Source organism: Nonomuraea sp. NPDC050540 (assembly GCF_044457485.1).
Lineage (GTDB): Bacteria > Actinomycetota > Actinomycetes > Streptosporangiales > Streptosporangiaceae > Nonomuraea.
Genome location: NZ_JBITHA010000008.1, coordinates 390,001 through 445,903, shown reverse-complemented (window position 1 = coordinate 445,903; position 55,903 = coordinate 390,001). Strand labels below are relative to the sequence as shown.

50 protein-coding genes and 1 tRNA gene (1 of these 51 cut by a window edge) are annotated in these 55,903 nt (G+C 70.5%); 31 read left to right on the top strand and 20 right to left on the bottom strand.

The genetic code is table 11. From position 1 onward, the window contains the following. The 7 genes from ACIBI5_RS28960 to ACIBI5_RS28930 form a co-directional block, all read left to right on the top strand. Positions 1-370: the 3' portion of a slipin family protein gene (locus ACIBI5_RS28960; protein ID WP_397251887.1), read on the top strand. The gene continues 554 nt to the left of window position 1, outside the view; 370 of the gene's 924 nt are visible here — the last part of the coding sequence; its start codon lies beyond the left edge, outside the window; it ends in the stop codon at positions 368-370. A gap of 291 nt (positions 371-661) precedes the next feature. Beyond that, entirely contained in the window at positions 662-751 is a 90-nt protein-coding gene (kdpF, locus tag ACIBI5_RS28955) for a K(+)-transporting ATPase subunit F (RefSeq protein WP_184972245.1), read from the top strand. After that, positions 751-2,397 (top strand): potassium-transporting ATPase subunit KdpA, encoded by a 1,647-nt coding sequence (gene kdpA, locus ACIBI5_RS28950; RefSeq protein ID WP_397251886.1) that lies wholly within the window; start codon positions 751-753, stop codon positions 2,395-2,397. Before kdpF ends, kdpA begins: the two co-directional genes overlap by 1 nt. After that, positions 2,394-4,499, top strand: a complete 2,106-nt coding sequence (gene kdpB / locus ACIBI5_RS28945; RefSeq protein ID WP_397251885.1) for a potassium-transporting ATPase subunit KdpB — start codon at positions 2,394-2,396, stop codon at positions 4,497-4,499. Before kdpA ends, kdpB begins: the two co-directional genes overlap by 4 nt. Next, complete coding sequence (locus ACIBI5_RS28940) at positions 4,500-5,354, top strand: potassium-transporting ATPase subunit C (RefSeq protein ID WP_397251884.1); 855 nt, start codon at positions 4,500-4,502, stop codon at positions 5,352-5,354. Positions 5,355-5,357: 3 nt separating this feature from the next. Next, complete coding sequence (locus ACIBI5_RS28935; RefSeq protein WP_397251883.1) at positions 5,358-7,898, top strand: DUF4118 domain-containing protein; 2,541 nt, start codon at positions 5,358-5,360, stop codon at positions 7,896-7,898. Beyond that, complete coding sequence (locus tag ACIBI5_RS28930) at positions 7,895-8,563, top strand: response regulator (protein WP_379640196.1); 669 nt, start codon at positions 7,895-7,897, stop codon at positions 8,561-8,563. The genes ACIBI5_RS28935 and ACIBI5_RS28930 overlap by 4 nt, the downstream gene beginning before the upstream one ends. Before the next feature lie 304 nt (positions 8,564-8,867). Here ACIBI5_RS28930 and ACIBI5_RS28925 read toward each other — a convergent pair whose 3' ends face one another. After that, entirely contained in the window at positions 8,868-9,119 is a 252-nt protein-coding gene (locus tag ACIBI5_RS28925; RefSeq protein ID WP_397251882.1) for an SAV_915 family protein, read from the bottom strand. Positions 9,120-9,327: 208 nt separating this feature from the next. Here ACIBI5_RS28925 and ACIBI5_RS28920 point away from each other — a divergent pair, with 208 nt between their 5' ends. Beyond that, the gene (locus ACIBI5_RS28920; protein WP_397251881.1) at positions 9,328-11,121 is read left to right on the top strand and encodes an APC family permease; all 1,794 of its coding nucleotides are present in this window, start codon (positions 9,328-9,330) and stop codon (positions 11,119-11,121) included. Here the strand turns inward: ACIBI5_RS28920 and ACIBI5_RS28915 are convergent. Next, positions 11,118-12,209, bottom strand: coding sequence for an epoxide hydrolase family protein (locus ACIBI5_RS28915; RefSeq protein ID WP_397251880.1), 1,092 nt, complete (start codon positions 12,207-12,209; stop codon positions 11,118-11,120). The genes ACIBI5_RS28920 and ACIBI5_RS28915 overlap by 4 nt on opposite strands. A 68-nt stretch (positions 12,210-12,277) precedes the next feature. On the opposite strand from ACIBI5_RS28915, the gene ACIBI5_RS28910 reads away from it, so the two are divergent. Then, positions 12,278-14,902: an AAA family ATPase gene (locus tag ACIBI5_RS28910; protein WP_397251879.1), complete on the top strand. Its 2,625-nt coding sequence runs from the start codon at positions 12,278-12,280 to the stop codon at positions 14,900-14,902. Here ACIBI5_RS28910 and ACIBI5_RS28905 read toward each other — a convergent pair. Continuing rightward, positions 14,877-16,571, bottom strand: a complete 1,695-nt coding sequence (locus ACIBI5_RS28905) for a hypothetical protein (RefSeq protein ID WP_397251878.1) — start codon at positions 16,569-16,571, stop codon at positions 14,877-14,879. The two genes, ACIBI5_RS28910 and ACIBI5_RS28905, sit on opposite strands and share 26 nt — an antisense overlap. 88 nt (positions 16,572-16,659) lie before the next feature. Here ACIBI5_RS28905 and ACIBI5_RS28900 point away from each other — a divergent pair, with 88 nt between their 5' ends. Continuing rightward, a complete protein-coding gene (locus ACIBI5_RS28900) occupies positions 16,660-17,187 on the top strand; it encodes a hypothetical protein (protein ID WP_397251877.1) in 528 nt (175 codons plus the stop codon). A gap of 15 nt (positions 17,188-17,202) precedes the next feature. Beyond that, entirely contained in the window at positions 17,203-19,104 is a 1,902-nt protein-coding gene (locus ACIBI5_RS28895) for a hypothetical protein (protein WP_397251876.1), read from the top strand. 167 nt (positions 19,105-19,271) lie between these two features. On the opposite strand, the gene ACIBI5_RS28890 is transcribed toward ACIBI5_RS28895, so the two are convergent. Continuing rightward, positions 19,272-19,988 carry an NUDIX hydrolase gene (locus ACIBI5_RS28890; RefSeq protein WP_397251875.1) on the bottom strand — a complete coding sequence of 239 codons (717 nt, stop codon included), beginning with the start codon at positions 19,986-19,988 and terminating at the stop codon, positions 19,272-19,274. 84 nt (positions 19,989-20,072) lie between these two features. Between ACIBI5_RS28890 and ACIBI5_RS28885 the strand changes: the two genes are divergently transcribed. Genes ACIBI5_RS28885 through ACIBI5_RS28870 form a run of 4 tightly spaced genes read left to right on the top strand, consistent with a single transcriptional unit; the run spans position 20,073 to position 25,832 of the window. Beyond that, complete coding sequence (locus tag ACIBI5_RS28885; protein ID WP_397251874.1) at positions 20,073-20,822, top strand: hypothetical protein; 750 nt, start codon at positions 20,073-20,075, stop codon at positions 20,820-20,822. Further along, complete coding sequence (locus tag ACIBI5_RS28880) at positions 20,819-22,015, top strand: hypothetical protein (protein ID WP_397251873.1); 1,197 nt, start codon at positions 20,819-20,821, stop codon at positions 22,013-22,015. Before ACIBI5_RS28885 ends, ACIBI5_RS28880 begins: the two co-directional genes overlap by 4 nt. Then, on the top strand, positions 22,012-23,172 hold the full coding sequence (locus ACIBI5_RS28875) for an OmpA family protein (RefSeq protein WP_397251872.1): 1,161 nt from the start codon (positions 22,012-22,014) through the stop codon (positions 23,170-23,172). The genes ACIBI5_RS28880 and ACIBI5_RS28875 overlap by 4 nt, the downstream gene beginning before the upstream one ends. Beyond that, complete coding sequence (locus ACIBI5_RS28870) at positions 23,169-25,832, top strand: ATP-binding cassette domain-containing protein (protein ID WP_397251871.1); 2,664 nt, start codon at positions 23,169-23,171, stop codon at positions 25,830-25,832. Before ACIBI5_RS28875 ends, ACIBI5_RS28870 begins: the two co-directional genes overlap by 4 nt. Before the next feature lie 2 nt (positions 25,833-25,834). Here the strand turns inward: ACIBI5_RS28870 and ACIBI5_RS28865 are convergent, their stop codons facing one another. Together ACIBI5_RS28865 and ACIBI5_RS28860 are read right to left on the bottom strand one after the other, a co-directional pair. Next, positions 25,835-26,611 carry an ABC transporter permease gene (locus ACIBI5_RS28865; protein ID WP_397251870.1) on the bottom strand — a complete coding sequence of 259 codons (777 nt, stop codon included), beginning with the start codon at positions 26,609-26,611 and terminating at the stop codon, positions 25,835-25,837. Next, entirely contained in the window at positions 26,608-27,546 is a 939-nt protein-coding gene (locus tag ACIBI5_RS28860) for an ATP-binding cassette domain-containing protein (protein ID WP_397251869.1), read from the bottom strand. Before ACIBI5_RS28860 ends, ACIBI5_RS28865 begins: the two co-directional genes overlap by 4 nt. A gap of 49 nt (positions 27,547-27,595) precedes the next feature. Here ACIBI5_RS28860 and ACIBI5_RS28855 point away from each other — a divergent pair, with 49 nt between their 5' ends. Further along, positions 27,596-28,342, top strand: coding sequence for a TetR/AcrR family transcriptional regulator (locus ACIBI5_RS28855; protein WP_397251868.1), 747 nt, complete (start codon positions 27,596-27,598; stop codon positions 28,340-28,342). On the opposite strand, the gene ACIBI5_RS28850 is transcribed toward ACIBI5_RS28855, so the two are convergent. Continuing rightward, a complete protein-coding gene (locus ACIBI5_RS28850) occupies positions 28,335-28,859 on the bottom strand; it encodes a DinB family protein (RefSeq protein WP_397251867.1) in 525 nt (174 codons plus the stop codon). The two genes, ACIBI5_RS28855 and ACIBI5_RS28850, sit on opposite strands and share 8 nt — an antisense overlap. Positions 28,860-28,958: 99 nt before the next feature. On the opposite strand from ACIBI5_RS28850, the gene ACIBI5_RS28845 reads away from it, so the two are divergent. Continuing rightward, a complete protein-coding gene (locus tag ACIBI5_RS28845; RefSeq protein WP_397251866.1) occupies positions 28,959-30,512 on the top strand; it encodes a PucR family transcriptional regulator in 1,554 nt (517 codons plus the stop codon). A 31-nt stretch (positions 30,513-30,543) separates the two neighbouring features. On the opposite strand, the gene ACIBI5_RS28840 is transcribed toward ACIBI5_RS28845, so the two are convergent. From ACIBI5_RS28840 to ACIBI5_RS28825, 4 genes are read right to left on the bottom strand one after another with little or no spacing between them, the layout of a single operon-like run. After that, the gene (locus ACIBI5_RS28840; RefSeq protein WP_397251865.1) at positions 30,544-31,719 is read right to left on the bottom strand and encodes an ABC transporter permease; all 1,176 of its coding nucleotides are present in this window, start codon (positions 31,717-31,719) and stop codon (positions 30,544-30,546) included. Continuing rightward, positions 31,706-32,383, bottom strand: coding sequence for an ABC transporter ATP-binding protein (locus ACIBI5_RS28835; RefSeq protein WP_397251864.1), 678 nt, complete (start codon positions 32,381-32,383; stop codon positions 31,706-31,708). The genes ACIBI5_RS28840 and ACIBI5_RS28835 overlap by 14 nt, the downstream gene beginning before the upstream one ends. Continuing rightward, positions 32,376-34,016, bottom strand: coding sequence for a peptidoglycan-binding protein (locus ACIBI5_RS28830; RefSeq protein WP_397251863.1), 1,641 nt, complete (start codon positions 34,014-34,016; stop codon positions 32,376-32,378). Before ACIBI5_RS28830 ends, ACIBI5_RS28835 begins: the two co-directional genes overlap by 8 nt. Beyond that, a complete protein-coding gene (locus ACIBI5_RS28825; RefSeq protein WP_397251862.1) occupies positions 34,013-34,810 on the bottom strand; it encodes a hypothetical protein in 798 nt (265 codons plus the stop codon). Before ACIBI5_RS28825 ends, ACIBI5_RS28830 begins: the two co-directional genes overlap by 4 nt. A 131-nt stretch (positions 34,811-34,941) precedes the next feature. On the opposite strand from ACIBI5_RS28825, the gene ACIBI5_RS28820 reads away from it, so the two are divergent. Then, positions 34,942-36,675: a hypothetical protein gene (locus ACIBI5_RS28820; protein ID WP_397251861.1), complete on the top strand. Its 1,734-nt coding sequence runs from the start codon at positions 34,942-34,944 to the stop codon at positions 36,673-36,675. Positions 36,676-36,677: 2 nt separating this feature from the next. Continuing rightward, complete coding sequence (locus ACIBI5_RS28815) at positions 36,678-36,971, top strand: hypothetical protein (RefSeq protein WP_397251860.1); 294 nt, start codon at positions 36,678-36,680, stop codon at positions 36,969-36,971. A gap of 8 nt (positions 36,972-36,979) precedes the next feature. Here ACIBI5_RS28815 and ACIBI5_RS28810 read toward each other — a convergent pair whose 3' ends face one another. Together ACIBI5_RS28810 and ACIBI5_RS28805 are read right to left on the bottom strand one after the other, a co-directional pair. Continuing rightward, positions 36,980-37,477, bottom strand: a complete 498-nt coding sequence (locus tag ACIBI5_RS28810; protein ID WP_397251859.1) for a hypothetical protein — start codon at positions 37,475-37,477, stop codon at positions 36,980-36,982. A gap of 48 nt (positions 37,478-37,525) precedes the next feature. After that, positions 37,526-37,825 carry a nucleoside triphosphate pyrophosphohydrolase gene (locus tag ACIBI5_RS28805; protein ID WP_397251858.1) on the bottom strand — a complete coding sequence of 100 codons (300 nt, stop codon included), beginning with the start codon at positions 37,823-37,825 and terminating at the stop codon, positions 37,526-37,528. A 93-nt stretch (positions 37,826-37,918) separates the two neighbouring features. On the opposite strand from ACIBI5_RS28805, the gene ACIBI5_RS28800 reads away from it, so the two are divergent. The 3 genes from ACIBI5_RS28800 to ACIBI5_RS28790 are packed head-to-tail and all read left to right on the top strand — an operon-like array spanning position 37,919 to position 41,050. Beyond that, positions 37,919-38,914: an HNH endonuclease gene (locus tag ACIBI5_RS28800; RefSeq protein WP_397251857.1), complete on the top strand. Its 996-nt coding sequence runs from the start codon at positions 37,919-37,921 to the stop codon at positions 38,912-38,914. Between the two features lie 58 nt (positions 38,915-38,972). After that, entirely contained in the window at positions 38,973-40,262 is a 1,290-nt protein-coding gene (locus ACIBI5_RS28795) for an alpha-glucosidase/alpha-galactosidase (protein WP_397251856.1), read from the top strand. Further along, on the top strand, positions 40,259-41,050 hold the full coding sequence (locus ACIBI5_RS28790; protein ID WP_397251855.1) for a DeoR/GlpR family DNA-binding transcription regulator: 792 nt from the start codon (positions 40,259-40,261) through the stop codon (positions 41,048-41,050). The genes ACIBI5_RS28795 and ACIBI5_RS28790 overlap by 4 nt, the downstream gene beginning before the upstream one ends. On the opposite strand, the gene ACIBI5_RS28785 is transcribed toward ACIBI5_RS28790, so the two are convergent. Both ACIBI5_RS28785 and ACIBI5_RS28780 read right to left on the bottom strand, forming a co-directional pair. Beyond that, entirely contained in the window at positions 41,030-42,298 is a 1,269-nt protein-coding gene (locus tag ACIBI5_RS28785) for an alpha-glucosidase/alpha-galactosidase (protein WP_397251854.1), read from the bottom strand. The two genes, ACIBI5_RS28790 and ACIBI5_RS28785, sit on opposite strands and share 21 nt — an antisense overlap. Further along, positions 42,295-43,185: a carbohydrate kinase family protein gene (locus ACIBI5_RS28780; protein ID WP_397251853.1), complete on the bottom strand. Its 891-nt coding sequence runs from the start codon at positions 43,183-43,185 to the stop codon at positions 42,295-42,297. The genes ACIBI5_RS28785 and ACIBI5_RS28780 overlap by 4 nt, the downstream gene beginning before the upstream one ends. Positions 43,186-43,345: 160 nt before the next feature. Between ACIBI5_RS28780 and ACIBI5_RS28775 the strand changes: the two genes are divergently transcribed. Genes ACIBI5_RS28775 through ACIBI5_RS28760 form a run of 4 tightly spaced genes read left to right on the top strand, consistent with a single transcriptional unit; the run spans position 43,346 to position 47,320 of the window. Then, a complete protein-coding gene (locus ACIBI5_RS28775) occupies positions 43,346-44,284 on the top strand; it encodes a carbohydrate ABC transporter permease (protein ID WP_397251852.1) in 939 nt (312 codons plus the stop codon). Continuing rightward, on the top strand, positions 44,281-45,147 hold the full coding sequence (locus ACIBI5_RS28770) for a carbohydrate ABC transporter permease (protein WP_397251851.1): 867 nt from the start codon (positions 44,281-44,283) through the stop codon (positions 45,145-45,147). Before ACIBI5_RS28775 ends, ACIBI5_RS28770 begins: the two co-directional genes overlap by 4 nt. A gap of 3 nt (positions 45,148-45,150) precedes the next feature. Then, positions 45,151-46,464 carry an ABC transporter substrate-binding protein gene (locus ACIBI5_RS28765; RefSeq protein ID WP_397251850.1) on the top strand — a complete coding sequence of 438 codons (1,314 nt, stop codon included), beginning with the start codon at positions 45,151-45,153 and terminating at the stop codon, positions 46,462-46,464. Between the two features lies 1 nt (position 46,465). Then, on the top strand, positions 46,466-47,320 hold the full coding sequence (locus tag ACIBI5_RS28760) for an endo alpha-1,4 polygalactosaminidase (protein WP_397251849.1): 855 nt from the start codon (positions 46,466-46,468) through the stop codon (positions 47,318-47,320). Between the two features lie 6 nt (positions 47,321-47,326). Here ACIBI5_RS28760 and ACIBI5_RS28755 read toward each other — a convergent pair whose 3' ends face one another. The 3 genes from ACIBI5_RS28755 to ACIBI5_RS28745 are packed head-to-tail and all read right to left on the bottom strand — an operon-like array spanning position 47,327 to position 49,303. Further along, positions 47,327-47,656 carry a hypothetical protein gene (locus ACIBI5_RS28755; RefSeq protein ID WP_397251848.1) on the bottom strand — a complete coding sequence of 110 codons (330 nt, stop codon included), beginning with the start codon at positions 47,654-47,656 and terminating at the stop codon, positions 47,327-47,329. Further along, positions 47,649-49,061 carry an ADP-ribosyltransferase gene (locus tag ACIBI5_RS28750; protein ID WP_397251846.1) on the bottom strand — a complete coding sequence of 471 codons (1,413 nt, stop codon included), beginning with the start codon at positions 49,059-49,061 and terminating at the stop codon, positions 47,649-47,651. Before ACIBI5_RS28750 ends, ACIBI5_RS28755 begins: the two co-directional genes overlap by 8 nt. Positions 49,062-49,063: 2 nt before the next feature. After that, positions 49,064-49,303 carry a hypothetical protein gene (locus tag ACIBI5_RS28745; protein ID WP_397251845.1) on the bottom strand — a complete coding sequence of 80 codons (240 nt, stop codon included), beginning with the start codon at positions 49,301-49,303 and terminating at the stop codon, positions 49,064-49,066. 185 nt (positions 49,304-49,488) lie between these two features. Here ACIBI5_RS28745 and ACIBI5_RS28740 point away from each other — a divergent pair, with 185 nt between their 5' ends. The 5 genes from ACIBI5_RS28740 to ACIBI5_RS28720 are packed head-to-tail and all read left to right on the top strand — an operon-like array spanning position 49,489 to position 54,088. Next, positions 49,489-50,244 (top strand): S1C family serine protease, encoded by a 756-nt coding sequence (locus tag ACIBI5_RS28740; RefSeq protein ID WP_397251844.1) that lies wholly within the window; start codon positions 49,489-49,491, stop codon positions 50,242-50,244. A 9-nt stretch (positions 50,245-50,253) separates the two neighbouring features. Continuing rightward, on the top strand, positions 50,254-51,219 hold the full coding sequence (locus tag ACIBI5_RS28735) for an AAA family ATPase (protein WP_379619947.1): 966 nt from the start codon (positions 50,254-50,256) through the stop codon (positions 51,217-51,219). A 5-nt stretch (positions 51,220-51,224) separates the two neighbouring features. Continuing rightward, on the top strand, positions 51,225-52,109 hold the full coding sequence (locus ACIBI5_RS28730; RefSeq protein WP_397251843.1) for a DUF58 domain-containing protein: 885 nt from the start codon (positions 51,225-51,227) through the stop codon (positions 52,107-52,109). Next, positions 52,106-53,041, top strand: coding sequence for a VWA domain-containing protein (locus ACIBI5_RS28725; RefSeq protein ID WP_397251842.1), 936 nt, complete (start codon positions 52,106-52,108; stop codon positions 53,039-53,041). The genes ACIBI5_RS28730 and ACIBI5_RS28725 overlap by 4 nt, the downstream gene beginning before the upstream one ends. Then, positions 53,042-54,088: a VWA domain-containing protein gene (locus tag ACIBI5_RS28720; RefSeq protein WP_397251841.1), complete on the top strand. Its 1,047-nt coding sequence runs from the start codon at positions 53,042-53,044 to the stop codon at positions 54,086-54,088. It begins immediately after the preceding gene. Here ACIBI5_RS28720 and ACIBI5_RS28715 read toward each other — a convergent pair. Together ACIBI5_RS28715 and ACIBI5_RS28710 are read right to left on the bottom strand one after the other, a co-directional pair. Beyond that, on the bottom strand, positions 54,074-54,754 hold the full coding sequence (locus tag ACIBI5_RS28715) for a DUF899 domain-containing protein (RefSeq protein WP_397251840.1): 681 nt from the start codon (positions 54,752-54,754) through the stop codon (positions 54,074-54,076). The genes ACIBI5_RS28720 and ACIBI5_RS28715 overlap by 15 nt on opposite strands. Before the next feature lie 400 nt (positions 54,755-55,154). Beyond that, positions 55,155-55,220: transfer RNA gene (locus ACIBI5_RS28710), tRNA-Arg, on the bottom strand. Positions 55,221-55,903 lie beyond the last annotated feature (683 nt).

The following is a 55,903-nucleotide window of genomic DNA, read 5'->3' as shown; positions in this document are numbered from 1 at the left end:
GCGATCCCGGGTGATCGTGGCCGACGGCGAACTGCAGGCCGCCCAGAAGCTGGCCGACGCCTCGGGCATCATGTCCCAGACGCCGGGAGCGCTGCAGCTGCGCCTGCTGCAGACGGTGGTGGAGGTGGCGGCGGAGAAGAACTCCACGCTGATCATGCCGCTGCCGGTGGAACTGCTCCGCTTCTTCGACAAGGCCGCCCAGGCCGCGACGCCACCGGACAAGCAGGACACGGCCACGGAACCCCGGGCGGTCGGCGAAAGCGAGCGGCCCGCGCTCGACGAGGGACAGCGGCGCGCGCCCGAGGCCGCGGGAACCGGCCAGGCGGACGGCGTGGCGGAGAGAACCACGTCCGACGTGAGAAGCGCCTGACGATCGGGCGGTACCGGGGCGGCGGGGGGAGTGGGCGGAGGCTTGCCGTAACGGAGGGGAGGGGTTGTTCGCCCTGACGGGAAGCGATCGTCGTCGGGATGGTGTCAAAAGGCGGCTTGTGGGCGTATGGAACCCGTCAAGAACGGCAAAAACGCATAAATCTCCCGCTTTGCTTACGGAGCAAGCAACTTTCCGGAGCTGAGGAGTGGGGATGGCCGACGTCATCTTCGTCGCCCTGACGATCGCGTTGTTCGTGATCCTGGGGCTAGTGGTGAAGGCGGTGGAGCGCCTGTGAGCGCGATCAATGCCACCGGCCTTGTCGTGGCCGTCGGCCTGGTGATCTTCATGGTCGCGGCCCTGCTGTTCCCGGAGCGGTTCTAGTGGGCTGGATCTTCATCGCTTCCCTCGTCCTCGCGCTGGTCATCACGCACAAGCCGCTGGGCGACCACATGTACCGCGTGTACACGAGCGTCAAGCACAACGTGGTGGAGCGCTTCATCTACCGCCTGCTCGGCGTCCAGGCCGACTCCGAGCAGCGCTGGGCCGTCTACGCGCGCAGCGTTCTCGCGTTCTCGGTCATCTCCCTCCTCGTCCTGTACGGCCTGCAGCGCCTCCAGGACAAACTCTTCCTGAGCCTGGGCTTCGACCCCGTCCCCGACCACATCGCCTGGAACACCGCCGTCAGCTTCGTCACCAACACGAACTGGCAGGCCTACTCCGGCGAGTCGACGATGGGCCACCTGGTCCAGATGTCCGGCCTGGCCGTGCAGAACTTCGTCTCGGCCGCGGTCGGCATGGCCGTCGCGATCGCGCTGGTCCGCGGCTTCGCCCGCAGGGGCACCGACACCCTCGGCAACTTCTGGGTGGACCTGGTGCGCGGCACCCTCCGCATCCTGCTGCCGATCGCCTTCGTCGGCGCGCTGATCCTCGTGGCCGGCGGCCTGGTGCAGAACTTCACCGGCCCGCACGAGATCGCCGGCCTGACCGGTCCCACGAACATGACCGGCGGCCCCGTGGCCAGCCAGGAGGTCATCAAGGAGCTCGGCACCAACGGCGGCGGTTTCTACAACACCAACTCGGCGCACCCGTTCGAGAACGCCACCAGCTGGACCAACTGGTTCGAGATCTTCCTCATCCTGCTGATCCCGTTCGCGCTCCCGCGCACCTTCGGCAAGATGGTCGGCCAGATCCGCCAGGGCTACGCGATCCTCGCCGTCATGGGCGTCATCGCGCTGGTCAGCGTCACGCTGACCAACGTCTTCGAGCTGGCGGGCGACGCCACCGTCCCGCAGGCGATCGGCTCGGCGCTGGAGGGTAAGGACGTCAGGTTCGGCGTCGCCAACTCCGCCACGTTCGGCGCGGCCACCACGCTGACCAGCACCGGCGCCGTGGACTCCTTCCACGACTCCTACACGCCGTTCGGCGGCATGATGACGATGTTCAACATGATGCTCGGCGAGGTCGCCCCCGGCGGCGTCGGCGCGGGCCTGTACGGCATGCTCATCCTCGCCGTGATCACCGTGTTCGTGGCCGGCCTCATGGTGGGCCGCACGCCCGAGTACCTGGGCAAGAAGATCGGCGCCCGCGAGATCAAGCTGGCCTCGATGTACTTCCTGGTCACCCCGATCCTCGTCCTGGTCGGCACCTCGCTGGCCATGGGCAACGAGGCGGGCCTGGCGGCGATGCTGAACAGCGGGCCGCACGGCTTCTCCGAGATCCTCTACGCCTTCACCAGCGCCTCGAACAACAACGGCTCGGCCTTCGGCGGCGTCACCGTCAACACCCCGTGGTACGACGTGGCGCTCGGCCTGTGCATGCTGCTCGGCCGCTTCCTGCCGATCATCTTCGTACTCGCCCTGGCCGGTTCGCTGGCCAGGCAGACCCCGGTCCCGGAGACGGCGGGCACGCTGCCGACGCACCGTCCGCAGTTCGTCGGCATGGTCGTCGGCGTGACGATCATCCTCGTCGCCCTGACCTTCCTCCCGGCGCTCGCGCTGGGGCCGCTCGCAGAAGGACTCCTGTCATGACGACCCAGACGGTCGAGCCCCCCAAGAGCACCGGCAAGGTCGGTGGGGGCCTGCTCGATCCCCAGCAGATGGTGCGGTCCCTGCCGGACGCGTTCAAGAAGCTGAACCCGGCCACGCTGTGGCGTAACCCGGTGATGCTGATCGTGGAGATCGGCGCGGTCTTCACCACGGTCCTGGCGCTCCTGCGGCCCTCCTTCTTCGCCTGGGCGACCGTGGTGTGGCTCTGGCTGACGGTGATCTTCGCCAACCTGGCGGAAGCGGTCGCGGAGGGACGCGGCAAGGCCCAGGCGGCCACGCTGCGCAAGGCCAAGACCGACACGGTGGCGCGCAGGCGGTCCGGCGAGACGGTTCCGGCGACGGAGCTCCAGCAGGGTGACATCGTGGTCGTCGAGGCCGGGGAGATCATCCCGGGCGACGGCGACGTGATCGAGGGCATCGCCTCGGTGGACGAGTCGGCCATCACCGGTGAGTCCGCCCCGGTCATCCGCGAGTCAGGCGGCGACCGCTCGGCGGTCACCGGCGGCACCAAGGTGCTGTCGGACCGGATCGTCGTCCAGATCACCCAGAAGCCCGGCGAGAGCTTCATCGACCGGATGATCGCCCTCGTCGAGGGCGCCAACCGGCAGAAGACGCCCAACGAGATCGCGCTGAACATCCTGCTGGCCGCGCTCACGATCATCTTCCTGGTCGCGACCGTCACCATGCAGCCGATGGCGATCTGGGCCAAGGGCCAGAACCCCGGCATCCCCGACTCCCTCGCCCTGACCGGCGACGGCGTCAGCGGGATCGTGCTGGTCTCGCTGCTGGTCTGCCTGATCCCGACCACGATCGGCGCGCTCCTGTCGGCCATCGGCATCGCCGGCATGGACCGCCTGGTCCAGCGCAACGTCCTGGCCATGTCGGGCCGCGCGGTCGAGGCCGCGGGCGACGTGTCCACGCTGCTGCTGGACAAGACGGGCACGATCACGCTGGGCAACCGGCAGGCGTCGGAGTTCGTCCCGGTCGCCGGCGTCACCGAGCAGGACCTCGCCGAGGCGGCGCAACTGTCCAGCCTCGCCGACGAGACGCCCGAGGGCCGCTCGATCGTGGTCTTCGCCAAGGAGAGGTACGGCCTGCGCGAGCGGGACGTGCACAACGCGTCCTGGGTGCCGTTCACCGCCCAGACCCGCATGTCCGGCGTGGATCTGGCGCCGGACCCGGGCGCATCGGGCTCTGACGGCCGGGAGGTCCGCAAGGGCGCGGCGACCGCGGTCATGAAGTGGGTACGCGACGGCGGCGGCCACCCGACCGACGAGGTCGGCCACATCGTGGACGGCATCTCGGCCAGCGGCGGCACCCCGCTGGTGGTGGCCGAGAAGGGCCGCGTCCTGGGCGTCATCCACCTCAAGGACGTCGTCAAGGCGGGCATGCGCGAGCGCTTCGACGAGATGCGCCGCATGGGCATCCGCACCGTCATGATCACCGGCGACAACCCGCTGACCGCCAAGGCGATCGCGGACGAGGCCGGCGTGGACGACTTCCTGGCCGAGGCGACGCCCGAGGACAAGCTCGCGCTGATCAAGCAGGAGCAGGAGGGCGGCCGGCTGGTCGCCATGACCGGTGACGGCACCAACGACGCCCCCGCGCTCGCGCAGTCGGACGTCGGCGTGGCCATGAACACCGGCACCAGCGCCGCCAAAGAGGCCGGCAACATGGTCGACCTCGACTCCAACCCGACCAAGCTCATCGAGATCGTCGAGATCGGCAAGCAGCTCCTCATCACCCGCGGGGCCCTGACCACATTCTCGATCGCCAACGACATCGCCAAGTACTTCGCGATCATTCCCGCGATGTTCGCAGCGGTGTATCCGGGCCTGGACACGCTGAACATCATGCGCCTGGCGAGCCCGCAGTCGGCGATCCTGTCCGCGGTCATCTTCAACGCGATCATCATCGTCGCGCTCATCCCGCTGGCCCTGCGCGGCGTCCGCTACCGGCCGTCCAGCGCCTCGAAGCTGCTCAGCCGCAACCTCTACGTCTACGGCCTGGGCGGCATCGTCGCCCCGTTCATCGGGATCAAGATCATTGATCTCCTCATCCAGTTCCTTCCGGGGATGTCTTAAATGGAACGTCTGCCCAGCTGGATCCGCCAGCACCTCGCGGCTGTCCGCGCGGTCGTCGTCCTGACCCTGGTCACCGGCGCGATCTACCCGCTCCTGGTGACCGGGGCGGCGCAGGCCGTGTTCAACCACAAGGCCAACGGCTCGATGACCGACAAGGGCAGCGAGCTGATCGGCCAGAAGTTCACCGACCAGGACGGCAACCCCGTCAAGAAGTACTTCCAGAGCCGCCCGTCGGCCGCCGGTGACGGCTACGACATGCTGTCCACCGCCGCGAGCAACCTCGGCCCCGAGGACGTCCTGGACGTGCTGCCCGACCCGAACGGCGCCGACGACGCCGCGAAGGAGGGCAAGCGGTCGCTGCTCACCCAGGTCTGCGCCCGCTCCAACGCGGTCGGCGAGCTGGAGGGCGTCAGCGGCGCCCGGCCGTTCTGCACCGCCGACGGCGTCGGCGCCGTGCTGAAGGTCTTCCCGGCCATCGGCACGCCGGCTCGGGCGGTCAGCGTCAACCAGGCCTGCCCCGCCCAGCCCTTCGTCGCCGAGTACCAGGGCGTCAAGGTCGAGTGCGGCAAGCCCGGTGAGGACTACGCGGCCGGCCGTACCGTGCCGGTGCGCGGGAACGTCACCGACGTGAAGGTCCCCGCTGACGCGGTCGCGGCCAGCGGGTCCGGCCTGGACCCGCACATCTCGGTCGCCTACGCGCAGCTGCAGGCGGCCCGCGTGGCCAAGGAGCGCGGCAAGCCCGTCGAGGCGGTCAGGAAGCTGATCGCCGACAACACGACCGGCCGCGCGCTCGGTTTCATGGGCGAGCCCGGAGTCAACGTGCTCATGCTCAACCTGGCACTCGACAAGGAGTAGGGCATGCCACGCGGCCGGCTGAGGGTCTACCTGGGCGCCGCACCAGGGGTGGGGAAGACCTTCGCGATGCTGGGTGAGGGCCGCCGGGCGCTGGAGCGGGGCAGGGACGTGGTCGTGGGTCTCGTCGAGACCCACGGCCGTCCCAACACCGAGGACCTCCTGGACGGGCTTGAGGTGATCCCCCGCAGGACGATGGTCCACCGGGGGGCCACCTTCACCGAGCTCGACGTGGACGCGGTCCTGGCCCGCGCGCCGAAGATCGCGCTCATCGACGAGCTGGCGCACACCAACGTCCCCGGCTCCAGGAACGCCAAGCGCTGGCAGGACATCGAGGAGATCCTCGACGCCGGCATCAGCGTCATCTCCACCGTGAACGTGCAGCACCTGGAGTCGCTCAACGACGTCGTCCAGCAGATCACCGGTATCCCGCAGCGGGAGACCGTCCCCGACGAGGTGGTCCGCCGTGCCACGCAGATCGAGCTGGTCGACATGTCACCGGAGGCCCTGCGCCGCCGGATGGCTCACGGCAACATCTACGCCCCGGAGAAGGTCGATGCCGCCTTGTCCAACTACTTCAGAGTCGGCAACCTCACCGCTCTGCGCGAGCTGGCGCTGCTGTGGGTCGCGGGAAAGGTCGATGAGCAACTCGACCGCTACCGCAGCGACCACGGCATCAAGGGCACCTGGGAGGCGCGCGAGCGCGTCGTCGTCTGCCTGACCGGCGGTCCCGAAGGCGACACTCTGGTACGGCGGGCCGCCCGCATCGCCGCCCGTACCAAGGGCGCCGACCTGCTGGCGGTCCACGTGACCAGGGCCGACGGCCTGTCCAGCGGCGATCCGGCCAGCCTGGCCAGGCAGCGGTCCCTGGTCGAGAGCATGGGCGGCACCTACCACCAGGTGGTCGGCGACGACATCCCGCGCGCGCTGCTCGACTTCGCCCGCGGCGTCAACGCCACCCAGCTGGTGCTCGGCGCCTCGCGGCGTGGCAGGTTCGCGCAGATCTTCTCGCGCGGCGTCGGCGTGGACACCACGGCGCTGTCCGGATCCATCGACGTGCACATGATCACGCACGAGGAGGCGAAGAAGGGCCGCCGTCGTCCCCAGCGCACCAGGGCGGCGCTCACCCGCACCCGGCGGTCGATCGGCTGGCTGACGGCCGTGCTGGGCATGCCGTTGCTGACGGCGGGGCTGATTCCGTTCCGCGATGATCTGTCGCTGCCGAGCGAGATCCTCTTCTTCCTGGTCATGACCGTCGGAGTGGCGCTGATCGGCGGCATGTGGCCGGCGATCACGGCGGCGGTGGGCGGGTCGTTGCTGCTCAACTTCTTCTTCACGCCACCGGTGGGCGAGTTCACGATCAGCGATCCGGAGAACCTCTTCGCGCTCATCGTGTTCGTGGTGGTGGCGGCGGCCGTGTCCACGATCGTGGATCTGGCGGCCCGCCGTACCAGGGAGGCGGCGCGCGCGAGCGCGGACGCGGAGGTGCTCTCGACGTTGGCCGGGCACGTGCTGCGCGGGGAGTCCGCGGTCTCGGAGCTGCTGGTGCGGGTGCGGGAGACGTTCGGGCTGACCTCGGTCACGCTGCTCGAACGCCTGCCGGACACCGGCAGGGCGCCCGACGACCACACCGACCCGGCGGCCTGGCGCATCGTCGCCACGACCGGCGGCACGCCGTGCACGACGCCGTCCGGCGGCGACACCGACGTGGTGATCGAGGAGGACCTCGTGCTCGCCGCGCGGGGCGGGCTGCTGGACGCCTCCGACCGGCGGGTGCTGGAGTCGTTCGCCGCGGAGATCGCGGTGGCGCTGCGGCAGCAGCGGCTGGAGGAGGAGGCAGAGCAGGCCAAGCCGCTGGCCGAGGCGGACAAGATGCGCACCGCGCTGCTGGCCGCGGTCAGCCACGACCTGCGTACCCCGCTGGCCTCGGCGAAGGCGGCGGTGGAGAGCCTGCTCAACGACGAGATCGACTGGAGCCCCGAGGACCGCAGCGAACTGCTGGCCACGGCCGAGGAGTCGCTGGCCCGCCTCGACCGCCTGGTGGCGAACCTGCTCGACATGAGCCGCCTGCAGGCCGGGGTGCTTGGCGTCGGCCTGCAGGCGGTGGCGCTCGAAGAGGTGGTGCCGCGGGCCGTCGACGACCTGGGCCCGCTGCGCGAGCGGGTCGAGGGCGACATCTCCATCGAACTGCCCGAGATCATCGCCGACCCGGCGCTGCTCGAACGCGTGCTGGTCAACCTGATGTCCAACGCGGTCCGCTACAGCCCGCCCGGCAAAAAGGTGATCATCACCGGGAGCTGGCACGGCGACCACGTGGAGATCCGGGTGATCGATCGCGGTCCCGGCATCCCGCCCGATGCCCACGACCGTGTCTTCCTGCCCTTCCAACGACTGGGTGACCGCGACAACCACACCGGTGTCGGACTGGGCCTGGCTCTCTCCCGGGGCCTGGCCGAGGCGATGGGCGGCACTCTGTTCCCCGACGAGACACCAGGGGGAGGTCTCACCATGATCCTCACGATGCCCATCAAGGAGCCGGCGGCATGACCAGGATCCTCGTCGTCGACGACGAGCCGCAGATCCTGCGGGCGCTGCGCATCAACCTGGTCGCCCGCCACTACGAGGTGGCGGTGGCCCACGACGGCGGCTCGGCCCTGCGCGAGGCCGCCGACTGGCACCCCGACCTGGTCATCCTCGACCTGGGGCTGCCCGACCTGGACGGCGTGGACGTCATCCACGGCCTGCGCGGCTGGACCACCGTCCCGATCATCGTGCTGTCCGGCCGGGCCGGCAACCAGGACAAGGTCGACGCCCTGGACGCCGGCGCCGACGACTACGTCACCAAGCCCTTCGGCATCGACGAGCTCCTGGCCCGCATCAGGGCCGTCACCCGCCGTACCACGCTGCACGAGTCGGAGCTGGCCCGCGTCAAGGTGGGCGAGCACCTGGTCGACCTGACCAGCAAGACCATCTCGGGCGAGGTACGGCTGACGCCGACGGAGTGGCACATACTCGAACTCCTGCTGCGCAACCCCGGCAAGCTGGTCAGCCAGCGGCAGATCCTCACCGAGGTCTGGGGCGTGAAGTACGTCAAGGAGACCCACTACCTGCGCCAGTACATGGCCCAGCTGCGCCGCAAGCTGGAGCCCGACGCCGCCCACCCCGCGCACCTGATCACCGAACCCGGCATGGGCTACCGCTTCCAGCCCTGAACACGCCGGAGCCGCGCTCGTGAGTTCACGAGCGCGGCTCCGGTATTGCTAAGGAAGAACCTCCACAAGGAGGGTGATCGCCGCTGCGATGGCGATCAGTACGAGGAGCCCAAGCGTTTCGGGGCGCGGCTTCTGCGACCGCATCATGCTCCTTCCGACACGGGTGGGTAGATATTCCGGTATGCCCATCAGAGCCCCACTTCACGCAGGAACAGGTCTTTCGGCTCCTCGCGGAAGAGCGTCGTCGACGGCCGGGGGGTCCGGGTCTCGGTCGTGGCGGCCAGGTCCCGGCCGAGGGCGCGCATCAGGCCGCTCCGGCTGTGGCGCGGGCCATGACGCCCGCGGGGTCGACGACGACGCCGGTGACGTCGAGGTCGCGGAGCATGCCGCGCAGGGCGGGCTCGCTGAGCCGTACCCAGGTCTGCTCGCTGCCGAGCACCGCGGCCAAGCGCAGCGGCGAGCTGAAGGCCACCGCCGTCGCCCTTCCCGAGGCGGTGCGGAACAGTCGCAGCGAAGCGCTGAACCGGCCCTGATGGACCGGGACAAAGAGTGACATTTCATCTCCTGGGATGCGTCGTACGACAGTGACGCTAGGTCGGAGACGAGTCCCCGGGGGCGTTCGCTACGCGATCCCGACGCGACAGGCCGCAACGTTGACGCGACGCGCCCCAGGTGTCAACGACGCGCAGCTATCCGGGCAGAAGCCGTCGCGAACTCGTCAATGACGGTTGTGTGAAATGTCCCGATAGGGCTCGTATGGGGCCGTGAGTCGTGAAGTAGAACATTCCGGTGACCGGCATCGGCTGAGCGTCATCGGCGGGCTGGCCGCGCTGTCGCTGGACGCGATGGCGTCGGTCGCCTACGGTCCCGAGGCGATCGTGCTCGTCCTGGCCCTCGCCGGCGGCGCCGGCCTCGGGTTCACCATCCCGGTCACGCTGACCATCGCGGCGCTGCTGGCCGTGCTGACCTTCTCCTACCGGCAGGTCATCGCCGCCTTCCCGCAGGGCGGCGGCGCGTACGGCGTGGCCAAGGCCCACCTGGGACGCGGGGCCGGTCTGGTGGCCGGGGCCTCGCTCATCATCGACTACGTGCTCAACGTGGCCGTTTCCGTGGCGGCCGGCGTCGCCGCGCTCACCTCGGCCTTCCCCGGGCTGCTGCCGTACACCGTGTGGCTGTGCCTGGGGGTGCTGGCGCTCATCACCGCGATCAACCTCAAGGGCATCGCCCACAGTGCCCGCGCGTTCATCGTGCCTACGCTGATCTACATCGGCTCGATCATGCTCGTGATCGTGGCCGGGCTGGTCCGTGGCGAGGCCGCCGTCGACCCCGGCCATACCACCACGAGCCTGCAGACGGTCGGCGTGCTCCTGCTGCTGAAGGCGTTCGCGAACGGCTGCGCCTCGCTGACCGGCGTCGAGGCCATCGCCAACGCGGTGCCCTCGTTCAAGCGGCCCAGGGTCAGGCGGGCGCAGAACGCCGAGGTCGCGCTGGGCGTGCTGCTGGCCGTCATGCTGATCGGCATCGCGGCGCTGATCGAGAAGTTCTCGATCGCCCCGGCCGAGGGGGTGACCGTGCTCGCGCAGGTCACGCGGGCGGCGTTGGGCGACGGGTGGCTGTTCTACCTGGTGCAGTTCTCCACGGTCGTGCTGCTCGCGCTGGCCGCCAACACCTCCTTCGGCGGCCTGCCCGTGCTGGCCCAGTTGCTGGCCGCCGACAACAACCTGCCGCATCTGTTCGCGCTGCGCGCCGACCGCCAGGTCCACCGGTACGGCATCGCCTTCCTCACCGTCACCAGCGCCGTCCTGCTGATCGCCGCTCAGGGCGACATGAACCTGCTCGTGCCCCTGTTCGCCATCGGCGTCTTCGTCGGCTTCACGCTCTCCCAGACCGGCATGGTCCGCCACTGGCTGGCCGGGCGCCCGGCGGGCTGGCGGTGGCGGGTGGCGCTGAACGGCTTCGGCGCCCTGCTGACGTTCGTGGCGGCGATCGTGGTGACGGTCTCGAAGTTCACCGAGGGCGGCTGGCTCATCGTGGTCGCCCTGCCGCTGATGGTGGCGGCGATGACGTGGGTCAACCACTCGTACGCGCGGATCGGCGAGCGGCTCGAACTCGGCCGCACGCCCACCCCGCCGCGCCCGCGCCGCTCGCTGGTCGTGGTGCCGGTCCACGCGGTCAACCGGCTCAGCCGCGACGCGCTGGCCGCCGCCCTCTCGCTCGGCGACCGCGTGGTGGCCGTCAACATCGCCCACCCCGAGGACGAGGGGGCCGCCCACCTCTTCGTCGCCGACTGGGAGCTCTGGCATCCCGAGGTGGAGCTGGTCCAGCTCTTCGACGCCCGGCGCCGCCTCGACGACCCGCTGGTCACCTACCTCAAGCAGGTGCCGGAGGCGCACGTGTTCGTGCTGATCGCCGAGGTGGAGCCGGAGCACGCCTGGCAGCGGCTGCTGCAGAACCAGCGCGGGGCCGTCCTGGCCAGGGCGCTGCGCAGGCGTACCGACGCGGTGGTGTGCCGGATGCGCTTCCGCCTGGCCGAGCCGGTCGAGGGCCAGGACGTTTAGCCGAAGAAGGCTCGGAGGTCGGCGATGAGCAGGTCGGGCTGCTCCAGCGCCAGGTACGCGCCGCCGCGGTCGAACTCGGTCCAGCGTGCCACGTTCGTCTCCTGCTCGGCCAGGCCGCGTACGGTCACGTCACTGGCCGCCACCGCGAACGCGGTCGGCACCGTGATAGGCGCCTTCGGGCCCCAGGCGTTCGGGTCCTCGGAGACGTCGCGGTAGCTCTGCGAGATCGAGCCCTGGGTGCCGGTGAACCACTGGGTGCTGACCTCGGTCAGGATGCGGTCGCGGGAGAAGGCGTCCTCGGGCAGCTCGGCGCTGCCGTCCGTCCACTCCTTGAACTTCTCCACGATCCACGCGGCCTGGCCGACCGGGGAGTCGTGCAGGCCGTGCGAGATGGTCTGGGGCCGGGTGGTCATGATGATGTTGAACCCCATCCCGTCCTGCATGAAGCGCTGGATGAGGCCCAGCCGCCGCTGCTCGTCCTCGTTCAGCTCGGGCAGGTCCCCGGCCGGGATCGTGACGTAGGCGTTGACGTGGATCCCGGCCAGCCGCTCGGGAACCTGGCGGCCCAGCTCCATGGACAGGTTGGCGCCGCCGCCTCCGCCGTGGGCGCCGTAGCGCTCGTAGCCGAGGCGCGCCATCAGCTCCGCGAACACCCCGGCGGTACGCGGGACCGTCCAGCCGGTGCCGGCCACCGGTGTGGAGAAGCCGAAGCCCGGCATGGTCGGCGCGACGATGTGGAAGTCGCGAGAGAGCGGGGTGAGGACGTCGAGCAGGCCGATGACGCCGCCGGGGTTGTCGTGCAGGAGCAGCAGCGGCAGCGCGTCCTCGCGCTCGGCGCGGAGGTGCCGGAAGTGCACCGTCTGGCCGCCGATCTCGGTCCGGTACTGGGGCCACTGGTTCAGCTCGGCCTCGGCCTTGCGCCAGTCGAAGTCGTTGGCCCAGTAGTCGGCCAGGCCCTTGAGGTAGTCGACGGGTACGCCGCGATCCCAGCCGGCGCCGGGCAGCTCGGGCGACCACCGCGTACGGAGCAGTCGTTCACGCAGGTCATCGAGGGCTTCTTGCGGGATCTCGATCCGGAAAGGCGTCATGGCCGCGACATTAGTTCCCGGGCGAAATGTGGTGAATGAGTCATCTCATAGGTAATAGGCTGCGACTCGTGCTGTGGGGGCGCGACGGCGAGCAGGCCGCGTTGAGCCAATTGCTGGCGGAGGCCCGCGAGGGTGCCGGCGGCGCTCTGGTGCTGCGCGGCGACCCCGGCATCGGCAAGACCTCCCTCCTCGACCACGCCGCCTCCGCCGCGGGCCCGATGCGCGTGCTGCGCGGCGCCGGTGTCGAGGCCGAGGCCGAACTGCCCTACGCCGGGCTGCACCTGCTGCTGCAGCCCGTGCTCGGCCATCTGCCGTACCTGCCGCCGCCCCAGGCCGACGCGCTGCGCGGCGCCTTCGGCCTCGGTCCCGCCGCCGCCGACCGCTTCCTCGTCGGGCTCGGCGTACTGTCCCTGCTGTCGGAACTGGCCGCGGACGGCGGCCTGCTCTGCCTGGTCGACGACGCCCACTGGCTCGACCACGCCTCCGCCGACGCGCTGCTCGTGGCCGCCAGGCGCCTGGACGCCGACGGCGTCTTCCTCCTGTTCGCCGCCCGCGAGCCCGGCTTCCCCGCGCCCGGCCTGTCCGAGGTCAGGCTCGGCGCCCTGCATCCCGCGGACGCCGCCGGCCTGCTCGACGCCACCGCCGGCGACCTGCCGTCCGAGCTGCGCCATCGCGTGCTCGCCGAAGCGGGCGGCAACCCGCTGGCCCTCGTCGAACTGCCCAAGTCGCTCGGCCTGCACCCGCTGACCGGGCGGCTGCAGGAGGCGTTCCAGCACCGGGCGGACGCGCTGCCCGCCGCCGCCAGGACACTGCTGACCGTGGCCGCCCTCGACGGCACCGGCCACCTCGACGTCGTGCTGGCCGCCGGTCGCGAGCTGGGCGGCACCACCGCCGACCTGGCGGTGATCAGGGAGAGCGGGCTGATCACGGTCGAGGGGCGCCGCCTGGGGTTCCGGCATCCGCTCGTGCGGGCCGCCGTTCAGGGCGCCGCCGGTGAGGAGGTACGGCTGGCCGTACACGCTGCCCTGGCCGGAGCCCTGACCGACCCGCGCGACGCCGACCGGCGGGCCTGGCACCAGGCGGCCGCCGCGACCGCGCCCGACGAGAAACTCGCCGACGAGCTGGAGGGCACGGCCAAGCGCGCGGCCGAGCGCGGCGGCGGAGCGGCCGCCTCCGCCGCCTACCAGCGGGCCGCCGAGCTCAGCGCCGGCGCGCACGACCGCGCCAGGCGGCTCACGCTGGCCGCCGAGGCGGCCGAGTACGGCGGGCGCTTCGACCACGCCCGCGCCATCGCCGAGCACGCCACCGGCGCCTACGCCGACCCGGCGCTGGCCGCCCGCCTGATCCGGGTGCGCGCCTGCGCCGACTACGGGCTCGGACTGCTGCCGAGCGCCCACGCGCAGCTGTCGATCGGCATCGACCGCCTCGCCGGCGACGATCCCCGGGCCGCGGTCTGGCTGCTGCTCGACGCCTCCTCGCTCGTCTGGCTCGACGGCGACCGCGACATGGCCGCCAGGACCGACCGGCAGCTCGCCGGCCTGCGGTTGCCGGAGGACGATCCGGTGACGCCGGTGTACCAGCTGTGCCGGTGGTTCGCCGCGCTCGCCTTGCGCCGTCCCGCCGAAGGGTTGCCGCCGCTGCCCGAGGTGGTGGCCGCCGGGCGCGAGCTGGCCGAGCTCGACCGGCGGGGGTTGCTGCTGGTCGGGGCGCTGGGGCTGGCCCAGCCCGACCGGCAGACCCACGACCTGGCGACCCGGGCCACCGCCCAGGCCAGGGAGGAGAGCCGGGTCGGCCTGTTGCCGCAGTCCCTGACGTACCTGGCGAGCACTCAGCTCGCGCTCGGCTGGCACGCCGACGCCCGCGCCCACGCCGGCGAGGCGGTGCGGATCGCCCGCGACACGGCCCAGCCGCAGTGGGCGACGCAGGCCGGCGCGCTGCTGGCCTACCTGGGCGCGATCGAGGGCGACGCGAGCGCGTGCGCGGGATTCGGCGAGGCGCGGGCGCTGCTGGACCTCGGTCTCGGCCGCGCCGAGCCGGCGCTGCTCGCCTTCGAGGACCTCCTGTACGGCAGGGCCCGCAACCAGATCTCCGCCATGCGCGTCGTCCCCGACCTGGTGGAGGCGGCGGTGCGCTGCGGCCGGCCGACCCGGGCGGTCGAGCCGCTGGCCAGGTTCGCCGAGTGGACGGCCATCCTCGACCAGCCGTGGGCGCACGCGCTCGCCCACCGCTGCCGGGCCCTGGCCGAACCGGCGGAGGAGCACTTCACGCGTGCGCTCGCGCTGCACACGCGCCCGTTCGAGCAGGCGCGCACCCAGTTGCTCTACGGCGAGTGGCTCCGGCGGGCCCGCCGCCGCGTGGACGCCCGCCCGCCGCTGACCTCCGCGCTGCAGACCTTCGATCGGCTCGGCGCCCACCCGTGGTCGGCGCGGGCCAGGGCCGAGCTCGACGCGGCCGGATGGTCCACTTCGCGCTCCGGCGCGCGCGACCCGCTGGCCGCGCTCACCCCGCAGGAGCGGCAGATCGTGCAGCTCGCGGCGCAGGGACTGGCCAACCGGGAGATCGCCGCCCGGCTCTTCCTCAGCCCGCGGACCGTGGGCCAGCACCTCTACAAGGCCTTCCCCAAGCTGGGCGTGAGCTCGCGCACCGAACTGGCCGCGCTGCCGGAGTTCAGTCCTGCCAGGGACGCACCCTGACCCAGCCGGACGCGTCGCCGGTGGCCAGCAGCCCGTCCGGGCTCATGACCAGGCGCCGGTACCCGCCGCCGCCGGGCAGGAAGGGCGCGTCGCCGCGGCTGTTGACGTCGAGCTGGAGCACCTTGCCCTTGCTCATGTGCAGCAGCCGTCCGCGCGGGGTGCACACCAGGCTCATCGCCTCGGGGAAGAACTGGCTCCACAGGTCCCCGCCGCCCGACCTCGGCATGATCGGCACGCCGCGCTCCACGTCGAAGACGCCGGCCCAGCGCGCGGTCATGCCGCCGAGCATGGCGCCGTCGGGGGACAGCGCGATCTGCAGCGCCATGCCGGCCGCCTGGTGAAGCTCGATCGGCGGCCCGGTGGGCACGGGGGCCTGGCCGGGCCGCAGCCGGTAGACCTGGACGTGCCTGCCGCCGCTGACCAGGCCCTTCGCGACGGCAAGCGTGCTCTCGTCGGCTGAGATCGAGGCCGCGACGGCGGTGAAGGAGAGCAGGTCGGCGCCGGTCGCGGTCGAGCGGAGGCGGAAGATCGTGGCCCAGGACAGCAGCGCGTAGGAGGCGGTGCTGGCGAAGTAGAGGTCGCCGGGGTAGGTGACGCTGCCCAGGGAGATCGGCGGGTGATCCGGCTCGTCCGGGCGCAGGGCGAGCAGCTGGTAGCCGTCGCGGACCACGACCGGGCCGCCGCCGGGGGAGGCGGCCACACGTACGCCGTAGCGCGGCGGCATCCAGGTGGCCGCGTGGATCGGGGGCAGTTCCTCGCCGTCGTCGAGCCGCCAGCGGCGGATAGGCCCGCTCAGCGCGGCGGCCAGCAGCGTACGGCCGGGTCCGAAGCACAGGCTGGTGACCGCGCCGCCGAGCCTGGCCGCCAGGATCTCCCCGCCGAGGTGGCCGGGCACGGGCTTGACCTTCTTGACCTTCTTGAGCGTGGCGGCGTAGGCGGTGATCAGGGCGACGGCGAAGGCGGCGGCGTTGGCGGCGGCGCGCTCCTGCGAGCCGCCCGCGTCGGCCGCCTGCTTCCGTTCGTCGGCGCGGTCGCTGATGCCGCGGATGGCCAGCGCGTTGGTCTCGCGCTGCTGCGCGCTGATGGCCACGCCCGCACCCTCCATCTCGATGGCCACCGCGTCCTCGAAGCGCTCGTTCAGCAGGGCGGAGAGCGGGCCGACGCGGCTGGCCAGCAGCGTGTCGCCGGAGGCGATCGGCTTGTGGTGCACCCGCGGCGCCTCGCCCGGCCAGTCGACGTCGAGGTCGTAGGTGAGGGCGAGGAGGCGATACCCCGCGTCCCACGTGCGCGGGCGCGACAGCAGCCCGTCGGCCGTCTCCTTGCCGCCGGAGTAGCAGTGCACGCGCTTGGCCACGACGACGTCGCCGAGCTCGACGCCGTCCTTGAGCGCCCCGGCCACGCCGACCAGCAGGACGGCGGCGGGCCGGAACGTCTCGATCGCCCGCTCGGTGATGATCGCGGCCTCTTTGGTGCCGTCGCCGGTGATCCCGAGCACGACCTTGGTCCGCACGTCAGGCAGCTCGCCGACGTGGAAGACCGTGCCCGACGGGTGCGTGCTGCGTTCCACGTCGCGCATCCGGCGGCGGACCGCGTCGGCCTCCAGGGGCAGTGCCGTCAGCACGACCACCAGGTCGCGCGGGGACCCGTCCTCGCCCAGCCACCACGTCATCGGCTCGCCTTTCGCTTTAAAGGTCACCTTGACCTTATCGTACGGCATTCCTTATAGTCGAACTGACCTAAAACGGGAAGGAGGCTGCATGCGGGACGACTCGGGCCTGCTGCTCCTGGAGTACGAGCACCTCAAAGAAGAGCAGCGGCTGCGCATCTCCACCCGCGACAACCTCGTCTACACCTCGCTCGGCGCGTTCGCCCTGGTGATCGCGGGGGCCATCGAGACGGGCGCGTCCGCCATGCTCACCCTGCTCCCGCCGGTCTGCATGATCCTCGGCTGGACCTATCTCATCAACGACGACCGCATCACCGCCATCGGACGGCACATCCAGCACGCGATCACGCCCGAGCTGGTACGGCTCGGCCACCCGCCCGACGGCGTGTTCACCTGGGAACACCGCCACCGCGGCGACCCGCGCCGGGGGCAGCGCAAGATCCTCCAGCTCGCCGTGGACCTCACCCTGTTCTGCCTCACCGCCTTCATAGCACTCTCGGTCGCCTGGATGAACGCCCCGCACTCCGCCGGACTCATGATGCTCATCGCGGTCGAGGCGAGCGGAACCCTGATCCTGGGCGCCCACTTCATCAGAAACACCATGAACGGGCAGGTCTGATGCCTACGATCGACCATGTCCGCGGACAACGCTGACCCTCGTCCAGGCACGGGCCGCGCCTACGCGCCCGCCGTGACCTTCGCCCAGGCAAGGTCCGCCGCAAGAGCCGTCCGCGCCGCCGAACACGGCCGCCAGGTCCGGCGCACCGTCCGGCCGCGCGGCATCTCCGGCGCCATCCGCTCCCGCACTCCGCTGTCACTCCAGCTGTACGGCGCCGCCCTCGAAGGCCGCCTCGTCTGGCGCGGAGAGAACGAGTTCGCGGTGCTGGAACCCCCGCTGGGCCGCCGCCCGCCCCCCGGCACCAGAGGCGGGTGGTTACGCCGGGCCGACCGGCGCTGGGACCTGCTCGTCGCCTTCGTGCTGCCCGCGGTGATGATCGTGCTCAGCTTGGCGTTCATCCCGCTGGTGGTGGCCCAGCGCGGGTTGACGGTCGTGGTCATCGCCCTGCCCGTACTGGCCGTCTGCCATGTGGCCGTCGTCATGCTGGCCATGACGATCAACCTGCTGTGGAAGGCCGTACGCCCGGTCGTGGAACGCGGCCGCGACCACCGCGTCACCACCGAGGAACTGCGCGACGAGCACTGGTCCGTCGCGCTCTGCCACCAGGCGCGGCCCGAGCACGCCGAGCTGCTGATCAGGCAGATCGTGGACCGTCTCGCGGCCCTGCCCAAAGGCTGGGGCGACGACCGCGGCAGCCTCGTCTGCGTGCTGAACGGCGTCACCACGGACGCCATGCGCGCCGCCTTCCTCACCCGGGCGCGGCACGCCCGTCTCGACGACCAGGGGGACGGCCTGGCGTTCCTGATCTCCCTGCCCCGGCCGCGCCCCCAGGAGCCCACCGAACGCGACGCCGCCTCCGGGTTCCTGTTGTACGTGTTCGCCGGCATCACCGTCGTGCTCTGCGGGGCGCTGCCGGTGGCCGACTTCGAGGCCGAGGCCTGCGGGAACGACTGCGCCGGCCGTCCCGCCACCTACTGGGCGGCCGTGCGCTGGCTCTCCCAGCGCGTCCTGCTGACCGACCCGCCCGGCCTGAGCCCCCAGACGCCCCAGGCGGTCGTCGTCGGCTGGCTCACCAGCGTCATGGCCCTCGCCGGCGTCCTGGTCACGCTGACCGCGGGCCGCTGGTACCTGGCGGCCCGCCGCCGTCGCCGCGCCAATCTCGACAAGGAGCTGACCGCGATGGACGCCACGACGAAGGTACTGCTCCTGGTGGCCACCAGCGTGGAGTACGAGCAGGTCAAGGCCGTGGTGCGCGTACACACCGGACACGCGCCCGAGGTGGACTTCCGTGGCCCGCACGTCGTCTTCAACCTCGGCGTGGTCAGCAAGGCCACCATCCTGCTCGCCCGATCCGAACCCGGCACCACCGCCACCGCCGGCGCCATGCTCACCGCCCAGACCCTCATCGAGGACCTGCGGCCGGACTACGTCATCCTCACCGGCATCTGTTACGGGCTGCGCAAGGGCCCGCAGCGGATCGGCGACGTACTGGTCGCCGGCCAGCTCCGGGTCCTGGACCTCAAGAAGATCGTCGACGGCGAGTCGGGCCCGGTCGAGATCCCGAGGGGCGCCCGCGCGGAGCCGTCGGTCAAACTGCTCAACGCCTGCTACGCGGTGGACGCCGTGAAGCCCCACATAGGAGTCATGCTCTCCGGCAACACGCTGCTCAACTCCGAGGAGGAACGGAACCGCCTGATCGCCGCCCACCCCGACGCGCTGGGCGGCGAAATGGAAGGAGCCGGGGTGTACGCCGCCGCCGCGAAACACCGGGCCGACTGGATCGTCATCAAGGCGATCAGCGACTGGGGAGTGGGCAAGACCAAGCGCCACCAGGCGAGGGCGGCCCGCAACGCCGCCGAGTTCGTCCTCCACCTGATCACCCTGGGCGCCCTGGACACCCCACCCACCCCCACCTGACCCGGGCGGCTTAGGGGTGCCGGCCGCGGAGTACACGGAGCAGGGGGTCGGGGCGGTCGCGAGGGTGGCCGGGGCTGGGAGCGGGCGCTCCCGGGCCGGTGGCCAAGGCGGGAGCGGTGGCCGGGGTGAGGTGTCGCTGGTGAGGGGGCAGGTGGGTGGTGTGTGGGTCAGGTGGGGGTGGGTGGGGTGGTGGTGCGGACCATGGGGGGGTAGAGGATTTCGGCTCGGCCTCGGCGGTACAGTTCGGCGGGCCGGCCCACCTCCGGAGCCCGGAACGCCCCGGTAGGCACCACGAAGTCGTCGGCCTTCAAAACCTTGCGCCGGAAGTTGCTGGGGTCGAGGTCCAGGTCCCACACCACCTCGTACACGTGCCGCAGGTCGGCCAGCGTGAACGGCTCCTGGCAGAAGGCCGCCGCCACGGTCGTGTACTCCAGCTTGCCCCGCGCCCGGTCCAGCCCCTCCCGCAGGATCGCCTGGTGGTCGAAGGCCAGCTCGACCGACGGCGACAGCGCCTGGGCCACGGGCATCCAGCGGGCGTGGGCGGCGTCGGTGCCGGCTACGGGGGCGGGCAGGTCGGGGCCGAGGGCCAGGTAGGCGACGGTGAAGGTGCGGACCCTGGGGTCGCGGCCCGGGGTGCCGAAGGTGCGGAGCTGCTCCAGGTGGAGCTTGCCGCCGTCGACCCCGGTCTCCTCGCCCAGTTCGCGCAGCGCGGCCCCGCGCAGGTCCTCGTGATCGCGGACGAAGCCGCCCGGCAGCGCGAGCCCGCCCATGAAGGGTGGCTTGCCGCGCTCGATGAGAAGGACCTGCAGGGCGGATTCGCGGAGCGTGAAGATCACCAGATCGACCGTCACCGCGACCGGCGCCGTCCCGTCGTACTTGGACACCCTAAGAGAATACCTAAGGTCACCTTGACCTAAACATCGCCCGATTGATAAGGTCACATCGACCTAAAGTTAGAGATAAGCCTGATGGGTGATATAGGTGACACGGCGAGCTGGGCGGGCCCTCCCGAGGAAGCCATCCCCTACCCGCCGGAAACACGGCGCGCCGACCAGTCCGCGGGAAAGCGCGACGGCCGGCGCAAACTTCTGGCCGAGCTCCTGCGCCACGTGGCCGAGAAGGGCGAGGACGGCGCGCCCGCACCCGAGACCGCCTACCTGGCCATGCTGACCAGCGAGGCGCTCGAACGCATCGCCGCCGAGCGGGTCGCCAGGGACGACGAGCTGGCCAGGCTCGGCGAGCTGCACGGCCAGGCCGTGGCCGCCAAGGACGCGCTGGCCAGGGAGCTGGAGGAGGCCAGGCGCCGGCTGCACCTGGCCGTGGAGGAGTGCGCACGGCCCCTGACCGAGGACGACCTGCGCAGGGGACCGGCCGAGCTCGACCCGCTCACCCATCCCGACGCGCTGATCGAACGGCGCCGCCGTACCGCACGAGAGAACGCTCGGCTACGGGCGCTGCGCGCCTTCGAGGACCTGCACGCGAGCCTCGACGAGCAGAGAGAGCGGGCCGTCTCGCTCGCCGAGCGGCAGGCGCTGCGGCCGAGTGTGGCGCGGGCACGGGCGCTGCGTGTGCACGAGCACTTCCGGCGGCGGCGCGCGGTGTATCTGACCGGGCTGCTGGCCCGGCATCCCGATCCCGGGCTGCTCAACCTGCTGCTCAAGCTGAGCGCGCCAGAACTGCCCGAATGGATCCGCGACGAACCGACGGAGAGCGCATGAGGGTGTTCCAGACGCTCAGGCGGTGGTGGCTGCGCAGGCGGGACCTGCGCATCACCGGCCTGGGCGGCATGCCGTTCCAGGAGGCGCACGCGCCGCCACCGCCCCGCAACAGTTTCCGGCCGACGCCGGTCGACCGGGCGGGACATCTGGTGCTGACCCAGTCGTACGCCGACCGGCTGGCGCCCGGCACCGACGAGCTGACCGGGGGAGCGCTCGACAACCTGATCAACGCCTGGCACGAGACGTGGCAGCACCAGGCCGCCGCCGAGTACGCGGGTTTCCAGGTGGAGAGCGTGGTCAGGCTCAACACGATCGAGCCGGCCCTCGCCCAGTACGAGAAGAGCGACGCCTACCTCCAGCGCCGCCTGGCCGACGCCAGGACCGCGGTGGACTCGGCCAGGGACCGCCTGGCCGGCCAGGATCCTGCGCGGCCTGGGTTCGCCGATCCGCCGTTGCTGGCCGGGCGCTCACCGGCGACGTTCCTGCACGTGGTGGCGCTGGTGATGGCCGCGGGCGCGGATGCCGCCGCGTTCTGGCAGGTCATGCAGATCCTGCTGGCGGACCTGCCCCCGATGGCCGGGGCGCTGATCGTGGCCGGGCTGACCACCACCGCCCTGTACCTGAGCCACCAGATCGGCGTCCAGGCCCGCGAGGCGAGCGCCGGGACCAAGCGGAGGATCCGATGGGTCGTGCTCTGCTTCCTGGTCTGGCTGGTGCTGGGTGTGGGCGCCGCCGCGCTGCGCTACTTCTTCGGCGACGCCGGCGAGCCGCCCGCGATCGTCATCGGCGGCCCCGCCGCCGCGCCCGACCTGCCCGCCGCCCTCGGGACGGCCGGCGTCTTCCTCGCGCTCTACCTGGCGACCGGCCTGGTCGCCGCGCTCGGCGGCTACCTGACCACGCATCCGGCCCGCTCCGACTACGCCCGCGCGATGCGCAACCTGCGCACGGTCACCGAGGCCGCCGCGGCCTCCAGCGCCCGGCTGAGCAGGGCGCAGAGCGAGCGCACGCAGTACGCGGAGGAGTTGCGCGAGGCCAGGCAGCGGCATCTGGCCGAGATGGGGACCCGCGCCGCGCTCGCCGAGGAGCTGAAGCAGATGGTCCGGGTCCACCACGCGGCCTACCACCAGGATCCCAGCGCCACCAACGCGATGTTCCAGTCCGACCACCGCCCGCACTGGAAGAAGGACCCATGAGAAGAACCGTGCTCGCGGGCGTCGCCATGACGGCCGCGCTGACCGCGTGCGGCGTGGACCAGCCGCCCGCCAAGCCGCTGGCCTGCGTGGGCGACGGCGGCTCGCTGGCGCTGGTGATCGGCGCCCGGTCGAACTCGCCCGCGCCCGTGATCTCTCCCGAGCTCAACGCCCTCATCAGGAAGGTCCTCATGGCGCGCCACAGCGTGTACGCCGTCCGGCTCGACGGGGACCCGCAGCCGATCTACTCCACCCGGTTCACCTCCACCGCCGCCAACACGCCCGCGCTGGAGGCGAGCGTGAACCGGCGCGTCACCGACATCTCCGCCGCGATCAACGCGCAGGCCAGGGCCGTGAAGGCGGAGGCGGACGTGCTCAAGGCGCTGGAGGTGGCCGCCCGCATGGCGGGGGAGGGCGGCAGCGTCGTCGTGGTCGACTCCGCGCTGGCCACCATGGGCGACCTGGACTTCACCCAGGACGGCGTGCTGGACGCCGACCCCGACGACCTCACCGACCATCTCGTCGGCGGCAAGCTGCTGCCCGACCTGACCGGGCGGCGCGTGCTGTTCGACGGGCTGGGGCTGGCCGCCGACCCGCAGATCGACCTGCCGCCGAGGGTGAGCGAGAACCTGGGCGAGATCTGGACCAAGGCCGCCACGGCCGCGGGCGCCGCCTGCGCCGAGATCACGACGGGCCCCGGCCAGCCCTCGGCCATGCCGGGACTGCCCCCGGTCGCGACGATCGCCATGCCCACGCCGACGCCGATACGGCCCTGCGGCGACGTCGTCCTGCAGAACGCCGGAGACGTCGGCTTCATCCGCGGCAGGGCGGACTTCCGCCACCCCGCCGCGGCCACGGCCACGCTGCGCGGGCTCGCCCCCGACCTGGCCGGCGCCGCCCGGCCCGTCGAGCTGATCGGCACCACCTCCTCCGAGGGCGGCGACGCGATCAACCGCCCGCTCTCCCAGGCCAGGGCGGACAAGGTCAAGCAGATCCTCGTCTCCCTGGGCGTCCCGGAGAACAAGATCACCGCCAGGGGCGTCGCCACCGACTGGCCGGACCACGTCGACGACACCCTGCCCGACGGCCGGCTCGACCCGGCCAAGGCCAACCAGAACCGCAAGGTCGTCATCCGGCGGGAACAATGCCAGAAACCATGAAACCGCTCGCCTACGACGTGCGTACCCGCTGGAGCGACTGGTGGCACGGCCTGCGCGACGGCCTGCGCCAGATCCCCGACCGTCCGAAAGTCCCGCGGCCCCAGCCGATCAGCTCGCCGCACCGCGACGTCATCATCGGCGAGGCGCAGCAGGTCTACCACCAGGAGTACATCCGCCACCAGCGCCAGGTCGCGCCGCTGCCCGGCCTGATCGCCGAGGCCGGCTCCCGTGAGGCGGCCGCCCGCGAGACGTGCCGGCTGGCCGACGCCAGGGTGGCCGCGCTCGAACGTCCGCTCACCGCGGAGGAGGAGCGTGAGCGGCGTCCCGGCGACACCGGGCTCGACGACGCCGCCGTGCGTGAGCGCCGCCGCCGTTATCGCGCCCGCCGGCTCGCCGCCGCCCGCGAGGCGGCCGCGCGCGCCAGGGCCGCGCTCGACGCGGCCACCGCCGACCTGGTGCGGACCGAGGCGCTGCGCGAGCAGTCGCTGGAGGTCGCCTCTGCCCGGGTACGGCTGGCCGAACGCCTGTACGGCCGCAGACTCGACGCCTACCTGCGTTCCCTGCTGCGCTTCCACCCGGACAAGGCGTGGGTCGCCGACCAGCTCCGCTTCGGCGGGCAGGCGCCGGCCTGGGTCAGGCGGGCGGCCACGGTGGCGCCGCCGGTCGAGGTGGAGCCGGTACGCCCGCCGGCCTTCCGCATCGCCCTGCGGCCGGGGGACAACGTGTTCGGGGCCGACGCGGCGCAGCCGTACCGGCTGGGGGAGCCTTATGCGGCGCCCAGGCACTTCCGCCTCGCCCGCGACGGCGAGCACCTGCGGCTGCGCGACTTCGGCCGGGGCAACGGCCCCTACATCGGCGGCGGCGCGGTACGCGAGGCGCTGCTCGCGCCGGGCGACCACTTCGACTTCGGCGAGTACCGCTACTACGTGCTGCCCGGCCTCGACGCGCTCGACGTCAGCAGGCTCGGCGAACGCAAGGTCGTCGCACTCGGGCTGGAGGCGAGCACCGACCGGTACTACCGGATCAGGGACATGTCGTTCGTGCAGCCGGAGAGCACGCTGCTGGCGATACTCGGGCCGTCGGGGGCGGGCAAGAGCTCGTTGTTCAGCGCGCTGCTGGGTGAGCTGCCGCTGAGCGCGGGCGAGCTGTACTTCGAGGGGCTGTCGCCGGCCGCGCACGGGCCGCAGATCAGGGAGCGGCTGGGGTTCGTGCCGCAGGGCACCGACCTGCTCGCCACGCTCACCGTCGACCAGCTCCTGCGCTACGCCTACCGCCTGCGCGGGCCGGGCCGCCGCGCCGGGACGCGCGTGGGCGAGGTCTGCCGCGACCTCAAGCTCGACGAACGCCGCCACTACCGCGTCAGCGCCCTGTCGGGCGGCCAGCAGCGCCGCGTGTCGATCGCGATGGAACTGCTGAACAAGCCGACACTCCTGCTCCTCGATGAGCCGACCTCGGGCCTGGACCCCGGGCTCGACCACGAGGTGATGACCTTCCTGCGCGACTACGCCGAGACCCACGAGGCCACCGTCATGATCGTCACACACGCCATCGAACACCTCGGCCAGGCCCACCAGGTCCTCGTCGTGGTCAAACAGGGCAGGCCCGTCTTCTACGGCCCGCCCGAGCGGGTCCTGCCCGACCTTGAGCGCGAGCGCTGGGCCGCGCTGATGAAGGACCTCGACGTCCAGGCCGACGCCTTCGCCCTCCGGTACGGCAGCCGCCACGCCGACGCCGAAGCCCGCGACGCCGCCGCCCACATCCGGGCGAGCGGCGCCGATGCCCGGCCGGGCCCGCGTGTCAAGCGCAGACGGTCGCCGGCCACGTTCACCCGCCAGTGGCGCGTGCTGCTGTCGCGCCAGGTCGCGCTGCTGGCCACCCGCGGCGTACGGGCGGGTTCGACCGGGCCGGTCAGGAGATGGGCGGTGGCGTTGATGCCGTTCCTGGTCGCGGCCGGTTCCGCGGCGCTGGCCGCCTGGGTCACCGGCCCCGACGGCCTCGGCAAGGGCGCCTCGGGCGACGCGGTCACCGCGATCAGCCTGCTCACCACGCTGGCGATGCTCAGCGGGCAGGCGCTCACCTACAGCGACATCGTCGCCGAGATGGGCACGATCACCCGCGAACACCGCACCGGTGTCCTGGTCAGCGCCGTGCTCGTGGCGAAATGGCAGGTCTTCGCCGCCGTGGCGATCCTGCAGGCGCTGATCATGACACTGGTCTTCACCTGGATCCGCCCGGGACCGGCGGCGTCCCTGTGGACGACGCCCACGCTGGACCTCTTCGTGGTGCTGGCGGTGCTGTCGGTTTCGGCCATGTCACTCGGGCTGCTCATCTCGGTCTCGGTGCGCAAGCTGGAGCAGGCCGTGCTCGCCGTCACCCTCACCTCGGTCGCCCAGATCGCCCTGAACGGCTCCACCGCGGACCTGTCCGGCGGCGGCGCGCTCGCCGTGACCGCCGCGCTGCTGCCCGACCGCTGGGGCCTGGCCGCCGCCGCCTCCCTGACCGCCCTGCCCGGCAAGCGGGAGGCCCTGTGGGCGCACACCTCCGGGCAGTGGTTCTTCGACCTGGCCATGTGCGCCGCGCTGGCGGTCGCCTACTCCCTGGTCGCCGTCGCGGTGCTCTCGGCCCGCCTCACCCCCGGACGCGGCGTCGGCTGGGGGTGAGTTCACCTGGCGGTCCGCCGCCTGAACAGGACGGCCGCGATCGGGATGCTGACCGCGACCGCGCCCCCGAGCCAGGCGGCCGCCACCGCCGCCGCCGAGCCCATCGGCAGGTCCAGGAGCAGCGCGCGCAGCGTGTCCACCACCGACGTGACCGGCTGGTGGGTGGCGAAGGCGCGCAGCACCGGCGGCATCGTCTCGGCCGGGACCACCCCGTTGGACAGGTACGGCAGGAACAGCACGACGAAGCTGAACGCCCCCGCCGCCTGCGTCGAGCGCACGGCCAGCCCCCAGATCACCGCCAGCGACGACATCGCCAGGATGTACGCCGCCACCAGCGCCAGCACCAGTGCCCACTCGGCGAGCGAGGCCGAGGGCCGGAAGCCGAGCGCGACCGCGGCGGCCAGCGCGATCGCGGACGCCACGACGTTGCGCGCCATCGAGGCCACCACGTGCCCGGCCGGCACCGTCCAGCCGCTGATCGGGAGCGTGCGGAAGCGGTCGATCATGCCCCCGGTCATGTCGTCGGCTATGGCCACGGCGGTGAGGGCGGAGCCGTACCCGCAGGACATCAGCAGGACGGCGGGCACGACGAAGTCGATGTAGTCAAGCCCGCTCGACCCCGTGGTGATCGCGCCGCCGAACACGTACACGAACAACACCATGATGATCACCGGCAGCGCGATGTTGACGATCAGGCTGTCCGGCGTGCGCAGCTCGCGGCGCAGGTCGCGGGCGACCAGGCGGCGCAGGTCGGCCACGGCGGTCAGGGGCGCGCTCATGCCGCCACCGCCGTGAGCTCGAAGAAGACGTCGTCGAGGGTGGGCGTGCGCAGCTCGACGCGGTCGACGGGGATGCCCGCCCGGTGTAGTTCGTCCAGGGTGTGCCTGAGGTGGTCGGGCCCCTGGACGGCCAGCGTGATCTCGGCCGGGTCCGCCCCGCCCGGAGCGGACAGCAGGGCGCTCGCCCGCGGCACGTCCGCCGGCGCCAGGCGCAGCACGAGGCGCTCGGCGCCCACCTGGCGCTTCAGCGCCTCGGGGGGTCCGTCGGCCACGACCCGGCCCCGGTTGATCACCGCGACCCGGTCGGCTAGCTGGTCGGCCTCCTCCAGGTATTGCGTGGTCAGCAGGATGCTCGTCCCCGCGGCGAGCAGTTCGCGGATCACCGCCCACAGCTCCACCCGGCTGCGGGGGTCCAGGCCCGTGGTCGGCTCGTCGAGGAAGAGGATGCGTGGCGCCGACACCATGCTGGCCGCCAGGTCGAGGCGGCGGCGCATGCCGCCCGAGTAGGTGCCTACGCGGCGGTTGGCGGCGTTGGCCAGGTCGAAGCGCTCCAGGAGCTCCTGCGTCCGCCGCCGGCCCTGGCGGCGGCCGAGGTGGTAGAGGCCGGCGAACAGTTCGAGGTTCTCCCTGCCGGTGAGCAGGTCGTCCACGGTGGCCTGCTGGGCGGTCAGGCCGATGGCCCGCCGTACGGCGACGCCGTCGCGCACCACGTCGTGTCCGCCCACGATCGCGCTGCCGCCGTCCGGAGCCAGCAGCGTGGTCAGGATGCGCACTGTCGTCGTCTTCCCCGAGCCGTTGGGCCCGAGCAGCGCCAGCAGCGAGCCCGTGGGCACGGTCAGGTCGATCCCGCCGAGCACCCGCGTGTCCCCGAACGACTTCACCAGGCCCCGCGCCACGATGGCATCTGTGAATGACGTACTGTGTATGACGTTCATAGTTTTAAGATAATGCAGAATCCTAGGAGTGAGTCAAGGGAGGACCTCGATGGACCAGGAACGGTCACTGCCCCCCGTCATCGGGCGGATGTGGGGCCGCGAGCCCGCGCCCCGGCGGGGGCCGCGGCCACGACTCGACCTGGCCATGATCACCGCCGCCGCCATCGAACTCGCCGACGCCGACGGCATCGGCGGAGTGTCGATGGCGAGCGTCGCCTCACGCGTGGGGGTCGCGGCGACCGCGCTCTACCGATACGTCGGCAGCAAGGAAGACCTGCTCACCGCGATGGCCGACGCCGTGGCTCCGCTGCCGCCCGACCCGGCGGGGCGGCCATGGCGCGAATACCTCGCCACCTGGACCCGTGCCCAGCGCGGCATCATCCTCGAACACCCGTGGGTGCTGGCGATCAGCCCGTTCGTGCCGCCGATGGGCCCGCGCCGGCTGCTCTGGCTCGACCGCGTCCTGGTCGCCCTCGACGGCACCGGGCTGGACGACGGTGAGCGGGTCAACGTGGCCAGCACCCTGACCGGGTACGCGCTGACCGACGCCGCCGTGGTCTACGGGGCCGGCGACCCCGCGTACGAGAAGGCCGGGATCTCCGGCGCCGACGAGTTCGGCGCCGCGCTCGCCGAGGTCCTCGACCCGGCGACCTACCCCGCCCTGTCCGCCGCCGTGCGCGGCGGCGTCTTCTCCGGCGCCGAGGGCTGGGTGAACGACGACGACTTCCTGTTCGGCCTCAACCTGCTGCTCGACGGCGTGGAACAGCTGATCGCCCGCCGGGGCGGCGTCAGCTAGCCGCGCGCAGGATGCGGACGTACCCCACTTCTGCGACGTTCTTCGTCAGCTCCACGATCAGCCATCCGGCGACGCCCGCCATCGTCTGGCCCTGCCCCCAGGGCAGTTTCGCGACCTTGTCGCCGGAATCGAGTTCGGCGTCGGTGAGCCCGAGCAGCCCTTCGCGCCAGGCGTCCTTGAGCCCGCGCAGCCACTCGGCCGCCTCGGCGGCGCCGCCCGGCCAGACGATCTCCTCGCGCTCGGGAGCGCCGTCACCGAAGCAGTGGCCCAGCGTGGTCGTCCACCAGTAGCCCATGTGCCACATCACCCAGCCGGCCGACATCGCCGGCACGGGGTCCGGCTCGCTGTCGGCCCAGTCGGCCACCCAGTGCCCGTCCGCGCCGAGCCGGACGTTCCAGCTGTGGGCGGCCGGCTCCCAGAGCGCCACCTCGTCGTCCAGCCCGTCAAGGTGGTACTCGAACAGCGCCCAGGCGATGTCGAGCTGATGGACGAGCAGTTCCGCGCGTTCGGTGACCATGGTCAGCGATCCTAGACACGCGCCCCGCGCTCGCCAACGGGATAAAGCGTTGGCCGATTCGACGATGAAGCATCCTCACCCCTGGCCGATACTTCAAGGATGGAGCAGGTCGAATATCTGGAGCCGTCGCTCGCCCAGGTGATCGAGCGGATCGGCCCGCAGTACGTCACGGTCGTCGAGGCGCCGCACGGCGTGGACGTGCCGGTGTCAGGGCCCGCCATCCTGGACCCGGTGCTCGACGAGGCGCCCCGCCCGGGAACGCTGGTCCTGCTCGTCGGCCTGACCGCCGGCTCGCCGGACGCCGAGGCGACGCTGCACGGTCTGACCGGAGCCGCCGCGGCGGTCGTGCGCGCCGGCGTCGCCGACGCGAAAAGGCTGGCGCCCGCCGCCCGCGCGGCCGGGATCGCCCTGGTCGCGCTGCACACGCAGATGCCGTGGAGCCTCCTGCACACGATGGTCGAGGACGCCGTGCTGCTCGGCGACAGCCTGATCTCCGCCCCCGGCCTGCTCGAAGCGCCCGGCCGCGACCTCGGCAGCGTGCCGCTCGGCGACCTGAACGCGCTGGTCAACGTCATCGCCGAGACCTTCGACCGGCCCGTGGGCATCCTGGACACCGAATGGCGGCTGCTGGCGTACTCGGCCGTGCCCGGCCAGGTCAACGACGAACTCCAGCGCCAGGTCATCCTCACCAAATCCGTGCCCGCCTCCAACGCGCCGCGCGAGACCCGCCGCCTGCTCCTCACCACCCAGCAGGCGCTGCGCTTTCACACCGGCGAGCCGTTCGACAACCCGGAACAGCGCGTCTGGCGCATCGGCGTGGGCATCCGCAGCGGACCCGAGCCGCTCGGCATGCTCTGGATACTCGAAGGCCACGAGCGGCTGCCGGAAGAGCGCCTCGTGCTCGCGGAGGAGTTCGCCCGCCTGGCCGGGGCCCACCTGCTGCGTGCCCGCACCGCCCGCGACGCCGACCGCGAACGCCGCGGCCGCCTCGTCGGCGACGCCCTGGACGGCGACGCCGCCGCCTGCCGCCGCCTGGGCCTGCCCCGTACCGGCCTGGCGGTGCTGGCCATCACCTCACAGGGCCAGCCCGAGCACCTGCTCGACGCCGTGGCCACCTACCTGGACGCCTACCGCCGCTCGGCCGCCTGCGTCCTGCGCGACCACACCGTCTACTGCCTCCTGCCGGCGCCCGACCTCCGCACCGCCCGCGACACCGCCGCCGACCTGGCCGGCCGCCTGGCCCCCCGCCACCGCCTGACCGCCGCCGTGGGCTCCCTCGCCACGGCCGACACCCTGACCGTCTCCCTGCGCCACGCCGACCTGGTGCTCACCGTGCTGCGTTCCTCGGGCGCGCGGGTGGCCACCATCGACGAGGTACGGCCCGCCGCCGCCCTCATCGAACTCCAATCCCTGCTGTCCGCCCACCCGGACCTCCTGCTCCACACCTTCACCCCACCTGCGGGGGAGGAGACGGTCACGGCCTGGCTGGAGGCCCACGGCGACATCCGCGCCGCCGCCGCGACCCTGGCCGTCCACCCCAACACCCTCCGTTACCGGCTGCGGCGCCTGGAATCCTCCGGCTACGACCTCTCCACCCCCGACGCCCGCCTCACCACCTGGCTCCGCCTCCGCCTCACCCAACCCCACCCTTGACCCCCCGGCCACCTCGGCGACCGTCGCGGGGTCAGCGTAGGGCGTCTACGGGTTCCATTCGGGCGGCTCGGAGGGCTGGGTAGAGGCCGGCGAGCAGGCCGACCAAGGCGCCCGCGATCGGGGCCGCGACGGCCAGCCGTACGTCCAGAACGGGGGTCCACTGCTTGATCGCGCAGATCACCACGATCGCCACCACCCCCACGGACGCGCCGACCACGCCGCCGGTGAGGCCGGTCAACGACGACTCCAGCAGGAACTGGGCGGCCACATGGCGGCGGGCCGCGCCCAGCGCGCGGCGCAGGCCGATCTCGGTGACGCGTTCCATGACCGTGACCAGCGTGACGTTCGCGATGCCGACCGCGCCCACGACGAGCGAGACCAGGCCGAGGATCAGGAAGAGCGCGTTGACGTCGTTCTCGACCCCGTCGCGTGCCCTGGTCGGGCTCTGCGGGGCGGTCACCTGCAGCATGGCCGCGTTGCCGGGGCTGAGCGCGAGCGGCGCCTGCTTCGCGATGAGGTCGGCCGCGCCGATGCTGGTGTTGATCAGCACGCGGGTCACCTCGCGCAGGCCGAAGCGCTGGCCGATGGTGGGCGGCAGCAGGACCGCGCTGCCCAGGCTCTTCTCCCGCCGCAGGTCGCCGAGCACCCCGATGACGGTGTACGCGTGCGTACCGATGAACACGGCCGGAGCGCGGTCGAGCCGCGTCACCCCGAGCAGTTGCGCCGCCCGCTCGCCCAGCACCACCACCTTGTCCCCGCGGGCCAGATGCCCGGCGTCGAAGTAGCGGCCCTGGACCATACGGCCCTTCACCGCCGAGGGCAGCCCGGGACTGCTGGCGACCACGGTCAGCGTCAGCTCGGTCATCCGGCTCGGATCGACGAGTTCGTTGGCCCGGACGCTGATGTTGGCGCTCTCCTTGGCCTCGGCCACCGCGGCGGCCGAGGTCACCCCGCGCAGGCGCGTCACCTCTTCCACGTCGCCCCACCCGACCAGCGGACGGTCGTCGGCCGGGACGTCCACGGTGACGGAGGTGGCGGTCAGCTCGTCGAAGCGGCCGACGATCTGGTTGCCGGCGGTGGCGGCGGTGCCCAGCGTGATGACGAGGGTGGCGATGCCCAGCACGGTCCCCAGAGCGGTCAGCGCCGAGCGGACCGGACGGGCCAGCAGGCCGGCCGCCGCCTCGGCCCACAGGTCAAGGATCTTCACTGAGCACTCCGTCCGTGATCCGCAGCCGGCGCCGAGCCCTGCCGCTCACCTCGTTCTCGTGGGTGATGACGACGATCGTCATCCCCTGCGCGCACAGATCGTCGAACAGGGCGAGCACGCCCTCGGTGTTCTTGCTGTCCAGCGCGCCGGTCGGCTCGTCGCACAGCAGCAGCGAAGGCTCGCCGAGCAGGGCGCGGGCGATGGCGGCGCGCTGGCGTTCGCCGCCGGACAGCCGTTCGGGCGGGAAGTCCACCCGGTGGGAGAGGCCGACCCGGTCCAGTTGTTCCAGGGCGCGGGCTCTGCGGGTTTTGCGTTCGCGCCCGCCGTACACCTCGGCCAGCATGACGTTCTCCACCACGCTGCGGTGAGCGAGCAGGTGGAAGGACTGGAACACGAAGCCGATACGGCTGCCGCGCAGCCTGGTCCGCGCGCTGTCGGGCATCGAGGTGGTTTCGATGCCGTCCAGCCGGTAGCTGCCCGAGGTGGGACGGTCCAGCATGCCCAGCACGTTCAGCAGCGTCGACTTGCCCGATCCGGACGGGCCGACCACCGCCACGTAGTCGGCCGCGTGCACGCGCAACGACACCCGTGACAGCCCGAGCACCGGCGGGTCGGCGGGGAACTCCTTGGTCAGCTCGGTCAGCTCGATCACCGCCTCAGGCACCGCCGACCACCACCCGGTCGCCCTCCTTGAGCTCGCCGGTGACCTCGACGTCGCCGTCGGCGGTCAGCCCGGTGCGTACCTCGACCTCCTTCGTCCGGTCCTTACCGACCTCGACCTGCACCCGCGGCCGGCCGTCCGCCGCCGTGACCACGGCCGCGACCGGCACCGACAGGACCTTCTCCCGGGTCGCGCCGACCGTCACCCGCACGGTGACACCCGCGCCGGACAGGCCCTTGAGACCGGCCATCGACTTGGGCGTGATCAGCACAGCCTCCGAGCCGAGCTTGGCCTTGCCCGCTCCTACCGAGCTGACGGTGGCGGGAATGGCCTTGCCCGCCTCGGTCTCGATCACCGCCGCCAGCCCGTGCTTCAACAACTTCGCCTCCGCCGTCTCCACCGAGCCGGACACCACGAACGTCGAGCTCGTCACCGTGGCGAACGCCTTGTCCACCACCCCGCCCGCCTTGACCGCCGCCTTGTGCAGCCGGGCCGGCAGTTTCGGCAGGAACACCACCTCGCCCGCGGGGACGGTCGTGCCGTAGGTGAGCGTGTACTCCGCGAGGATCGCCCTGGCCGCGGCCAGGTCCTTCTGCGCCCCTGCCACCTTGAGCTTGACCGGGGACAACTGCCTGGCCTGCCGCAACGCCTGGTCGGCCGTGGCGAGGGCCTCGCGGGCGAGCCGTACCGCCTTGCGCGCCTCGGTCAGCCGGCGCTCGCGCGCCTGCTCCGCCTCCACCTGGACGCGGTCGAGCGCCCGGCGCGCGGCGTCCAGGTCGGCGCGCGCGTTGGCGACGCGCAGCTCCTTCAGCCTGCCGTCCGACGGGGTCGGCGAGGGGCTGGGCTCCGGCCGGCTCGCCTCCTGCTCGGCCTCAAGCAACTTCTCCTCAGCCGTCCGTACGGCGGCCTCGGCCGCCTCCACCTTGGCCGCGTCCTCGGGGGTGAAGTGGGCCGCCTCGTCCAGAGCCCGGCCGGCGTCCCGGAGGTCCTGCTCGGCGTTGGCCAGCTTGAGCTTGAGCGGCCCCACGTCCCGCCCCTGCTCCAGGGCCTTGCGCTGGTCGGCCAGCACTTCCTGAGCAGTCTGTACGGCCCGGCGAAGTTCGTCACGCCGCTGCCTGGCCTCGATCGTGGGCTGCTGCGCCGCGTACCCCTTCTTGGCGTAGAAGCGCGTCACCGCCGCGACCGTGGCCGGATCGAACACCCCCGACACCCGCACCCGCAGCGCCCGCTGCAACTGCCGGACGTCGTCGCCTTTGGTGCCCGGGGCCAGCGTGCGGTGCATCGGCACCTTGCCGGTGAAGGCGAAGACCGGGCGGCCGTTCACCTCCATGAGCGTCCCGCCGTCCCTGACCTTTCCCGGCCGCGGGGCGCGGGTGGCGCGCTGGAGTGCCTCACTGCCGCCGACGACTCCGGCCAGCATGATCGGCTGCGGCGAGCCGTACTCCAGAGTGCCCGCGACGACCACGGTGCTGACCAGCTTGCGGCGCTCCACCAGCGCGGTGACCAGCGACGGCTTGGGCGGCGTGCGCAGCGCGGCCTCGTCCGCCGGCGAGCGCAGCCGCGTGCTCACCCCCCAGCCCGCCCCCGCGACCACGACGACGCCGGCCAGCACGACCAGCAGCTTCTTCTTCCTCACGACTGCGGAAGGAAGCCGAACTTCAGCCGCGCCTCGGTGTTGAGCCGCGTGCTCAGAGGGTTGAACGCGGCATAGAACTCCTTGCCGCACTCCAGGTCGGTCAGCGCCGACTTGATCTCTCTCGTCAGGTACGGCCGCGCTTCCGCCGCCGAGGGCTCCTTCTGCTTGGCGACCAGTTCCTCCCACTCCATCGGACCCCTGTTGACCAGGTCGAGAGGCTTGCTGGAGCTGACCTTCTCCCCCTTGCCGGTCAGGCACTGCGCGAACGGCCCGGCCAGCTCGTTGAGCTTGGCGTCGCCGTTGAGCTCCCTGTCCACCTTCTCGATCTCCTTGGCCGTCATGTCCGAGAAGTCGGCCAAGGACTTGACCTCGAAGCCGAAGACCTGCTTGACCGCGGTGGTGTAGCAGGTCTTCGCCTGCAGCTCGTACGCCTCCCGCTGCCCCTTGTCCAACCCCGCCTTGATGGCCTCGTTGGGATCCTTCCTCTCCGGCTCGCCCCCCTCGTCTTTATAGACAAACCGGGAAAAGGCCCCGTACCCATGCTTGGACCTGACCTCCTTCAAACTCGCGTAGTCGCCGCTCGCCACCCGCTTCTGAAGGTCGGACTGCTTGAACGGCGGCACGTGGATCACATATTTGAAGCCCTTCTGCTTCATGCAGTCCGCGATCAGTGTTTCCCGCTCGTGCCGTTTGTCCTTCGCCCCGGATTCCGGGGCGGCAGCCGTACTCTCTGCACCGCACCCCGCCAGCAGCGCCAGCCCCAGCAGGCCGCAGACGGCCAGTCGCTTCTTCATGCCGGACACTCTGGGCCCCGCGTTCATCCGCCCCGTAGTACCCGCGTATCGGCCGTGTATCAGTTGGCGTTTACCGTGCTCTGACGGTGTGCTTGACTCCTCCCTTGTAGCCGCAGCCTCGGGGAGGGGCCATGGGGGAGTTCGTCGGGATCGACCCCCGCCGGGCGGAACAACTGATGCGGGAAATGGCCGGTGGCCAGGCCGTTCTGGGCCGCGCCAGGCCGGGTCTGGAAGCGGCCATCGCCGAAGCGGGCCCCTCCTGGACCGGCCCCGCCGGCACCACGGCCATGCACCAATCCTGGGCCTTTCTCGACGAGACCCAGCGCGACCTGAAATGGCGCGTGGACACGCTCCGGCAAATGGTCCCCGGCACCGGCCTCCTGAGCGGATCCCTGCCCTTCTTCAGTGAGACGGAGGCGGCCCGCCAGGGCACGGCCGACGGCCGCCGCATAGCGGACGCCCTGAAAGAGCTTGAAATCGACCACACGGTGGAGACCTGGCGCGCGGTCACCGAGGCCGCCGCCGCCGCGACCTCCCACCTGACCGACCCCGCCTACGCCGCCGCCCTGCTCAACGCCCTCGGTCCCGACAGGTTCCGCGCGTTGTTCATGCACTGGATGAAGAACAGGGGCCCGGCCATGGACAAGGGCCTGCCTCCCGGCGTCCTCCAGCAGAGCGGCCTGGGTCCGCTGGCCCAGGCGTACGCGAACGCCGAACGAGCCGGCCGCCTGGACACGAAATGGCTGGACACCTTCGTCGAAACCACCCAGCCCGGCGTGCTGACCGCGTTGATCACGCTGTCCCGCCCGTCGAGCAGACTCCTGAACCAGGTGGCCACCCGCGTCCTGGGCCGCCCCCTGGCCGCCGACCTCCCGACCAGCCCCAACTGGAACCTGAACGCCCTGATCGACGCCTACACCCACGACCCCGCCGCCCTGCAGTCATTGCTGGCCACCAACAAGAACGCCGCAGGCTGGCTCCTGCACCCCCAGCGCATCCGGCTCAGCGGCGTGGACGGCCTCCAGACCAAGCTGGCCGCGGCCCTGAACCAGGCCCTGGCCCAGGGCCCCCACCGCGACCAGGCGATGTTCAACATCATCCGCACCATGGGCGCCGAGAACAGCCCGTGGATCTCCACCGGCTGGGGCATCTGGAGAGACTCCCCGATCAGCGAAACCCTGGCCGCCAACATGGGTCCCTACCTCGACCAGCTGGCCCGCGCCCAGTCCCAACGCGACTCACCCGAACTCACCGCCATCTACCCCACATCCCCCTGGAACACCCTCACCCCCGACGACGCCTCCCGCTTCGTCGGCGTCCTGATGCAGGACGCCGACGCGGCGAAGCTGCTGATGAAGGCCTCCCAGGACTACACGCTGAGCCTCGACATCGGCCGCTTCCGCCCCTTCGGCGACGAGGCCACCCAGGACCAGTACACGTCCCGGGCTGCGCTGGCGGGGGGAGTGGCGAACCTGATGCTGAGCGGGACCACGTACGCGGAGTGGGCTGACGACGAGTACGCGGATTGGGTGGCGGGGGTGGCGTTGCTGCCTGTGTCATGGCTTTCCAACAAATACTGGCCCATCCAAAACCCCACAACAGCCACCGGCCGCGACATCGGCTTGGACGCGGCGAAAGACGGCCTCAAGGGTCTGATCACGGACTACCTTGACAAAAGGACCCCTGCCACGGCGAAGGACGTTGGCGACAGCATCGTGTACAAGCAGGTTCAGTGGATAACGGAGTCGCTGAACGAGCATGGACAGAAACCGTTGACGGCCTCCCAGCGGAATGAGGTACGGATGGCCTTTCGAGGGCGCCTCTATGAGGCCTTGGTCACGGCATTGAAGCAGCGGGGAGGGTGAAAGTGACTATTCCAAGCCAGGGGCAACTGCTGCTGCAGGCTGCGGACAAGGAGCTGCTCGCCGCCACGTTCATGAGATATGCCGAAGAACTTGACCAGGTCTTCTCCGGAATGCTGGCGCAGCCCCAGACCGTCGACACGTTCTGGAAGGGTCCCGCCGCAGGGCGCTTCACCACCCAGGCGGCGCAACTCGCCCGTGAGATCCGCCTGCTCAGGGAAGCCTGCGTGTCCACCGCTGAGCGCCTTCGCCGGCAGGCCCAGCTCACCCGAACCGAAGCGGCTCAGCTTTCCAGCTGAGCCGTGCGTCAGGCTCCGCGCTCGTAACAGCTGGTCTTGCCGACGATCATGATGTGGGGTTTCTGCCCATTGCGAATGGTTATCGCAAACGTAACTCCTGTAGTGGAATGCTGGAGTACCGCCGTTCCGAGGTTCTCGTCACGAAGATCCAGGTCATCCACAATGCTGGAGTAGCTGCGCAGTCGCAGCCAACTCGCCAGCAGTCCGGCTACGCTCCCCGGCGACTGCTTGTACGGCGGCCCTTTGAGATCCCCCTGCGCGCGAAAGAACCGCTGCACCTGGCCCTTCAGGCACCCCACTTCGCCATCCCGATCCGCCCGTTCAGTCACCGCGGCCGACCCCACGGAGCGCATGTCCTGCGAATCCAGCAGTTTTTCCCCATCGGCGACGAGCAGTTTCGCGGCCTCATCCAGGCCGGGTTTCTCAGGATCCCCTGAACAGCCCGTTATCCCGAAAAGGGAAACGAGCGCTGCTGCGGCTGCCAGTCGTCGAATGTCTGGGCGCACGACCGGGACACTACCCAACCCGTACTCCCACGTACACCTGTCAAGGCGTCACGCCAGGTAGAGCCGATCCCGGAACGCCCCCCGCTCCTCACGCTTGGCGGCGGCCGCCTTCTCGATGGCGTCCCAGTCATGCCCGTCGACGGTGGCGATGGCCCGCAGCACCTCATACACGTCCGCGATCTCCCCGGCGACCTCACTGTCCGAGGCGTCACGTAGCTCGGCGGACTCCTCGAACAGCTTCTCCACCAGAGCCCGGCGATACTCGGCCAGGTCAAGCACGCGCACGATCGGCTCGCCGCCGTTCTGCCGGATGATCTCCGGGATGTTGTCCCGCACCAGCTTGCCCATGACGCGCGAGCCTACCGAGTCGCAGTGACATTCCTCGGTGATCGCGAACTACCCTGAAACGATCAATATCGCGATCAGGGCTGGTATGTCCGGATGACTGTGGAGTTCTTCCGTGAGGAGCCGACCGCCCGCACCTCATGGCGGCTGGCGGTGCTCATGGGCGCCAACGTGCGTACCTACAAGTTCGCCCTGGGTGAGGCGTTGCTGGGCGCCGCGGCCCAAGGGCAGGGCGACATCCTGCTCAAGGACCTGGCCGGGCCGTACGCGATGAGTCTGGTGGAGCATCTGGCCCAGGCGCCGCAGGCGTCGCCCAAGGTCGTGGCCGCCGGGGCGGATTTTCTTGCCGTGGCCCGGGAGGAGGCGGCCGAGTCCATGCGGTTCGGCGGGCCCACGGAGAAGCTGCTGGCCGCCGCGATGAAGTCGATGCCCGCCATGGTGATGCGGAAGTTCCACCGGCTGCGCGGCGACGGCGGCGCCGAGGTTCCCCATCGGTTCTATGAGGTGACGGGGCCCGCTCGCGAGCGCGTGATCAGGCTGACGGGGCCGCTTCTTGAGGTCGCGCTGTCCGAGCAGCGGCCGAGCTTGCTGGCGGAGCTGGCGGCGCGGTGGGGCATCGTCGAGATGTCGTTCGCCGCAGGGGTGGGCAGAAGCCTGGTCGAGGAGGGGGTCGCGGTCGACCTGGAGACGCTGCGGATCACCGACAAGGAACGGCGGCGCCCGGTCGCGGGAGTCACCGAGGCCGTCATCGGGTTCCAGCATGGCCGCTGCGGCATTTGCGGCGATCCGCTCATCCTCGGCGTCGATGAGATCGCGGTCGACCACGTGTTCCCGTACTCGTTCAGGCGCCTCATGCCCGCCATCGATCTGGACGCGATCTGGAACCTCGCCCCCGCGCACCGGCCCTGCAACGCCCAGAAGAGCAACCGGCCGCCCACGCCCGGCCAGCTCACCCGGCTGGCCATGCGGAACGAGGCGATCATGCTGTCGCCCCATCCGCTGAAGCGCACCCTCCAGCTCACGCTGAAGCGGCACGGCTTCCGGGGCGGTTGGTGGCACTTCATCCAGGGGGTGCGCGATCAGCTCGGGTAGCTGGCCGTACCGTGAAGGCGTGGGGGTCGTCTAGATTGCTCAGCACAGGAGGTGGGCGATGCGACGGATCGTTCTCGTCGGGCTGGGCGACGTTGAGCTGGTTCGGCGCGTGCTGTCTGATCTGCTGCTCACCCCCGCCCTTCGCGGGCAGCTGGAGGTTGTGCTTCATGACGTCGATCCGGGGCTGAGGGCCACGGCGGAGGCGCTGGTCAGGTCGCTGGATGCCGAGGCGGACGCGCGGGCCGTGATCGGCGTGAGTGCCGAGCGGCGGCGGGCGCTGGCGGGGGCGGATTTCGTGGTGGCCGCCATTGACGTGGGCGGGTTCGAGGCCACGCTCAAGGACTTCGAGATCCCCCACCGGTACGGCCTGCGCCAGACCATAGGCGACACCATCGGCATAGGCGGCATCTTCCGCGGCCTGCGCGGCATCCCGACGTTCGTCGAGCTGGGTCACGAGATGGCTGAGCTGTGCCCCGAGGCGTGGCTGCTGAGCTGCAGTGATCCGATGGCCATGACCGGTCTGGCGGTGCAGCTCGCCACCGGTTTCACCCGGTTCGCGGGCTCCTGCCACGCGGTCTGCGACACCCATCTCTATCTCGCCGATCTGGTGGGCAGGGGGCTCGACGAGGTGGAGTTCGTCACCGCGGGGCTCAATCACCAGTCGTTCGTGCTGCGGTTCGAGGCTGAGGGGCGCTCGCTCTATCCGGAGCTCGATGCCGCCCTGGCCGCCGACGATCAGCATGTCCGCGTGGAGATCTACCGGCGTTTCGGATATTTCCCGACGGAGTCGAGCGAGCACGCGGCCGAGTACTTCCCCTGGTTCATGCGGCACAAGGACGAGACCTCGCGCCTCGGCGTCCAGGTCGAGGAGTACCTGAGGCGCAGCGGTCAGACCCTGCACCGCTACGAGGAGACCAGGCGCGCGCTGTCGGCGGGACGCTCCCTGCTGGTGCGCTGGCAGCACGCCGAGCCGGCCTCCGTGGCGATGCTGGCCATGCTGACCGGCCAGCCCAAGGAGGTCTACGTCAACGTCCCGAACGAGGGCCTCATCGAGAACCTGCCGCGCGAGGCCTGCGTGGAGGTCCCGGCCCTGGTCGACGCCGCCGGCATCCACCCCAAGCGGATCGGCGAGCTCCCGGTCCAGCTCGTCGCGCTCAACCGGACCTTCCAGAACGTGGTGGAGCTGACCGTGCGCGCCGTACTCGACGGCGAAAGACGGCACGTCCACCACGCCGCGATGGTCGACCCCAACACCGCCGCGACGTTGCCGCTGCACGCCATCGAGGCGTTGTGCGACGAGCTGATCGACGCCCACGGCGACCTCATGCCGGAAGGGGTGCGCCGATGACCGAGCCCGTGCCCACGGAGGTGCGGCGCGAGCGCATGCTCGGCCTGCTCATGGAGCAGGAGTTCGCGCGGGTGGCCGAGCTCGCCGAGGCGTTCGGCGTGTCGAGCGTGACCGTCCGCGCGGACCTCGACGCGCTCGAAGAGCACGGCAAGGTACGACGGGTCCGCGGCGGAGCGGTGGCGGCGGGCCCACCGGCGGCCCCGGGCGAACCGTCGTTCGAGCAGTCACTCGGCGCCGCCGCGGTGGAGAAGGCCCACATCGCCAAGCTCGCCGCCCATCTGGTGCGCTCCGGTGACAGTGTGCTCATGGGCGCCGGGACCACGACCACGTACGTGGCCAGGGAGATGGTGGCCCGTACCGATCTGACCGACGTGACGGTGTTCACCAACGGGCTGCGTACCGCGCTGGAGCTGGAGCCCGCGCTCCCGCGGTTCGCGATCGTCGTGACCGGCGGCAGCCTGCGCCGGGCCCAGCATTCGCTGGTGGACCCGCTGGCGAGCAAGCTCCTGGAGGGTGTGCGGGCGGCCAAGGTCTTTCTCGGTTGCGGCGGGGTGCATCCGGAGGGCGGGTTCACCAACGTCAACCTGCCCGACGCGGAGATGAAGCAGCGCATGCTCAAGGCCGGCACCCGGCGGATCATGGTCGCCGACTCCACGAAGCTCGGCGTGATCGAGATGGCTCCGATCTGCCCGCTGAACGGCGTCGACCTGCTCATCACCGGTGAGCAGGCCGATCCCGAGGTCGTGCGGTCGTTGCGGGCGGGCGGGCTAGAGGTTCAGCTGGCGTAGGGAGTCGGGCAGCAGGTCCCAGTGCGCCCGGGTCAGGTCGTCGCACATGCGGGAGATGTCCTCCAACGGCAGGGTCGCCGAGGCGTTGGGGTCGACCATGACGGCGTGCCGTACATGATCGGGGCGTCCTTCCCGCGCGGCGCGGACGGTCAGTTCCGCGACGCTGACATAGGCCTGGTTGAGCGCCGCGCACTGCGGCGGCAGCGCGCCCACCCTGGTCGGGCGCACGCCGCCGCCGTCGACCGCGCACGGCACCTCGACCACGCAGCCCGCGGGCAGGTTGGAGATGAGGCCGTCGTTGACGACGTTGCCGTAGACGATCCGCGGCGTGCCCGTCGCGATGCTGTGGATGATCTGCGGGGCGTACTCGTTGGTGCCCTCGACGGTCAGGGCCCGCCCATGCAGTACGGCGTCGCGGGTGCGCCCGTATTCCGCGAGGTTCTCCGCGCTGATGCGGACATAGTCGCCGACCGGGATGCGCAGTCGTTCGATCTCGCTGTCGTGCCTGAGCAGCCACGGCAGGTATTCGGCGGAATGCTCGCTGGTCTCGGTCGGGTAGTAGCCGAGCCGGCGGAACATCTCCACCCGTACCCGCCGGCTCAGCTCGGGGTCGCGTACGTCGAGCCGGTCGTAGAGGTTCTCGCCGTCGCGCTCGAAGCGCAGCACCCAGGCCTGGTGGTTGACGCCCGCGGCGAGGTAGGTGACCTCCTCGTACGGCACGCCGACCAGCGCGGCCAGATCGTGCATGGTCCAGTAGACCGAGTGGCACAGGCCGACGACGTTGCGCACCTTGCCGGACAGGTACCAGACGTTCATGGCCATCGGGTTGGTGTAGTTCAGCAGCCAGGCGTCGGGGCAGACCGCGTTCATGTCGGCGGCCAGGGCGTCGAGCACGGGGAACGTGCGCAGCGCGCGGAACACCCCGCCGACCCCGATGGTGTCGGCGATGGTCTGGCGCAGGCCGTAGCGGGCGGGGATCTCGAAGTCGGTCACGGTCGCCTCGTGTCCGCCGACCTGGATCATGTTGATGACGAAGTCGGCGTTCTCCAGCGCGTACTTCCTGTCGAGGCTGGCGCTGAGGTTGGTGACCCCGACGTGCCGCGCGACCGCCTCGGCCACCTCCAGGCGCTCGGCGTCGATGTCGTGCAGGGCGATATGGGCGTCTTTGAGCTCCGGAAAGGCCATCAGGTCGGCCAGCAGGCCCTGCGTGAACACGACGCTGCCCGCGCCGACGAAAACAATCTTCATGAAGTGGCTTCCTCCCAGGTGGGCTGCGCCGCTGTGCCCCCCGCGGCTCGGGTCGAGAGGGTTCCCGCCTTCGCGGCCACGGCCAGGCTCCGCCGTACGGCGAGGCCCTTCGCCCGCGCGGCGAGGAAGCCCGCGTTGAAGCTGTCACCGGCGCCGACGGTGTCCACGACCCGGGCCGGTGTGGCGGGGACGCGGATCACGGCGCCGTCGTGCACGGCGAGGGCGCCGTCGGCGCCGCACTTGATCACCGGCGTGGTGATCCTGGCGAGCTCGGCCGCCGCTTCCTCCACGGTCGCGGCACCGGTGACGGCGAGCGCTTCGCGGTCGTTCGGCAGGAAGTAGTCGGTGACGGCGAGCAGTTCGTCCAGGCCCTTCCACCGGCCGGACGGGTCGTCGTTGGTGTCGAGCGAGGTCGTGGACGCGACCGTGCGGAAGTACTCCGCCAGCCCCGAGCCCAGCTCCGGCTGCAGAAAATAGGAGGAGACGTGCACATGGGCGGCCCGGAGACCGTCCGGAATGTCCGCCACCGTCAGCCGGTCCAGGCAGCCCGTGGCGGTCAGAATGGCCCGGTCGGTCCCGTCGGCGAGCACGACCGTGAGCGCCGTCCCCGCGCCCGGATCCACCACGCAGGACGAGACGTCCACGCCGCGTTTCTCCAGCTCGTCGAGGACGAACCGGCCCGCCGCGTCATCGCCCACCCGGCCGGCGAAGGCGGTACGCAGTCCGAGCCGGGCCGCGCCGCACGCGGTGATGGCCCCGGAGCCGCCGAGCGTCAGCCGTCCCGCCTCGACGAGTTCTTCGCGCTGACCGAAGGCGGGGACCCGGGGCGCGCCGGCGACGATCACGTCCGGATTGGCGTCACCGACGACGAGTAGGTCGAAGTCCATGCCCCGGACCCTCGCAGCGCCTTCAGTAACTTGTCAATACTTTCGTTTCAGAGGGCATTGACAAGTTTTCGAAAGTCATCATGATGGGCTCCAACGCAATCCCCCCGCCAGGAGGTCCCATGCCCGGCCCAGTCTGCCCGCCGCCGAACGGCGGGCGCCGATGACGTCGACGCTGGTACGGCCGGCGGCCGACAAACACGTCAAACACGCCGCACCCCGGACACGCAAGCGGGGCGACGGCCGGCTCGCGCTCGTCTTCCTGGCTCCCGTCCTGGTGGGGTTCGGGGTTTTCTACCTCTATCCGGCGGTACGCGGCGCCTGGTTCTCGATGACCGACTGGAACATGCTGTCGGAGCCCGAGTTCGTCGGCCTCGACAACTACGAGCGGCTGGTCGGCGACCCGCTGTTCTGGAACGCCATGAAGGTCACCGGGTTCTACGTCGTCATGACGGTGGTCGTCCAGGTGGGCCTCGGGCTGCTGCTCGCGGCGCTGCTGCACAGGCTGACCCGATCCCTGGTGGTCAGGACGCTGATGGTGGTGCCCTGGCTGGTCCCGGGCGTCACCACCGCGCTGCTGTGGATGTGGCTGCTCGATGCCAACCTCGGCTTCGTCAACCACCTGCTCGTCGGCCTCGGGCTGCCGAACCAGGGCTTCCTGACCTCGCCCGACCTCGCGCTGCCGAGCATCTCGCTGATCAACTCGTGGAGCGGGACCGGCTACACCGCGCTGCTGCTCTACGCCGGGATGCTGCTGATCCCCAAACAGATCTACGAGGCGAGCGCGATCGACGGCGCGGGGGAGCTGCGGCTGTTCTTCAAGGTCACGCTGCCGCTGCTGCGGCCGATCCTGGCGTTCGTGCTGGTCATCTCGCTGATCACGGCCGTGCAGGTCTTCGACACCGTCGCGGTCGCCACCAAGCCGGGCGGCGGCCCGGTCAACGCCACCCGGGTGATCTACTTCTACATCTACCAGCGGGCCTTCACGAACTTCCAGATGGGCTACGCCTCGGCCATGGCGCTGACGCTGGTGCTCGTGCTGGGTGTGCTGACCTTCGTCCAACTGCGCCTTCTGCGCGCCTCGACCTCGGACCTGTCATGAGACGCGCACTCGGGTGGGCCTGCCTGATCCTGGCCCTCGTCATCTCGTTGTTCCCGCTGTACTGGATGATCAGGACGGCGATCACGCCTGGTAGGGAGCTGGCCGGGGACAATTCCGGATTTTTCCCGCAGAACCCTACTTTGTTTAACTTTGAGCGGGTTCTGGGGCTGGTGAGCCCCGAGGAGTCGCGGGCGGCCGGGGGGTCGGGTGCGGAGCTGGACTTCTTCCGCTATCTCGGCAACTCGATCGTCTACACGGGCCTGATCACGATATTTCAGACATTGTTCTGCGGAATGGCCGGCTACGCCTTCGCCCGCCTGCACTTCTTCGGGCGCGACGTCCTGTTCGGTCTGTTCGTCGGCGCGCTGATGGTCCCGCCGATCTTCACGTTGCTGCCCAACTTCGTGCTGGTCAAAGAGCTGGGATTGCTCGACAGTACGGCCGGCCTCGTCGCCCCGAGCCTGCTGATGACCCCGTTCGCCGTCTTCTTCCTCCGCCAGTTCTTCCTCGGCTTCCCCCGCGAGGTCGAGCAGGCCGCGCTGATCGACGGCGCGACCAAATGGACCATCTTCTGGCGGGTCGTCCTGCCCATGACCAAGGGCCCGCTGTTCACGCTCGCGCTCACCACCGCGGTCTGGACCTGGAACGACTACCTGTGGCCCCTGCTCGTCGCGCCCGGCGAGGACACCCGCGTGCTGACCACGGCGCTCGGCCTCTTCCTCAAGCAGTCGCCCAACACCCACCCCGACTGGACCGGCCTGATGGCCGGCTCGGTGCTGTCGGTGATCCCCGTGCTGCTGCTCGTGGCCGTCTTCGGCCGCCGCCTGGTGGATTCGATCCAGTTCTCTGGAATGAAGGGATAAATCATGAAGCGAGGCATCTTGGTGCTCGCACTGCTGGCGGCCGGTTGCGGCGGCGCCCAGCAGGCCCCGGGCAAGGTGACGCTCACCTACGGCCTCTGGGACGACGTCCAGCAACCCGCCTACCGGCAGTGCGCCGACGCCTTCACCCAGGCCAACCCCGACATCACCATCAAGATCACCCAGAACGCCTGGGACCAGTACTGGCAGAACCTCACCACCCAGATGGTCGCCGGCGGAGCCCCCGACGTCATCACCCTGCAGGCGTCCTACTACCCCCAGTTCGTCAAGAACGGCCAACTCCTCGACATCCAGCCCATGGTCGAAGCCGACAAGGTCGACCTGGCGCAGTACCGCCCCGGCCTCGCCGAATCCTGGGTCAAGGACGGCGGAAGATACGGCCTGCCCAAGGACTGGGACACCATGGCCGTCATCTACAACACCGACCTGGTCAAGAAGGCCGGAGTAGACCTCTCGAACCTCACCTGGAACCCCGCCGACGGCGGCACCTACGAGAAGGCCATAGCCCGCCTCACCATCGACAAGAACGGCAAACGGGGCGACGAGCCGGGCTTCGACAAGACCAAGGTCGCCACGTACGGCATGGTGCCCGAGCTCAACGACGGCTCCCTCGGCCAGAACACCTGGGCCAACCTGGCGGTCTCCAACGGCTTCTCCTTCATCGACAAGAACCCGTTCGGCACCAAGTACTTCTACGACAATCCCCAACTGGCCGAAACCGCGGCCTGGTACAGACGCCTGATCGAAAAGGGCTACATCGCCCCCTACGACAAGACCAGCACCCTGGGCACCGACGCCGTCCTGGCCGCCGGCAAGGGCGCCATGGGCGTCACCGGCTCCTGGATGATCACCACCTACCTGGGGGCGAAGGAGCGGAGGTTCGCCTTCGCGCCCCTGCCCAAGGGCCCGCTGGGCCGTAAATCCGCCATCAACGGCCTGGCCGACGCCATCTACGCCGGCACCAAGCACAAGGACGCCGCCTGGAAGTGGGTCAAGTTCCTCGGCTCCACCGCCTGCCAGGACATCGTCGCCAAGGCCGCCGTCGTCTTCCCCGCCATCACCTCCTCATCGGACAAGGCGCTCCAGGCACACGAGGCGGCTGGCCGCGACGTGAAGCTCTTCGTCGACCAGGCGAACGACAAGGACGGCACGTTCCTGCTCCCCGTGAGCGACCACGCCGACGAGATCAACGAGATCGTCGGCACCGCGATGGAACAGGTATGGCTGGGCGAAAAGGACGCCCCCTCCGCACTCACCACGGCCAACACCCAGGTCAACGCCCTCTTCGAAAGGGGATGACATGAAACTCCTCGCCCTGACCTCCCTCTTACTGACCGGCCTGCTGACCCCGGCCCCGGCCGCCGACTGGGTCCCCTCGGCCTCGGACCGCTGGCAGTACCAGCTGCAGCCCACGGCCACCGGGGCCGGAACCGCAGGCGGCATCCGCCTCAACCTCTGCGCCGTGCCGTACACCGGAGGCGCCTGCGTGAAGCCCGACGTCTACAACATCGACCTCTACGGCCCCGACAAGGTCACCCCGAACAAGACGGCCGTCAACGCCATCCACGCCGCCGGCGGCCACGCCATCTGTTATGTGTCGGCCGGAAGCTGGGAGGACTGGCGCCCCGACAAGAACAGCTTCCCGGCCTCCGTGAAGGGCAACGACCTCGACAACTGGCCGGGCGAGAAATGGCTCGACATCCGCAAGCGCGACATCCTGCTGCCCATCATGAAGGCCAGGGTCGCCAAATGCGCCCAGGCGGGCTTCGACTCCGTCGAATTCGACAACGTGGACGCGTTCCAGAACGAGAACACCGGCTTCCCCCTGACCGGCGCCCACCAACTCGCGTACAACAAGGCCTTGGCCGACCTCGCCCACTCCCACGGAATGTCCGTAGGCCTGAAGAACGACCTCGACCAGGTGGATGCGCTGGTCGGCCGCTTCGACTACGCGGTGAACGAAAGCTGCCAGGCCTGGGACGAATGCGAAGCCCTTGACCCGTTCCTGGACGCCGGAAAGCCCGTCTTCCAGATCGAGTACACCGACGAAGGCGCATCGGCCCGCACAACCTGCCCACCCGCGAACAAGGCCGCCCGCAGCACCATCCTCAAAACCCTCGCCCTCACCGCCACCCCCTGGACCCCCTGCCGCTGACCAAGGTCAGCCTGGCGTTACACGCAATTCGAAATCCGGCGCGTACAAGGCGGGGTCCAGAAGCTGGCCGGCCGGAATTCCGGCCTTGTAGGCGTCGGTGAGAATCCGGCGCACGCGCCCCCCGGCATACCCCATGTCCGGCTCGGGGTCCTCGATTCTGGTGAACCCCGCAGCCTGGCGATCGTCGGTCCACACATGGCCGAGTAGCCGTCCACGCCGATCGTGCAGACCAGCCCGGCGTATCGGCCCGGTGGCCTTGAAGTCGTAGAAGTCGTTTCTTGAGACGGTAACGGGGGTCACGTAGTCATAGAAACGAGGGTTCGGGGTTTCAGTCATCAACAGGTCCTTTCCACCCGAGGTCAGCGTCCATGGACGGTGGGGCATCCCAGTCGGGTGGCCTGGTCCAGCCGTCCGGGATGACGTCCGCTTCCATGTACCACTGGCCGTCCTTACGGTACACACCGCGAACGAAGTACGACGTGTCGCGGCGCAGGAGGATCTCGCGTTCGGTGGTCAGTCCGGTGATGGGATACATGTTGAGCGCTTCGTGCCCCTTGGGGACGCGCAGCATCACCCGGAGGTCCCCGTCGAACCCCCCGCGCCGCCCCACGCTCGTGCTCAAGTACCCCGGTTCGGTGATGACGGCGCCTTCCAGAGCCTCCATTTCCTCAGGCGACTTGAAATCGACTCCCATGGCCTCCAGGAGCTTCTTGTCCACGCCTCTGTGCAGAACAACGTCAGAGGGCAGGGGAGACCTGGCGATCGCCTGATCCATGGCGGCGATATGGTCGGAGACGTTGGGAGACCAGACAACCTGGGGATCAATAGCCTTTGCCCGCAGAGCCGGGTTGATTCTCAGGTAGCCGTAGCCGCCGTAGAAACGTAATGCGCGCAACTCCTCGGGCGACAGATACGGCACTGGCAGATTGTCCCGTGCCCATGCGCGTCCTTCGGCATTGCTGTTGTGACGTAGGGCGGTGTCCAGCGGGTTCTTCAAAGCCGCGCCGGGATCGTTGGGACGGATCACGGCCTTGGCGGCCTTGCCGAGCGCCCCCGCGGCTCGGGTAGTGGCTGAGGCAGCACCGCCGGCGCCCGCGGTGGTGACGGCAGCCACGATGTCCGGAAGAAGGCGCCCGAACGCGCGATCGGGATTGGACACCCAGGTATCCCAGTCCACCGCCGACTTCACGAACGCACCCGGGTTCTGAACGCCGTAGAGCAGGCCTTGGGTCATGTCGTTGACGCTGCGCTGCCAGCCCATGAAGTCGGCGACCGCCCGGATGGGAGAGTAGTCGATCACCATCTTCCCGAGCCCGGCCACGCTTTCCACAGCGCCCTTGGCCGCTTCGATCGTCTTGTCGCCGGAGTTCAGGTTCGTGTCGAAGGTGGCCTGGGCCTGGTGGCCGGCGCGGTCCCAGAATCCTCCGGCCGTCGGCAGAACCGCTCCCGGAGCGAAGAGGGAGCCGTCGACGGAGACGGGTGGCTTGCCCGCGCCGAAGAGCTCCGGCCTTTCCAGCTCCATGCGTTCCAGGAGCAGCAGCCGCCTGTTGATGTCAGGGCCCTGGGTTCCGGCCCACGCCGCTGTCTGACGGACGGTGTCGGCTGAGGCGGTCGGCAACCAGGCCCCACGGAGGATGGACCACAGCTCCTCGCCGATTGCGTCCAATGATGCTTCAGCCTGGCGCAACGCATCCTTGAGTGCGCGGACCCCCTCAGGGACCATGCCCTCCAGCTGGCTCACCTCTAGCTCGGGCTGTCCGTCGGCGTACGAGCCAGCAGTGCTCGGAGTTCGGTCACCGCGTCGGCGCACCCTCTGCTCAAGGCCTGGCGCTGAGCGGCCAATTCATCGGCGAATCGCTCAGCGGCCGGGCCGGTCCAGACGTTCTGGGCCATGAGCCCGGTCGCGCGGTCGAGGGCGGGCCTGGCTTGATCGGTGAGTTGCTCGACCCGGCGTAAAGCCTGTTCCACTTGCTCCCGCGTCATGGACGACTCCCTTGGGCGCGCTGGCCAAGCTCGGTGTTCAAGCTCTTGGCCATTGGACTGCACCTCATTCGGCAAAGCAACAGCATTGCCGGGATTGGTCTGCAGTGTCAGGTGGGGCTCGGCTCTCATGGAGTTCTTAGGCGGGCTTTATAGCGCTTTTCGCTCATATTGCTGACGATGGGGCGATGGAGCGCGTGCCGCAGGATGCCGGGCGGGTTCGGCGATTCGTCGTCGTGGGCGGTGCGCTGCTGGTCGTGGCGGTGGCGGCGTACTGGATCGGGAGCCAAGGAGGACGCGGTGGTGAGGCCGCGCCCAGGCCAAATGCGACGCCGACGCCCAGTGCGACGCTGACGACGCCCGAGGTGTTCAAGCGGGTCGGGCCGTCCGTGGTGGTGATTCAGGCCGGCAAGGCGTTCGGGACCGGGATGATCGCGGCCGAGGATGGGACGATCCTGACGGCGCACCACGTGGTCAAGGGCGCGAAGGACGTCACCCTGACGTTCGCGGACGGGACCAAGGCGAAGGCCGTCGTCGCGTCGTCGAATCCCAAACGGGACATAGCGACGCTCAAGCCGGAAAGGCTGCCGGAGATCGTCGTCCCGGCCACACTCGGCGGCGTCGTCGCGGTGGGCGCGCCGGTCGTGGCGATCGGCAACCCGCTCGGGCTGACCTACAGCGTCTCGACCGGGGTCGTGTCGGGTCTTGACCGTACCTCCAAGGAGGGTGATCTGAGGGGGCTCATCCAGTTCGACGCCTCGGTCAATCCGGGCAGTTCGGGCGGGCCTCTCCTGGATGCTCGCGGGCTGGTCATCGGGGTCGTGGTGTCGATCGCCGATCCGGGCGGCGACGAGGCGTTCGCCGGGATCGCGTTCGCGGTGCCGATCGGCGTGGCGCTGGGCGGCGACGAAGGCGACGGCCCGCCGGGCGGGCCCCAGATCTGAAGGAAGGCCATGACCCATCCGCTGGAACAGGTGTTGTTCGAGGTCAAACGTACGATCGTCGGGCAGGACGTCCTGCTGGAGCGTATGGCCGTGGCGCTGATCGCCGACGGTCATCTGCTGGTGGAGGGCGTGCCGGGCCTGGCCAAGACGCTCGCGGTGAAGTCGCTGGCCGCCGCGATCGCCGGGAGCTTCCAGCGCGTTCAGTTCACGCCGGACCTGGTGCCCGCCGACCTCGTGGGTACGCGGGTCTACCACCAGCACTCCGGCGAGTTCCGCACCGAACTCGGCCCGGTCTTCGCCAACCTGCTGCTGGCCGACGAGATCAACCGCGCCCCCGCCAAGGTGCAGAGCGCCCTGCTGGAGGTGATGCAGGAGCACCAGGTGACGATCGGCCGTGAGACGTTCCGGGTGCCGGAGCCGTTCCTGGTGATGGCGACGGAGAACCCGATCGAGTCCGAGGGCACCTACCCGCTGCCCGAAGCGCAGGTCGACCGCTTCATGATGAAGGTGGTCGTCGACTATCCGACGCAGCCGGAAGAGCAGGCGATCGTCGCACGGGCGCTGCGCCCGCCCGAGCCGCCGCAGCCGACGGTGACGGCCGAGGACCTGATCGCGATGCGAGCCCGTGCCCAGCAGGTGTACGTCGATCCGGCCATCGTCGACTACGCGGTACGGCTCGTCGCCGTCACGCGTTCCCCCGCGACCGCCGGACTGGGCGAGCTGGAGCGGTACGTCACCTACGGCGCCAGCCCGCGGGCGTCCATCGCGCTCGTCACCGGCGCGCGGGCGCTGGCGTTCCTGCGCGGCCGCGACTACGCCCTGCCGCACGATCTGTCCGAGCTGGCCCTCGACGTGTTACGGCACCGCCTCGTCCTGTCCTACGAGGCCCACGCGGACGACGTCGACCCGGACACGATCATCACCAGGGTGCTCGGCGCCGTCCGCGCACCCGACGTCGTCCTCCAGAACCGCTGAACCCCATGGCCACCGCCCCCGAAAGGCTCCTGCTCCGCCTGGAGTGGAAGGTCGTCCGCAGGCTGGACGGCCGGCTCCAAGGCGCCCATCGCACCGCGCATCGCGGTTCCGGGATAGATTTCACCGGTTTGCGCGCGTACACCGACGGCGACGACGCTCGCCACATCGACTGGAACGTGACCGCCCGGCTGGACGAGCCGCACCTGCGGGTGTTCACCGAGGACCGCGAGCTGACGGTGTGGCTGGTGCTCGACCGGTCGGCCTCGATGACGGCCGGGCGGCCGGGGCGCGGCAAGCACGACGTGCTCGCCGAGCTGGCGCTCGTCCTCGCCCGGCTGTTCGGCAGGGGCGGCAACCGTGTCGGCGCGCTGCTGTTCGACGCGGGGGTGCTGCGCGTGGTGCCGCCCGGCACCTCACGCCGGCACACGTTGCGGATCGGCGCCGAGCTGGTACGCACCGCCGAGGCACGCGGCGCCACCACCACCGACCTGGCCGAGATGCTCGATGCCGCCGGCCGGCTGGCGCGCCGCCGCGCCCTTGTCGTCGTGCTGTCGGACTTCATCGGCGACGGCGACTGGGAACGCTCACTCCAGCGCCTGGCCAGGCGGCACGAGGTGGTCGCCCTGCGGATCACCGACACCGCCGACGACGTCCTTCCCGAAGCCGGGCTGATCGTGGTCGAGGACGCCGAGACCGGCGAGCAACTCGTCGTCGACTCCGCCGACCCGCTGCTCCAGGTTCGGTTCCGCGCCGCCGTCGACGCCCGCGACGCCCGGCTCGCGGCGGGCATGCGGCGGGCCGGCGTACCCGTCCACCGCGTCGACACCGACCGCGACCTGGTCGAAGCGCTGGTCGAGGTCGTCGCCCGGACCCGGGACCGGTCGCCATGACCCTTTCCTCCCCGCTGCTGCTGATCATCGGGCTGCTCGTCCTGGCGGGGCTCGCCTGCGCGGCCGTCGTCACGGCGCGCCGCCGGGCGGCGTCGCTCGCGCGGGCGGGGGTCGCCGTGCCGGCGGGCCGCCGGCCGTACCTCGGAGTGGGTCTGACCATCGCCGGCGTCGGGGTGCTCGCGATCGCCACCGCGGGACCGGCGGCGATGGTGCCGGTGCCGCGGACGGCGGGCACCGTCATCCTCGCCATCGACGTCTCCAACAGCATGGGCGCCGACGACGTCGCGCCCACGAGGCTGGCGGCCGCGCAACGGGCGGCCCGCGCGTTCGTGGCGGCGCAGCCCGAAAACGTCGACATCGGCGTTGTCGCGTTCGAGAGGGGCGCGCTCACCACCGCCCGGCCCGACGCCGACCACTCCGTCGCGCTCAAGGCCATCGACCGGCTGAAGATCACCGGCGGCACCTCGCTGGGGACGGCCATCACCGCCTCACTCTCGGCGATCACCGGCAAGCAGGTGACCATCGGCCGCGACATCGGCTACTGGCCGTCCGCGACGATCGTCATGTTCTCCGACGGCCAGAATCTGGGCGCCGACGTCGAACCCGCCGCAATCCTCGCCCAGCGCGCGAACGTCCACATCCACACCGTCGGCGTCGGCACCACCGCCGGGACCACGGTCAAGGTCGACGGCTACCACCTGCAGACCTCGCTCGAACAGGACACCCTCACCTTGATCGCGCAGACCACCGGCGGCGCCTACCACCCCGCCTCCGACACCGCGCGCCTCGACGGCATCGCCGACACGATCGACCTGCGACTCACCGTCTCCGACGAGCCGCTGCCCCTGGCCGGTGGGCTGATCGGCCTCGCCCTGGTGCTCCTCACCGCGGGCGCCGCGCTCACCGTGCTCCGGTCGGGACGGGTGATCTGAATGACGTTCTCCTGGCCGTGGGCGCTGCTGTCCGTTCTGGCCATCCCGCTGATCTTCGCCATCCGCGAGTGGGCCCGGCGCCGCCGCCGGCGTGCTGCCGTGCGTGTCACCTCTCTTGCCCTGGTACGCACCGCGTTGCCGAGCCGTACCCGCTGGACACGGAAAATCCCCCCGGCGCTCCTCATATCCGGACTCGCGCTCCTGGCAGTCGGAGCCGCGCGGCCACAGGCGTCGGTGCCGGTGCCGTCCACCTCGGCGACGATCCTGCTCGCGCTCGACACCTCCGGCTCCATGTGCTCCACGGACGTCGACCCCAACCGCATCACCGCCGCGAGGAAGGCCGCGGCGCAGTTCATCGAGTCGCAGCGGGGCGGCCCGCGCATCGGCCTGGTCACCTTCGCCGGAAACGCCGGCCTGCTCGTACCTCCCACGGACGACACCGACGCGCTGATCAAGGCCCTGGACGGCCTGTCCGTGTCCCGCGGCACCGCGATCGGGCAGGCCATGCTCGCATCGATCGACGCGATCGCCGAGGTGGACCCGTCGGTCGCCCCCACCGGGGCGGACATCGGCGCGGACTCCGGCCCTGGTTTCGCCGGCGCCGCGATCGTCGTGCTCACCGACGGGGCCAACACCCAGGGCGTCGACCCGCAGATCGCCGCGCAGGAGGCGGCGCTACGCCGCGTCCGCGTCTTCACCATCGGCTTCGGCACCACGAACCCGGCGCCGATGGTCTGCGACAACTCCCAGTTCGACGGGCGCGGGTTCGGCTGGGGCGGCGGCCGTGGCGGCTTCGACCGCGGCCGCAACCCCCGCACCATCGACGAGCCCGCACTCAAGCAGATCGCCCAGACCACCGGCGGCTCCTACCACCGCGCCGAGAACGCCGGCCAACTCCAAGCCGCCCTCGACACGCTGCCCGGCAGCTTCACCGTCATTCGGCAACGCGTCGACACCGCTGCCTACTTCGCCGCAGGCGGCGCTGTCCTCATTACCTTGGCCCTGTCCCTCTCGCTCTGGTGGAACCGCTCCCTACGCCCCGTATAGACGGGCGATGTCCTCCGATTCGGGCCAGCCACTGTAGGCGGGCGACTTCGGCCAGCCGTCGGGCGAGTCCTGCCACTCCTCCTGCCGCCCGTACGGTAGAAGGTCGATCAGCGGGAAACTGTGGCTGATCTGCTCGGTACCCCGGCCGCTGGTGTGCCAGGTCCGGTACACGGTGTCGCCGTCACGCAGGAACACGTTGACCGCGAACCCTTCACCCGGCCCCGCGCCCACGTCGGCGCCGAACGGGCTGTTCGCCGTGGAGTACCAGTCCATCTTGTTCCCCACACGCCGTTTGTAGGCGAGTGCTTCGTCGATCGGACCCTGGGTGACGATGACGAACCGGGCGTCGTAGTTCTCCAGGAAGTGCAGGCGGGTGTACTGGGACGTTAGCCCGGTACACCCTGAACACTGCCATTCCTCGCCCGGGAACCACATGTGGTTGTAGACGATCAGCTGCGTCTTGCCGTCGAAGATGTCCGCCAGCCGGATCTTCCCGTTCTCGCCCTCCAGGATGTAGTCGGGCATCCGCACCATGGGCAGACGGCGCCGCTGCGCGGCGATGGCATCGAGTTCCCGGGTCGCGGCCTTCTCCCGGACGCGTAGCTCGTCCAGCTGACGCTGCCAGGTGTCGGCGTCGACAATGGGCGGAAGCGCGTTGGCGCTCATGGGTCCCCCTTGATCATGTCCGCTTCCTGTTGTGTACAGAGGTAGACCTGGCACGGCCGTCAAACTCATCGGCGACTACCGAAGTCGCGAAACGAGAACACACACAGCAGCCCCAGAACGTGCACCGAACGCGTGTCCGCCGCCAGGCTCATGATCCAGCTGACGTGCCGATGGACCGACAATCTCAAGCTGTACAGGTTGTCAGTTCGCCAGCCATGCGGACGCTGTCGCCTTGGGGCGACTTTGAGCCCATGGAGGACCTGGCGCATTTCAAGATCATCTATGATGCTGCTCTGATCACGCCCGCACGCCTGCTCCAGAGTGCCTTCAGCGGCCTACCAAGGCAAAGAAATGTAGATATAAACCGCAGCGCAGGGGCTGAAGCGTCGATTGAGGTAGGTGCTTCGGCAGAATTCGGACCGTGGCACCCGCTTTAGGAGAGCGGTGCTCTATCCCCTGAGCTACGGAGGCGGACGCGACAAGCCTAGCGAAGTCTGGGAGCGCATGGGTCGCCCGGGCGGGGGTGAGTTGCCGGAGCTGGCGGGGTCAGTACTGGGATGGGGTGGGGTAAAGGGATCGCCAGCGATCCCCTAACCGATCATGGTGCGTGGATAGCGTCGGGCGGGTGACGAACAGGGGACGTAAACAGAGGCCAACGGTGCTGGTGGCCGCGTTGCTCGCGCCGGCGATTCTCGCCGGCGGGCTGATGGTGGGGGAGGGCGTCGGGTACGACGGGGAGCGGGTCGCCGTGGACAGGGTGCCGCCGGGGGTGGGGTTGGCGTTTGAGCCGGTTTATGTGCCTGCGCCGGCTCGGGCGGATCTGGTCTACGAGGGGAGCCTGCCTGCGCCTCGGAAGCCGGAGGAGGTGAGGGTGCGGGTGGTGGATGTGCCTGCGGTTCCTCCTGCCGGGGAATCGGTGGTGCGGCGGGAGGCGCCGGAGCCGGTTCGGGGGGAGCAGGAGCAGAGGAGTGGGTGTCCGGGGGAGTGGGAGGAGACCTGGCTCTGGGAGTTGTGCCGGGAGCGGGAGCAGCCTCCTGCCTGACGACACCGACGGCCTGACGACACCGACGGCCTGACGACACCGACGGCCTGACGACACCGACGGCCTGACGACACCGACGGCCTGACGACACCGACGGCCTGACGACA

Bases quoted from the DNA above. Each gene is read 5' to 3' on its own strand.
- ACIBI5_RS28825 (WP_397251862.1), bottom strand. From the start codon at position 34,810: ATGAAGAAGCGACTGGCCGTCTGCGGCCTGCTGGGGCTGGCGCTGCTG.
- ACIBI5_RS28740 (WP_397251844.1), top strand. From the start codon at position 49,489: ATGGAGCGCGTGCCGCAGGATGCCGGGCGGGTTCGGCGATTCGTCGTC.
- ACIBI5_RS28875 (WP_397251872.1), top strand. From the start codon at position 22,012: ATGAGAAGAACCGTGCTCGCGGGCGTCGCCATGACGGCCGCGCTGACC.
- ACIBI5_RS28735 (WP_379619947.1), top strand. From the start codon at position 50,254: ATGACCCATCCGCTGGAACAGGTGTTGTTCGAGGTCAAACGTACGATC.
- ACIBI5_RS28925 (WP_397251882.1), bottom strand. From the start codon at position 9,119: ATGTCACTCTTTGTCCCGGTCCATCAGGGCCGGTTCAGCGCTTCGCTG.
- ACIBI5_RS28850 (WP_397251867.1), bottom strand. From the start codon at position 28,859: ATGGTCACCGAACGCGCGGAACTGCTCGTCCATCAGCTCGACATCGCC.
- ACIBI5_RS28785 (WP_397251854.1), bottom strand. From the start codon at position 42,298: ATGAAGATTGTTTTCGTCGGCGCGGGCAGCGTCGTGTTCACGCAGGGC.
- ACIBI5_RS28780 (WP_397251853.1), bottom strand. From the start codon at position 43,185: ATGGACTTCGACCTACTCGTCGTCGGTGACGCCAATCCGGACGTGATC.
- ACIBI5_RS28765 (WP_397251850.1), top strand. From the start codon at position 45,151: ATGAAGCGAGGCATCTTGGTGCTCGCACTGCTGGCGGCCGGTTGCGGC.
- ACIBI5_RS28895 (WP_397251876.1), top strand. From the start codon at position 17,203: ATGTCCGCGGACAACGCTGACCCTCGTCCAGGCACGGGCCGCGCCTAC.
- ACIBI5_RS28905 (WP_397251878.1), bottom strand. From the start codon at position 16,571: ATGACGTGGTGGCTGGGCGAGGACGGGTCCCCGCGCGACCTGGTGGTC.
- ACIBI5_RS28820 (WP_397251861.1), top strand. From the start codon at position 34,942: ATGGGGGAGTTCGTCGGGATCGACCCCCGCCGGGCGGAACAACTGATG.
- ACIBI5_RS28775 (WP_397251852.1), top strand. From the start codon at position 43,346: ATGACGTCGACGCTGGTACGGCCGGCGGCCGACAAACACGTCAAACAC.
- ACIBI5_RS28730 (WP_397251843.1), top strand. From the start codon at position 51,225: ATGGCCACCGCCCCCGAAAGGCTCCTGCTCCGCCTGGAGTGGAAGGTC.
- ACIBI5_RS28930 (WP_379640196.1), top strand. From the start codon at position 7,895: ATGACCAGGATCCTCGTCGTCGACGACGAGCCGCAGATCCTGCGGGCG.
- ACIBI5_RS28770 (WP_397251851.1), top strand. From the start codon at position 44,281: ATGAGACGCGCACTCGGGTGGGCCTGCCTGATCCTGGCCCTCGTCATC.
- ACIBI5_RS28885 (WP_397251874.1), top strand. From the start codon at position 20,073: ATGGGTGATATAGGTGACACGGCGAGCTGGGCGGGCCCTCCCGAGGAA.
- ACIBI5_RS28880 (WP_397251873.1), top strand. From the start codon at position 20,819: ATGAGGGTGTTCCAGACGCTCAGGCGGTGGTGGCTGCGCAGGCGGGAC.
- ACIBI5_RS28725 (WP_397251842.1), top strand. From the start codon at position 52,106: ATGACCCTTTCCTCCCCGCTGCTGCTGATCATCGGGCTGCTCGTCCTG.
- ACIBI5_RS28870 (WP_397251871.1), top strand. From the start codon at position 23,169: ATGAAACCGCTCGCCTACGACGTGCGTACCCGCTGGAGCGACTGGTGG.
- ACIBI5_RS28915 (WP_397251880.1), bottom strand. From the start codon at position 12,209: ATGACGCCTTTCCGGATCGAGATCCCGCAAGAAGCCCTCGATGACCTG.
- ACIBI5_RS28940 (WP_397251884.1), top strand. From the start codon at position 4,500: ATGGAACGTCTGCCCAGCTGGATCCGCCAGCACCTCGCGGCTGTCCGC.
- ACIBI5_RS28805 (WP_397251858.1), bottom strand. From the start codon at position 37,825: ATGGGCAAGCTGGTGCGGGACAACATCCCGGAGATCATCCGGCAGAAC.
- ACIBI5_RS28760 (WP_397251849.1), top strand. From the start codon at position 46,466: ATGAAACTCCTCGCCCTGACCTCCCTCTTACTGACCGGCCTGCTGACC.
- ACIBI5_RS28860 (WP_397251869.1), bottom strand. From the start codon at position 27,546: ATGAACGTCATACACAGTACGTCATTCACAGATGCCATCGTGGCGCGG.
- ACIBI5_RS28745 (WP_397251845.1), bottom strand. From the start codon at position 49,303: ATGACGCGGGAGCAAGTGGAACAGGCTTTACGCCGGGTCGAGCAACTC.
- ACIBI5_RS28720 (WP_397251841.1), top strand. From the start codon at position 53,042: ATGACGTTCTCCTGGCCGTGGGCGCTGCTGTCCGTTCTGGCCATCCCG.
- ACIBI5_RS28715 (WP_397251840.1), bottom strand. From the start codon at position 54,754: ATGAGCGCCAACGCGCTTCCGCCCATTGTCGACGCCGACACCTGGCAG.
- ACIBI5_RS28935 (WP_397251883.1), top strand. From the start codon at position 5,358: ATGCCACGCGGCCGGCTGAGGGTCTACCTGGGCGCCGCACCAGGGGTG.
- ACIBI5_RS28795 (WP_397251856.1), top strand. From the start codon at position 38,973: ATGCGACGGATCGTTCTCGTCGGGCTGGGCGACGTTGAGCTGGTTCGG.
- ACIBI5_RS28865 (WP_397251870.1), bottom strand. From the start codon at position 26,611: ATGAGCGCGCCCCTGACCGCCGTGGCCGACCTGCGCCGCCTGGTCGCC.
- kdpB (WP_397251885.1), top strand. From the start codon at position 2,394: ATGACGACCCAGACGGTCGAGCCCCCCAAGAGCACCGGCAAGGTCGGT.
- ACIBI5_RS28855 (WP_397251868.1), top strand. From the start codon at position 27,596: ATGGACCAGGAACGGTCACTGCCCCCCGTCATCGGGCGGATGTGGGGC.
- ACIBI5_RS28845 (WP_397251866.1), top strand. From the start codon at position 28,959: ATGGAGCAGGTCGAATATCTGGAGCCGTCGCTCGCCCAGGTGATCGAG.
- ACIBI5_RS28755 (WP_397251848.1), bottom strand. From the start codon at position 47,656: ATGACTGAAACCCCGAACCCTCGTTTCTATGACTACGTGACCCCCGTT.
- ACIBI5_RS28790 (WP_397251855.1), top strand. From the start codon at position 40,259: ATGACCGAGCCCGTGCCCACGGAGGTGCGGCGCGAGCGCATGCTCGGC.
- ACIBI5_RS28800 (WP_397251857.1), top strand. From the start codon at position 37,919: ATGACTGTGGAGTTCTTCCGTGAGGAGCCGACCGCCCGCACCTCATGG.
- ACIBI5_RS28900 (WP_397251877.1), top strand. From the start codon at position 16,660: ATGCGGGACGACTCGGGCCTGCTGCTCCTGGAGTACGAGCACCTCAAA.